Source organism: Prevotella melaninogenica (genome assembly GCF_018127925.1).
Classification (GTDB): Bacteria; Bacteroidota; Bacteroidia; order Bacteroidales; family Bacteroidaceae; genus Prevotella; species Prevotella melaninogenica_C.
The window spans coordinates 930,242-987,912 of the sequence record NZ_CP072348.1; the positions used below are offsets into that span (position 1 = coordinate 930,242).

The 57,671-nt window shown below is 41.7% G+C and carries 44 protein-coding genes (2 of these 44 running past the window's edge); 15 read left to right on the plus strand and 29 right to left on the minus strand.

Annotated features, from left to right (window positions below; translation table 11 throughout):
• Positions 1-405, minus strand: partial view of a phosphatidylserine decarboxylase family protein gene (locus tag J4861_RS09350; RefSeq protein ID WP_013264863.1) — the 5' portion only. Its footprint begins 300 nt before the window's first position; only the first 405 of its 705 coding nucleotides appear in the window; its start codon is at positions 403-405; its stop codon lies off the left edge, out of view.
• A 131-nt stretch (positions 406-536) separates the two neighbouring features.
• Between J4861_RS09350 and dnaE the strand changes: the two genes are divergently transcribed.
• From dnaE to J4861_RS09365, 3 genes are all read left to right on the plus strand, one after another.
• Positions 537-4,256 carry a DNA polymerase III subunit alpha gene (dnaE, locus tag J4861_RS09355; protein ID WP_211817738.1) on the plus strand — a complete coding sequence of 1,240 codons (3,720 nt, stop codon included), beginning with the start codon at positions 537-539 and terminating at the stop codon, positions 4,254-4,256.
• A 78-nt stretch (positions 4,257-4,334) separates the two neighbouring features.
• Positions 4,335-4,649, plus strand: a complete 315-nt coding sequence (trxA, locus tag J4861_RS09360; protein ID WP_004360465.1) for a thioredoxin — start codon at positions 4,335-4,337, stop codon at positions 4,647-4,649.
• Between the two features lie 242 nt (positions 4,650-4,891).
• Complete coding sequence (locus J4861_RS09365) at positions 4,892-7,201, plus strand: outer membrane beta-barrel family protein (protein WP_211817739.1); 2,310 nt, start codon at positions 4,892-4,894, stop codon at positions 7,199-7,201.
• A 273-nt stretch (positions 7,202-7,474) separates the two neighbouring features.
• On the opposite strand, the gene J4861_RS09370 is transcribed toward J4861_RS09365, so the two are convergent.
• From J4861_RS09370 to J4861_RS09430, 13 genes are all read right to left on the minus strand, one after another.
• Positions 7,475-9,994, minus strand: coding sequence for a zinc-dependent metalloprotease (locus tag J4861_RS09370; RefSeq protein WP_211817778.1), 2,520 nt, complete (start codon positions 9,992-9,994; stop codon positions 7,475-7,477).
• Positions 9,995-10,014: 20 nt separating this feature from the next.
• Positions 10,015-12,564, minus strand: a complete 2,550-nt coding sequence (locus J4861_RS09375) for a zinc-dependent metalloprotease (RefSeq protein ID WP_211817740.1) — start codon at positions 12,562-12,564, stop codon at positions 10,015-10,017.
• A gap of 7 nt (positions 12,565-12,571) precedes the next feature.
• Positions 12,572-13,999 (minus strand): PKD-like domain-containing protein, encoded by a 1,428-nt coding sequence (locus J4861_RS09380; RefSeq protein ID WP_211817741.1) that lies wholly within the window; start codon positions 13,997-13,999, stop codon positions 12,572-12,574.
• A gap of 40 nt (positions 14,000-14,039) precedes the next feature.
• On the minus strand, positions 14,040-14,747 hold the full coding sequence (locus tag J4861_RS09385) for a DUF4843 domain-containing protein (protein ID WP_211817742.1): 708 nt from the start codon (positions 14,745-14,747) through the stop codon (positions 14,040-14,042).
• Between the two features lie 368 nt (positions 14,748-15,115).
• Positions 15,116-16,573 carry a RagB/SusD family nutrient uptake outer membrane protein gene (locus J4861_RS09390; protein ID WP_211817743.1) on the minus strand — a complete coding sequence of 486 codons (1,458 nt, stop codon included), beginning with the start codon at positions 16,571-16,573 and terminating at the stop codon, positions 15,116-15,118.
• Between the two features lie 18 nt (positions 16,574-16,591).
• Positions 16,592-19,843, minus strand: a complete 3,252-nt coding sequence (locus J4861_RS09395; protein ID WP_211817744.1) for a SusC/RagA family TonB-linked outer membrane protein — start codon at positions 19,841-19,843, stop codon at positions 16,592-16,594.
• Positions 19,844-20,444: 601 nt separating this feature from the next.
• Positions 20,445-20,900 carry an HU family DNA-binding protein gene (locus J4861_RS09400; RefSeq protein ID WP_211817745.1) on the minus strand — a complete coding sequence of 152 codons (456 nt, stop codon included), beginning with the start codon at positions 20,898-20,900 and terminating at the stop codon, positions 20,445-20,447.
• A gap of 205 nt (positions 20,901-21,105) precedes the next feature.
• Positions 21,106-22,749, minus strand: coding sequence for a hypothetical protein (locus J4861_RS09405; RefSeq protein ID WP_211817746.1), 1,644 nt, complete (start codon positions 22,747-22,749; stop codon positions 21,106-21,108).
• A gap of 47 nt (positions 22,750-22,796) precedes the next feature.
• Positions 22,797-22,946 (minus strand): hypothetical protein, encoded by a 150-nt coding sequence (locus J4861_RS09410; protein WP_249110928.1) that lies wholly within the window; start codon positions 22,944-22,946, stop codon positions 22,797-22,799.
• An 860-nt stretch (positions 22,947-23,806) separates the two neighbouring features.
• Complete coding sequence (locus tag J4861_RS09415; protein WP_211817748.1) at positions 23,807-25,906, minus strand: protein-disulfide reductase DsbD family protein; 2,100 nt, start codon at positions 25,904-25,906, stop codon at positions 23,807-23,809.
• Between the two features lie 227 nt (positions 25,907-26,133).
• Positions 26,134-26,844 carry a UMP kinase gene (gene pyrH / locus J4861_RS09420; RefSeq protein WP_211817749.1) on the minus strand — a complete coding sequence of 237 codons (711 nt, stop codon included), beginning with the start codon at positions 26,842-26,844 and terminating at the stop codon, positions 26,134-26,136.
• 54 nt (positions 26,845-26,898) lie between these two features.
• Positions 26,899-27,690, minus strand: a complete 792-nt coding sequence (locus tag J4861_RS09425) for a biotin--[acetyl-CoA-carboxylase] ligase (RefSeq protein ID WP_211816661.1) — start codon at positions 27,688-27,690, stop codon at positions 26,899-26,901.
• A gap of 14 nt (positions 27,691-27,704) precedes the next feature.
• On the minus strand, positions 27,705-28,070 hold the full coding sequence (locus J4861_RS09430) for a YraN family protein (RefSeq protein WP_211816662.1): 366 nt from the start codon (positions 28,068-28,070) through the stop codon (positions 27,705-27,707).
• Between the two features lie 232 nt (positions 28,071-28,302).
• Here J4861_RS09430 and J4861_RS09435 point away from each other — a divergent pair, with 232 nt between their 5' ends.
• From J4861_RS09435 to J4861_RS09450, 4 genes are all read left to right on the plus strand, one after another.
• Positions 28,303-28,755, plus strand: a complete 453-nt coding sequence (locus J4861_RS09435; RefSeq protein WP_089365548.1) for a nucleoside deaminase — start codon at positions 28,303-28,305, stop codon at positions 28,753-28,755.
• 438 nt (positions 28,756-29,193) lie between these two features.
• Positions 29,194-29,649: a hypothetical protein gene (locus J4861_RS09440; protein ID WP_211816663.1), complete on the plus strand. Its 456-nt coding sequence runs from the start codon at positions 29,194-29,196 to the stop codon at positions 29,647-29,649.
• Positions 29,650-29,655: 6 nt separating this feature from the next.
• Complete coding sequence (locus tag J4861_RS09445; RefSeq protein ID WP_204867753.1) at positions 29,656-30,138, plus strand: RNA polymerase sigma factor; 483 nt, start codon at positions 29,656-29,658, stop codon at positions 30,136-30,138.
• Positions 30,135-30,524: a PTS cellobiose transporter subunit IIC gene (locus J4861_RS09450; RefSeq protein ID WP_211816664.1), complete on the plus strand. Its 390-nt coding sequence runs from the start codon at positions 30,135-30,137 to the stop codon at positions 30,522-30,524. Before J4861_RS09445 ends, J4861_RS09450 begins: the two co-directional genes overlap by 4 nt.
• 145 nt (positions 30,525-30,669) lie before the next feature.
• On the opposite strand, the gene J4861_RS09455 is transcribed toward J4861_RS09450, so the two are convergent.
• Both J4861_RS09455 and rsmI read right to left on the minus strand, forming a co-directional pair.
• Positions 30,670-31,584 (minus strand): Cbp1 family collagen-binding glycoprotein adhesin, encoded by a 915-nt coding sequence (locus tag J4861_RS09455; protein ID WP_211816665.1) that lies wholly within the window; start codon positions 31,582-31,584, stop codon positions 30,670-30,672.
• A 3-nt stretch (positions 31,585-31,587) separates the two neighbouring features.
• Entirely contained in the window at positions 31,588-32,304 is a 717-nt protein-coding gene (gene rsmI, locus J4861_RS09460; RefSeq protein WP_211816666.1) for a 16S rRNA (cytidine(1402)-2'-O)-methyltransferase, read from the minus strand.
• 282 nt (positions 32,305-32,586) lie between these two features.
• Here rsmI and J4861_RS09465 point away from each other — a divergent pair, with 282 nt between their 5' ends.
• Complete coding sequence (locus J4861_RS09465) at positions 32,587-33,186, plus strand: thymidine kinase (protein WP_211816667.1); 600 nt, start codon at positions 32,587-32,589, stop codon at positions 33,184-33,186.
• An 8-nt stretch (positions 33,187-33,194) separates the two neighbouring features.
• On the plus strand, positions 33,195-34,319 hold the full coding sequence (locus J4861_RS09470; RefSeq protein ID WP_211816668.1) for an AI-2E family transporter: 1,125 nt from the start codon (positions 33,195-33,197) through the stop codon (positions 34,317-34,319).
• Positions 34,320-34,677: 358 nt separating this feature from the next.
• Here the strand turns inward: J4861_RS09470 and J4861_RS09475 are convergent, their stop codons facing one another.
• On the minus strand, positions 34,678-35,640 hold the full coding sequence (locus J4861_RS09475) for a type I phosphomannose isomerase catalytic subunit (RefSeq protein WP_211816669.1): 963 nt from the start codon (positions 35,638-35,640) through the stop codon (positions 34,678-34,680).
• A 356-nt stretch (positions 35,641-35,996) separates the two neighbouring features.
• Positions 35,997-37,259 (minus strand): glycoside hydrolase 5 family protein, encoded by a 1,263-nt coding sequence (locus J4861_RS09480; RefSeq protein WP_249110821.1) that lies wholly within the window; start codon positions 37,257-37,259, stop codon positions 35,997-35,999.
• 1,048 nt (positions 37,260-38,307) lie between these two features.
• Here J4861_RS09480 and J4861_RS09485 point away from each other — a divergent pair.
• The 5 genes from J4861_RS09485 to J4861_RS09505 all read left to right on the plus strand — a co-directional run bounded on the left by J4861_RS09485 (position 38,308) and on the right by J4861_RS09505 (position 42,806).
• The gene (locus J4861_RS09485; RefSeq protein ID WP_211816671.1) at positions 38,308-39,309 is read left to right on the plus strand and encodes a methylenetetrahydrofolate reductase; all 1,002 of its coding nucleotides are present in this window, start codon (positions 38,308-38,310) and stop codon (positions 39,307-39,309) included.
• A gap of 18 nt (positions 39,310-39,327) precedes the next feature.
• The gene (locus tag J4861_RS09490; RefSeq protein WP_211816672.1) at positions 39,328-40,467 is read left to right on the plus strand and encodes a DNA polymerase III subunit; all 1,140 of its coding nucleotides are present in this window, start codon (positions 39,328-39,330) and stop codon (positions 40,465-40,467) included.
• A gap of 164 nt (positions 40,468-40,631) precedes the next feature.
• Complete coding sequence (locus J4861_RS09495; RefSeq protein ID WP_211816673.1) at positions 40,632-41,984, plus strand: PSP1 domain-containing protein; 1,353 nt, start codon at positions 40,632-40,634, stop codon at positions 41,982-41,984.
• Positions 41,981-42,475 carry a gliding motility lipoprotein GldH gene (locus J4861_RS09500; protein WP_211816674.1) on the plus strand — a complete coding sequence of 165 codons (495 nt, stop codon included), beginning with the start codon at positions 41,981-41,983 and terminating at the stop codon, positions 42,473-42,475. The genes J4861_RS09495 and J4861_RS09500 overlap by 4 nt, the downstream gene beginning before the upstream one ends.
• 73 nt (positions 42,476-42,548) lie before the next feature.
• Complete coding sequence (locus tag J4861_RS09505) at positions 42,549-42,806, plus strand: DUF5053 domain-containing protein (RefSeq protein ID WP_211816675.1); 258 nt, start codon at positions 42,549-42,551, stop codon at positions 42,804-42,806.
• Between the two features lie 360 nt (positions 42,807-43,166).
• Here the strand turns inward: J4861_RS09505 and rodA are convergent, their stop codons facing one another.
• The 7 genes from rodA to J4861_RS09540 all read right to left on the minus strand — a co-directional run bounded on the left by rodA (position 43,167) and on the right by J4861_RS09540 (position 50,759).
• The gene (rodA, locus tag J4861_RS09510) at positions 43,167-44,642 is read right to left on the minus strand and encodes a rod shape-determining protein RodA (RefSeq protein ID WP_204867784.1); all 1,476 of its coding nucleotides are present in this window, start codon (positions 44,640-44,642) and stop codon (positions 43,167-43,169) included.
• Positions 44,632-46,998 (minus strand): penicillin-binding protein 2, encoded by a 2,367-nt coding sequence (gene mrdA / locus J4861_RS09515; protein ID WP_211816676.1) that lies wholly within the window; start codon positions 46,996-46,998, stop codon positions 44,632-44,634. Before mrdA ends, rodA begins: the two co-directional genes overlap by 11 nt.
• Positions 46,999-47,001: 3 nt before the next feature.
• On the minus strand, positions 47,002-47,502 hold the full coding sequence (mreD, locus tag J4861_RS09520; RefSeq protein ID WP_204867788.1) for a rod shape-determining protein MreD: 501 nt from the start codon (positions 47,500-47,502) through the stop codon (positions 47,002-47,004).
• A 115-nt stretch (positions 47,503-47,617) separates the two neighbouring features.
• Entirely contained in the window at positions 47,618-48,502 is an 885-nt protein-coding gene (gene mreC, locus J4861_RS09525) for a rod shape-determining protein MreC (protein WP_004360436.1), read from the minus strand.
• A 12-nt stretch (positions 48,503-48,514) separates the two neighbouring features.
• Positions 48,515-49,537 carry a rod shape-determining protein gene (locus tag J4861_RS09530; protein WP_004360435.1) on the minus strand — a complete coding sequence of 341 codons (1,023 nt, stop codon included), beginning with the start codon at positions 49,535-49,537 and terminating at the stop codon, positions 48,515-48,517.
• Between the two features lie 46 nt (positions 49,538-49,583).
• On the minus strand, positions 49,584-50,180 hold the full coding sequence (locus J4861_RS09535) for an IMP cyclohydrolase (RefSeq protein WP_036863649.1): 597 nt from the start codon (positions 50,178-50,180) through the stop codon (positions 49,584-49,586).
• A 207-nt stretch (positions 50,181-50,387) separates the two neighbouring features.
• On the minus strand, positions 50,388-50,759 hold the full coding sequence (locus tag J4861_RS09540; protein WP_211816677.1) for an outer membrane protein assembly factor BamD: 372 nt from the start codon (positions 50,757-50,759) through the stop codon (positions 50,388-50,390).
• Positions 50,760-50,957: 198 nt separating this feature from the next.
• On the opposite strand from J4861_RS09540, the gene mutY reads away from it, so the two are divergent.
• Entirely contained in the window at positions 50,958-51,962 is a 1,005-nt protein-coding gene (mutY, locus tag J4861_RS09545; protein WP_211816678.1) for an A/G-specific adenine glycosylase, read from the plus strand.
• Between the two features lie 109 nt (positions 51,963-52,071).
• Here the strand turns inward: mutY and J4861_RS09550 are convergent, their stop codons facing one another.
• The 4 genes from J4861_RS09550 to J4861_RS09565 all read right to left on the minus strand — a co-directional run.
• Positions 52,072-53,340 (minus strand): MFS transporter, encoded by a 1,269-nt coding sequence (locus J4861_RS09550; protein ID WP_211816679.1) that lies wholly within the window; start codon positions 53,338-53,340, stop codon positions 52,072-52,074.
• 1,461 nt (positions 53,341-54,801) lie between these two features.
• Positions 54,802-56,217 (minus strand): tetratricopeptide repeat protein, encoded by a 1,416-nt coding sequence (locus J4861_RS09555; RefSeq protein ID WP_211816680.1) that lies wholly within the window; start codon positions 56,215-56,217, stop codon positions 54,802-54,804.
• 196 nt (positions 56,218-56,413) lie between these two features.
• Complete coding sequence (locus J4861_RS09560; RefSeq protein WP_211793381.1) at positions 56,414-57,379, minus strand: PstS family phosphate ABC transporter substrate-binding protein; 966 nt, start codon at positions 57,377-57,379, stop codon at positions 56,414-56,416.
• A 13-nt stretch (positions 57,380-57,392) separates the two neighbouring features.
• Positions 57,393-57,671, minus strand: partial view of an energy transducer TonB gene (locus J4861_RS09565; protein WP_036886364.1) — the end only. It continues 603 nt past the right edge of the window; the window shows 279 of its 882 coding nt (coding positions 604-882); its start codon lies beyond the right edge, outside the window — the gene reads right to left on this strand; its stop codon occupies positions 57,393-57,395.

Sequence of the window (57,671 nt, forward strand, 5' to 3'; positions counted from 1 at the left end):
GTTACCATCAAAATGCTGTACAGACTTTACTACTCCATCTACAGGGAACCAATTGGCATGAACGTTCCATAGACTCATAAAGATTGAAATCATCAATCGGCGCTCATGAAAATATTCGTTTTCGTCTACCTCTTCTATAACAACGATATGGCCGTCGGCTGGAGCTACGACAATACCCTCCGTATCCTCACTACCAAAATAGCGGATAGGACACTGATAGAAATTAAGTACTATACCATAGACAGTACCGAACACGACTGTAAAAATCCAAAATGGTATCTTCGTTGGAACTGCAAACCAGAGAACCAAAGCTATAAGGACAAGACCTATACCTCCGTAGAGCAGTGTATTTGTCCCTTCGTGATGGATTCTAATCTTTTTGAGTTTCTTTTTTATTTTTCCCATGGTCGATAAACGACGTATTTGTTTTGTTGCAAAGGTACTTCTTTTTTGTCATTTCCACAAATTTTCACTCTCAATCTTTTGTTATGTCGGCTTTTCATAGTAACTTTACAGCTCAAAAACGCATAAGTTCAATGGAAGATTACGTACATTTACACGTCCACACCAATTATTCTATTCTTGATGGTCAGTCTAAGGTTACACGCCTTGTTGATAAGGCTATTGCAGACGGAATGAAGGGTATGGCGATTACTGATCATGGTGTAATGTTCGGCATAAAAGAGTTTGCTGACTATTGTGCTAAGGTCAATAAAGGTAGGAAAGAGAAGGGTGAAGAGCCTTTCAAGCCTATCTTCGGATGTGAGATGTATGTAGCACGTCGCACAATGCATGATAAGGATAAGAGTATGCATGATAATTCAGGCTACCACCTTATCGTATTGGCAAAGAACTATACAGGATACAAGAACCTTATTAAACTTGTATCTAATGCGTGGGTAGATGGTTATTACTATCGTCCCCGAACGGACCGTGAGCAGCTTGAGAAGTATCATGAGGGACTGATTGTGTGTACAGCTTGTATTGCAGGTGAAGTCCCTAACAAGATTATACATGATGACATCGAGGGGGCAAGAGAAGCTTGCGAATGGTATCACCGTGTCTTTGGAGATGATTTCTACCTTGAGTTGCAACGACATGAAGTAAAAGACCCAAGTTTAGTGGCAAACCGTGAGGCTTATCCTTTACAGCAGAAAGCTAATAAAGTTCTCATGAAGTTTGCACAAGAATATGGTATAAAGATAGTATGTACCAATGACTGTCACTTCGAAGACAAGGAGACCGCCGAGGCACATGACCACTTACTATGTCTTTCAACAAATGAAGATTTAGATGATCCAAAGCGTATGCGCTACTCTAAACAAGAGTGGTTTAAAACGCGTGCAGAGATGAATGAGATATTCTCAGACATCCCAGAAGCTATGACGAATACGCTGGAAATCCTTAATAAGGTAGAGACTTATGATATTAATCATAGTCCTATCATGCCTTTCTTCCCCATCCCAGAAGACTTCGGAACGGAAGAAGAATGGAAAAAGAAGTTCACTGAGGAAGACTTATACAAGGAGTTTACCACCGATGAGAATGGCGAGAACCCTCTTCCCCCTGAAGAAGGACAGAAGGTTATCGACCGTTTAGGAGGCTATGAGAAGATGTATCGCATTAAGTTTGAAGCCGATTATCTTGCGAAGTTAGCCTACGATGGTGCCAAAAAACTATATGGCGACCCTCTTTCTGACGAGGTTAAGAATCATATTCGCTTTGAGTTACACGTCATGAAGACGATGGGTTTCCCTGGTTACTTCCTCATAGTACAAGACTTTATCAATGCTGCACGACAGGACTTGGACGTAATGGTAGGTCCGGGACGTGGTTCTGCCGCAGGTTCGGTAGTGGCTTATTGCTTAGGAATTACGCAGATTGATCCATTGAAGTATGACCTACTTTTTGAGCGATTCCTCAACCCTGACCGTGTCAACCTCCCTGATATTGATACCGACTTTGATGATGACGGCCGCGGACGTGTGCTGCAGTGGGTAATGGATAAGTACGGACACGAGAACTGTGCACATATTATTACCTACTCTACAATGGCAACAAAGAACTCTATCAAGGATGTTGCTCGTGTAGAGAAACTACCAGTAGATGTCTCTAATGCCCTTTGTAAGGCGATTCCAGAACGCTTACCTAATGGCATGAAGATGAACTTAACGAATGCTATCAAGTGTACTCCAGAGTTGCAGAATGCAGAGGTTAGTGAAGACATAAGGGAGCGTAATACGATTAAATACGCCAAGATGTTGGAGGGAACAGTGCGCGGAACGGGTATCCATGCCTGTGGATTCATTATCTGTCGTAACCCTATTGATGAATGGGTACCTATCTCTACGGCAACAGACCCAGACTTCCCAGAGAAGAAAGTACCAGTAACCCAGTATGATGGTCACGTAATTGAGTCTACAGGTCTTATCAAAATGGACTTCCTCGGACTGAAGACGCTATCCGAGTTAAAGGAGGCTTGCAAGGTTGTTAAGCAGACAACTGGCAACGTGATTGACCTTGAGAAGATTCCTATTGATGACGAACTGACCTACCAACTCTATCAACGTGGACAGACCGTTGGTACATTCCAGTTTGAGTCGGCAGGTATGCAGAAGTATCTTCGTGAGCTTCATCCAACCGTGTTTGAAGACCTCATCGCCATGAATGCGCTCTATCGTCCGGGTCCAATGGATTATATCCCAGACTTTATCAGGCGTAAACATGACCCTTCTTTGGTGAAGTACGACATCCCATGTATGGAGAAGTACCTCAAAGACACATACGGTATCACGGTTTATCAGGAGCAAGTTATGCTCTTGAGTCGCCAGTTAGCCAACTTTACACGTGGTGAGAGTGATGCTCTTCGTAAGGCAATGGGTAAGAAGATGAAGCCTATCGTCGACAAGATGAAGCCTAAATTCATCAAGCAAGGACAGGAGAACGGACACGACCCACAGATACTTGAGAAGATATGGAGCGACTGGGAGAAGTTTGCCAGCTACGCTTTCAACAAGTCACATGCCACTTGCTACTCATGGGTAGCTTACCAGACGGCTTACATGAAGGCGCATTATCCAGCCGAATATATGGCTGCGTTGATGACACGTCGCTTCAGTCAGATTACCGAAATCACAAAGTTGATGGAGGAATGTAAAGCATTGAAGATTGCAACCCTTGGTCCTGATGTCAACGAGAGTCAGATTGGCTTTGGTGTGAACAAGCATGGTGAGATTCGCTTCGGACTATCTGCTATCAAGGGAATGGGTGCAAGTGCGGCTGAAAGCATTGTACGCGAACGTGAGAAGAATGGTCCTTATAAAGATATATACGACTTTGCAGAGCGTGTCGACCTCAGTAATGTAAACCGCAAAGCGTTTGAAAGTTTGGCTTATAGTGGCGGCTTCGACAGCTTCGGTTTACAGCGAGAACAATACTTTGCAGTCACTGGAAAGGGTGATTTATTTTTAGATACCATCGTCCGTTATGGGCAGCTTTTCCAAGCAGAAAAGGCACAACAACAGAACTCACTCTTCGGAGGTATGGATGCCGTTGATGTAGTACATCCTATTGCACCAAAGGCAGAGAAGTGGCCTGCCATTGAGAAATTAAATAAGGAGCGTGAGCTGGTAGGTATCTATCTGTCTGCTCACCCACTCGATGAATATAGTGTTGTACTGAACAATATGTGTAACACTCATTGCTCTAAGATTGGTCGCAATGCTGACATGACAGAATTGGCAAAGGCAGACGAAGTGACATTTGGCGGTATTGTCACATCCGTAAACGAACGTTTCTCACAAAAGACAGGAAAGCCTTTTGGCTTTGTCACGATAGAAGACTTTGAAGGAACAGGCGAATTAGCTCTGTTTGGTGACGACTGGGCACGGTGGAACAACCTCCTGAAGATGAACTACACCGTCTATATAACAGCTAAGTGTCAGCCTCGTTATCGCAATAATCCTGACATGTTAGAGCTAAAAGTGCAAAAGATTGAGCAACTCTATGACGTGAAAGAAAATCGTTTGGAACGCTTTACCATCTCTATGGATGCAACAGCATTAGACGATGCCTTCGTTTCGGAATTAGCAACAGTCATCGAGGAACATATCGGTAACACACAACTTTACATACAGTTGCGAACGCCTGACAATACTGTACTTATGCTAAGGAGTAAGAATGGTGGCGTTAACGTCGACCGTACGCTAATAGACTTTATCTCATCGAATGAGAAGATGGAGTTCCATATAAACTAAGTCGAAAGTGGCACAATCTTTGATGATGAGTAAATAGATTGAAAAGACAATATTAATAAACTTATAAACAGAATAAAAATGGAAGTAGTAATTACTAACGAGAATTTAGAGACTTACAAGAATGGTGAGTTACCATTGGTAGTTGATTTATGGGCAACATGGTGTGGACCTTGTAAGATGATTGGTCCTATCATCTCAGAACTTGCTGAAGAGTACGATGGTAAGATTGTTGTAGGCAAGTGTGATGTTGAGGAGAATGATGACGTAGCTATCGACTTCGGTGTACGTAACATCCCAACCATCCTCTTCTTTAAGGGTGGTCAGTTGGTAGACAAGTTTGTTGGTGCAGCTTCAAAGGACGTTCTCAAAGAGAAGTTCGACGCTCTGCTCTAAGCTAAACACTTATAAATATAAAGCCATATCAGTAATCCTTTGATAGGATTCTGGTATGGCTTTTTTATACATAAACTCTCACATCTAAACCACGTCACAACTAAAAAAGACACATTAAACTGAAAGTTTTTCCTTTTTTTTTATTAGTAATCATATAATTTTATATCTTTGCGATAGAAACCTATCGCTTTTTAAAAGCGCAACTGAGTTTGAACCTTTCAATTCACTTAACTTCATTAGTTATGGAAAAACTATTGCTTATCCTCCTTCTGTTCTGCACCGGATTTCGAGCCAGCGCACAGTCCGTATCTGGAAAGGTGCTTGATGAAAACAAGAAGCCTATCCCCTACGCAAATGTCATTATCCTTTCAGCCAAGGATTCTACCTTCATTGTTGGTACAACAACCGCTGATGATGGTAGTTTCAACTTCAAGGAGGTTACAGTAGGTAATATCCTTAAAGCCTCCTTCGTAGGTTATGAGCCCTTCACTACGGTTCTTTCCAACCAAGACAACCTGACTATCGTTCTGAAAGAAGATGCAAAAATGATGAAAGAGGTAGTTGTCAAAGGCAGTGCTCCCTTGCATAAGATGACAACAGAGGGCATACAAACGAACATAGAAAACACCATACTGAGCAAGCTCGGCACTTGTGAGGATGTTCTTGCACATGTCCCGGGACTGACAAAGAAGAAAGATGGCTATGAAGTCTTTGGTAAAGGGACTCCAATCATCTATATCAACGGTCGCCAGATGCGTGATATAACAGAGCTTGAACGCCTGAAATCAAACGATATCAAAAGCGTTGAGGTAATAACCAACCCCGGGAGTAAATATAATGCAGCCGTAAGAGCAGTCGTAAAGATACGCACGAAGAAGGCAATAGGCGACGGCTTTGGCTTCGATGTACGCTCCGCCTACTACCAGTCGGAAAATGTAGACCTCTCAGAACAGCTGAACTGGAAATATCGCCATAAGCGTCTGGAACTCTTTGGTACGCATGGCTATTCACTTGACAACAACCTCGAACACAGCAAAACAACCACAATTGTTCACGTTGACACCCTCTGGCAGCAGGATTTCACGCAAAAAGTCCCCGATAAGAATTCTATTTTCAAGAATATTATAGGAGCAGACTATCAGCTGAATGACAGCAATTCTGTCGGTATCAAATACATGATTAACTTCCCTCATGACTTCCCCCTATCTGTTTTTATTAGTAGTGATGTAACGGCAAACGGGACTTTCTACGACCATATTAACACCTTTGCAACATGCAAGCAGTCCCATCGTCCTTCCCAATTCATTAATCTCTACTATGTTGGAAAGATAGGAAAGATGGACATAGACTTCAATGCTGATTATCTTTATAACAAGCAAAATAACCATACTACCTCTCGAGAAGAAAGTCGCAACAAGACCAGTCGCACCGTGACTTCCGACAATCAAGAGCGCAACAGGCTCTTTGCTTCTAAGCTAACCTTGGGCTATCCTGTTTTAGGAGGTAATCTGTCAGTGGGTGCAGAATATACCTATACAAACCGCAATGATGCATATAGCAATCCTGAAAACTATGTCCCAAGCTCATCCGCACAGCTAAAAGAGTCGAATATCGCTCCTTTTATGGAATACAAACACCAGCTATCAATCTGCCAGTTGACAGCTGGTTTACGCTGGGAGGCGGTACACTTCAACTATTATGAGAACGGACAGCACATTGCTAATCAGAGTCGTTCGTTCAGCAACTTATTCCCAAGCATCTCTGCAGCTACTCAAATAGGAGACCTACAGATGCAATTAAGCTATGCAGCGAGGACATGTCGTCCTTCTTACCGTCAGTTAAGCAATAACGTTACATACGGCAATCGTTTCTTGATGCAGTCGGGTAACCCACTGCTTCAGCACGAATATATCCACGACATAAGCTTAGGAGCTATGTGGAAGTTCATCCAGTTTGGCATCTCATACAATGACCGTCGTCACGCCATTGTCTTCTGGAGCGAACAAGACAGTCATAACTCAGCTATCTCACGTCTTACCTACACGAATCTTCCAAGCATCAAGACAATATCTACTCAGTTAGCTTTTTCGCCAACAATCGGTATCTGGACACCTGAGTTCACGGCATTAATGAAGAAGCAATGGCTCACATTACATACAAGTACAAAGACTTATAAGCTGAACAAACCAATCTGGCAATTCAGCTTTAACAACACCTTTGACTTTGGAAAAGGTTGGTTGCTATCAATGGAGTCCTACCTCGTTACAAAAGGCGATGGCGAAATTGCCTCATTAGCAAGCAATAGAGGTTCGCTTGACATCAACCTTACCAAGTCTTTCCTAAAAGACAGACTCGCACTTCGTATTGGTGGAACAGACTTGTTCCATACCCAAAAAGAAGGAGGAATTAGCTACACAGAGTCTATGGAGACTCAATATATTGGTACATACGACAGCCGTCAGTTTGTTCTAACTGTTACCTATAAGTTCAACACTTCACGAAGCAAATACAAGGGTACAGGTGCCGGTCAGGCTGAAAAGAACAGATTATAGACGGCAAAAAAGCACAAGTAAACTTAGCCTCTGACCCAATAGGCTTAGTTGACTTGTGCCTGAATAACTCCCTACTTACCCCGAATTGCCTCTGCTTTGGCAGTATATCATAAGTTGTTTAGTACTCCGCACCATTGGTGCGAAGCACAAGCACGATATGTGCGAAGCCTTAGCACAACATGTGCGCAGCAATATTACGTACAAAGAAAGAGGGTATATCCAAGACACTAACGTCTAAGATATACCCTCTAAAATATATGTTAACACGGAAGATTAATCATTCATATAACGCTGAACACGCGCATACATCAACTCATACTGAGATTTGATAGTTGTATCCTTCGTTGTCTTAATGCGCTCCTCAAGTAGTTTCTGCAGTTTCTGTGCATAGTGGAATACATATTCAGCTGTGCGGTCGATGGTCTCTGTCCACATCGTCTCTGGTTCACCATAACCAACACCAAAACCAAGGAAAGCCACATCCTGCTTATCATCACGCAAGCTGCGCACCTTACCAACCTGTCTTACCTCAACAATGTTAGCCTTCAGACGTTCAACATAGAGTTGCTGCATGGCGATATCATCATCGTCAAGATTCTCATCACCAGCGATTGTCTTAGCCCAAACATTATTATACGTATCTTCGCAATATTCCAATGGAGAATAAGAAGTAGAGTCAGCATAATAGCTCAATGCTAAACGTGCGGTTGCAGAAAGAGCCATTTCCTGAATGCCACCTGCCAATGTCTTGTAAGGATGAGAGTTAATCTGAGGTAAACGGTTCTCGATACTCTCAACACCACGCTTACCAAACTTGTGTGCTTCTTGCAACAACCACATTGCAGCAGCACGTTGTTTCTCCTTAGGCATCACCTCATAACGAGGAATACCAGAAGACTCTGTGGTCTGATTCAGCTTGATACCACCAATGACAGCATAGACATTACGAGCATAACCGTAAGCCTGAGAAACCATTTGACGATAGAGCTTAGCCTTACGAGTACCATCAGTACCGTCTGGAATCCACTCATCAAAATGACTGAGGATATACTCAAGGTTCTTAAGACCATATGTACTTGACTTCACAGCATCGTCACCGAGATCCTCCTCAATGGCGGTTGGGTCATAACGATAACGTGACTGCTGAAGTACGTAACGATACATTGGGTCGTTAGCATGAGACTCAACAAGTGCCATCAATGGCTTTACGTCATCTCTGAAACTCTTTGAGTTAGGGAAAACACGGTAGCCCCACTCTATTGCATAGTTGTCATACACACCGAGGTAAGGAGGAGTCAGTGACACACCCTTATCTGTTGGCTGTGCAACATAATTGAAACGAGCATAGTCCATGATAGATGCTGTCGTACCATACTTCTGTGTGAAGCTTGCAGAACGTAGCGAATCAGTTGGGATTGCAGCCGATGAAGCCATGTTGTGCATCAGTCCGAGTGTATGTCCTACCTCGTGAGTTACAATATACTCCAATGTTGGCAACAAAATGCTATCAGGCATATCCAATGTTCGTGCAGCAGGATCAATCTGTGATGTCTGAATAAATCGCCAACTATTGATGACATTCACAACATCATTATACACCAATACGGTCGCTGTGATAATCTCACCTGTACGTGGATCAACCCATGATGGACCCATTGCATTCTCTGTAGCAGTAGGCAGATAACGAATGCAAGAATACTGGAAGTTATCAGGATCGAAGTTTGGATCATTAGTTGGGAAGTCCACTGCCTGCATCACATTCTTAAAACCGATACGCTCGAAAGCCTTATTCCATCTTAGAACAGCTTGTCTTATCGCAGGCTTCCATTTTTCAGGGAACGCATTATCGATATAGAACACAATAGGTTTTACAGGCTCGCTAAGCTGACCAGCAAAGTAAGCTGCAGGATCTTTTGGCTCTAAACGCCAACGATTGATAAAGCTTGCATGGTCGATAAGACTGTCATTGACGATAGACTTCGGTGTAAGGAAGTAGCCAAGACGAGTATCACTTAGACGAGGAGTCATCTTATCCTCTGGCAAGAGAGCCAAAGTAAACTGTACACCGATAGAAACTGGATGATTACTAATAGCAACATTACCACTGTTACCAGTCATGTTGGTAACATAGTTGCGCTCCATCGAGATACAAGCATTGTTTGCAAACGACTTCAAAGAAGTTACTTTAATCCACTCTGGCTTTAAGTCAGCATCCACACGATATGGACCAGCTATCTTTGCGATAACAGGGAAGTACTTGCTCTCTCTCAAGAAGAAAGAAGAAACATCAAAAAGAATACCACCAGTCTTCTTGTTTCTTGCCTTGATTGGGAAGCTATAGAAGTCAAGGTTACGATAGTTCGTAGCCTGTGCCTGCTTCGCATTACCTACTGGTAGGGCATCAAGTAATTCAGAGTTGATAGCCTGCATTACGATAGAGCTATCCTTCTCAACAAAGCGTACGTGTGAAACTGAACCAGCACGAGTACCAACCTCAGCAAACTGTGGGCTTGATACAGATGAAATTGTAGCACCAATCAGCATGTCACGACCGATAGAAGAAGGTGGCAACTCCATAAGGAGTTTCTCACCTGTTCTATAAAACGAAACGAATGGTCCCTTTGCTGAGTCTGTCTTCTCTTCGGTTAGAATACGCTCATAGGCATCTTTCTTAACCACAGAAGTAGTGGTTGTAGCCTTCTTTTTCTTCTTTTTAAAGAAAGGGAAAGCTTGTGCTGACAGTGAAAGGCTCAAGAATCCCACTGCTAATAGGGTTGCATGAACCGATTTCATTGATAAAAATGAAGTCTTTCTCATTTCTTCACCTCCAGTGTCTTATTGATTTTGAAGAGCATCATCTCATAGTGTGTACACGCTTCAAGTGGTAAATTTGCCTTCAAACATTTCTCCAAAGCTGTTCTCAACTTCAAAAGACAGTTGTAGAAGTAAAGCTCTGAGTTGTCTGCGAGTGTGATATCAACTGTTGGAGCAAGATTCTGAGATGGGTCACCAAAGCCTGGAGTTGCACCGAGATCATCACCCTTCAAAGCCATACTTGAACCAGAGCCACCGCCTGAACCACCGTTACCAGTAGCCTTAGAAACAACACTCTGTGCCTGACTCATAAATGCACGCTGCAAAACACGCTCGCCCTGAGAAGGTGCGCGCATCTCAGCAACACTCTTGAAGAGGGTGTTATAGATATCATCGAAGTACTCTTTTTGTGTGTAACTGTTTGGATTCAAGTAAGAAGTGATAGCTACACGCATACGTGCTGCCATCAAATCGTAACCCATAAACTCCAAACTCTGGTCATAATAGCTTACTGACAAGTAGCCCTTACGCTCGAAATCACGGTTAGCATACTTCTTGAAGCTCATCGCCTCCTGCAAACACCACAAGAGTGAACGACGCTGAAGATCCTTAGAAACAACCTGATACTGTGGTACTCCTGCTGAAATCTTCATATTGTTGAGATACATACCACCAACATTACTCAACACCTGCTTGAACAAAGCGTAACGATTCTGTGATATCTGCAGGTATAACTGATCTTTGATACGAGTATCCTCATCGTTCTTAATCCACTTAGAGAGGTTGTTTTCAACGATTGTATAGTTCTTATTTGCAAGGTTTGCACTTGCAATCATATCGTTACCAAGGGCTCCTGCAGCAAGACGTGGGTCCCATTTAGCATTGCGCTCAGCATAATAACGAAGACGTGGGTTTGTCACCTTCTTGTCAACAAACGCCTCAAGTGTATTCTTCTCATCATTGATAGAAACATTATCGGTATCAAAGTAACGATAGTTCCAATCAATTGTAAAGTAGTCGTACATACCGAGTCCTGTTGGAGTAAGGCGTACTCCGTTATCTGTTGGCTGTGCAACATAATTGTAATGAACGTCATCCATAACAGAAGGAGCAAGTCCCATGGTAGTCGTGAAACGTGCATTACGCAATGAATCTGTAGGATAAGTAGCTGAAGCACCAAGGTTATCCAAGAGTCCTAACATACTACCCGTTTCCTTTGTTACCAACATCTTCAAGCCTTCTGCAAACTTAGCAGCAGACAAACGGTTGCTGCGTACTGATGGGTCAACGGCACCTGTTTCAATCAAACGCCACTTATGTAACAACTTCTCGACATCAGAATAGATGAACATAGAGGCTGCCACAATCTCACCTGTATTAGGATTGACATAGATATCACTCTTTGGAGCAGATGAAGAACCACTTGGTATGTAGCGAATACAAGAATACTGAATGTTATCTGGGTCGAAATCTCCTTGCTTCTGAGGGAAGTCAACAACCTCAATAGCATTCTTAAAGCCTATCTTTTCAAAAGCTTTATTCCACTCAAGAACACCCTCACGAATTGGCTGTTTCCATGCCTCTGGGAAGGTATTATCCAAATAGAAACGGATTGGATTAACAGGCTGACTCAGCTTACCCTTTGCATAAGCCTTCTTATCCTTTGGTACAAGATTCCAACGATGAGAGTAGAAGATACGCTTTGTACCTTCACCTTCCTTTGGAATTCCCAAACGAACTGAGTAGTTAACACCGATACGTGAGTCCATAATACGTGGACGCATTGCAGACTCTGGCACAAGTGCTACGCTATAACTAACACCAACAGTTGTAGGACGTTCACCTCCGATAGGCATAGACATCAGAGAAGTAGACACACCATAAGTGAAGTCATTATTAACGATGACGTTTGTATCAAAACTCTTTATACCACGAATGAACGAGAGTTCAGGCCTAGGAGTAGCCTTGATACTATAGTTACCATTCTTTGTTGGCATAACCGATATGAGGTTAGTTGGTTTACCTAACAAAGAAGTTACGTCAAAGACAACTGCAGAGCTGTCGTTGTTATAAGCCATAATGTTAAAGCCCTGCCAAATACCATCACGATAATTCAGCGACAATGCATTATCAAGATCTGCTGAGTTAGCATTCTCCTTGAAAAGAACATTGTTAGGAGTCTTCATCACTACAGAGCTATCCTGTATGTCAAAATAGAACAAAACAGGATTAGAACTTGTTGAACCAACAGTAACTGTAGATGCATCAGTTGTTGAGTTTACTACTCCACCAAGCATCATCTGCTTCTTCAACAAAGTACGTGGCAACTCAAAGTAAATCTTGTTATCAAGCTTATGAACAGTAATAAACTTACTACGTGCCGTCTCAGTCTTTTTATCTTTGAAGAGACGGTCATACTTTGTCTCCTTCTTTGGTTTAGACTTAGACTTGTCATCATCAGCTTTTGCAACAGTACTTTGCAATACAAGGAGGAACAATAATGCCCCTCCAAGTAAAGAGTTCTTAAATGAGAAATTCATTCTTATCATTTGTATGTTATTTATTTCTGAATAATGCCTTCACAATACGTCCCGTAATGTGCTGCTTTGACCAACGTAGAGTATTTGTCTGCGTGTCATAACAGTATAGACTACCTGGCATAGATGCCGATGTATCATTGGTTGCAACATAGATGAGATTATCATCATCTGAGAACACCATGTCTACAATCTTCTCAGAACTACTACCTACAGTGAACAGTGCAGCAGTTGGGAAGTTGCTATTAGCAAGTACGTTATGTGCATAGACAGCATTGCCATTAGTGTAATAAACAATGTTCTTGCTACGAGCAGAGCGTACTACAGAGCCATTAGCGATACCAGAAGTAGAAGGCATTGCAACACGGTAAAGCACGTTAGCTGCAATTCTCTTATCTGCAGAAGAAGAGTAGTAGCCTGGGAAGATGTATGTAAAGTAGAATGTTCCCGTACTTGTCTGATTGGTTATCAGTGCAAGGTTACGCTGCTTGTTAACACTACCCATACCTACCAACGTATCACCAGTGAAGGTTCCCTTCAAGATTTCAGCAGGAACAGATGTATTCTCAATAGCCATTGCCAGCAGAGAGCCGTGTGCATTGTCAAAGTAAGCATCACCATGTGCATAGAAGAGGTCATCTCTCCACCATGGAGTCATGCGGTTTGCGAATGAAACAGAACCACCGACAGCACTTGTGAAACGTGAAGTCTGTGAAATCAAGTTGGTTGTGTTCAGACCCAATGAATACAAGTTATTCTTAGTAACAGCCATTACCTTTGGCGCACCTGGGTCAGAGTTAGCCTCTACCTGTATCACCTTCTCGCCAACAGGAGTCTGGAAAAGTGACAACATTTCATAACCATCAAGCTGATAAAGTGTTGATGGATTACCTGCTGCAATAATCAGAACATTGTTTGCCTGACCACCGATGGTCTTGTTCCATGCCATTGAGCAAGGTGTACCAAAGTTGATGTTAGGGTTGTTAGGAGCCAACACATCAAGGTGGAAACTCTTGTTTACATCCTCTGTAGGTACATATGAAAGGATTGACTTACTATTGTTTTCTGCCAAGAGATAAACACCCTTTGTATAAGCATACTCAACGTTCACATTGAACTCATAAATCTGAATATTCTGACCGTTACTCAAACGAAGACGTCCAGTATAACTTCCTGAATTCTGAATAGGATAAACAAGTGCAGAATCACTTGAGACCAACTTATGATTAATCTCCCATTCGTAGGTGAATTTCTGCTTTCCATTGCTTTGCAACACCGCTGGGTTGATTTTCAAAGTATCACCCTGATTAAGTGTATAACTGCTATTCAGAGGTGTCTGCAGACTGATTACAGACACACCATCACCTCCTTCTGTTGAATCATCCTTGATACAAGAAGTGAAGGTAAGGGCTGTTGCAGCTAAAATAAATAAATATTTCTTTACCATAATTCGTCAATTATTTTAATCGTTATATCAATGAACGTACTTATTCAGGATTGGCTGCAAAGTAAGCCTTCAACTTCTGAATATTTCTATAAAGCTGTGTCCAACTTCTTGTATAACGTATTGCCTTCTCAATCTCACTTGAATCTGAGTTATACAAAGACAGGAGATAACGATACTTAGCTGGTGTATAAGCAGGAAGACCCATTGCTTGCAGTGTAGGATTGTCCCACCAGTATGGCTTTTCAAGCACATTATCAAAAGTAATCGTTCTCTTTAGTGCATTAGGGAAACGGACACCAAGGTCGTCAGATGCTTCCAAACGCAGAACAAGACGAATATTTTCGTTCTTAGTATCACTAAGATTCTGACGCAAAAGAACTACACGAAAACTTGATGCAAGACTATCGGCTGGAATTACTTGATCACTATTGATTGCCTCAAAGTGTACTCCTGCTTTGGCAGAACTACTTGGGTCAACAACTACCTTATAATGTTGTGCCTGTGACTTTCTCACTCCTGCAAGCTTAACTTTTACAGTAACCGTGTCTGTTGTCACACTCGTAGGCTGTGTTCCGAACGAATAGTTATATAATGTGTCAGAAGCATTATTGAGGTCGAAATAAACCTGGTTTGCTCCTTCGAAAGTACCATCTTTTGAGTATTCACCTTTGTACTCATCGTTTGAACACGCTGCCAACGACAATGCGATGACACCGATAGCGAAGAAGTTTGTGATTGATTTATACATAATCATTTGTTTTTTAGTGTTGTCCGATAAGCAATTTCCATGTAGCTTAGCCTTTTTCTCCCTTGTTATATAGGACTGTGACGACTTCGCTTTCCCATGTTTTGCCGATATGTTAAGTTTCCGCACATGTGGTGCGAAGGGTCAGCACGCATGGTGCGGAGGGCTAACACCAATGGTGCTGCATATTAGTTAGCTCATCAAAGAGCTTATACTACTTAAGTATTATCGGATTACAATATTTGTTTTTATGTTTATATCTCTTCTTTTATACACTCAAGTCAGTGATTTAGCGATGCTAAACGGTTTTTACAAGTTGCCTTGCTCATATCGTTTAGCAGTGCTAAACCATGCTAACTCTTTAATATGTACTATTCGTTGTGTACAGCCTGATCACCGTACTCATTCTCTCTATCTGGCCATGGGAGATTGAAGATGGCATCTGAAGGCTGATACGTGTCGATATTTCTGAAGTCAGTGAAACTACGGTTATAGTGCTTCAACGCATAGAAAGTCTGTCCCATACCTGGGAACTCACGCATACGCTCACGCATCATCTCCTGCTCGAAGAGTGTACGCGTAGCTACCTTAGCCGCATCTACATCACCCAGTCCCCTACTCTTTCTTACCTGATTGAGCAGACTGATTGCCTCTGTCTTATTTGTATCATAAAGACTTTCACTCAAAATATAATACATCTCTGGCAGACTAATTAACACAAAGCCTTTCAACACGCCTCTTGTAGCCTCGGCATCATTCTGGATTAGACGGATAAAGCTGAAAGAGGATGCTGAACCTGACGTATTCTCTCTAAAGAAAGAGGTGAAACGGAGGTCAGAGCTAAGCGCTGTAAAGAGGTCGGTCTCATAGAGACTACGTGTATCACGACGACCCTCAACGAAAGAGCCGTAACCTGTAGAGCGCAGGAATGCTGTACGAATGGCTGTTGAACGATCGGCTGCATAAACACCGAAAATCATCTCCTTACTTGCTGGGAAACGCATCACAGAGTCAAGTGAAGTACTTGTATTCAGCTTAAAGTTCTGTGTAGCGTTGATGACTTCACGAGCATACTTTGCAGCTTCTGTGTACTTACCCATAGCGTAGTATACACGAGCTTTAGTAGCCTTTACTGCATACTTATTGAAAAGAATCACACGTCCCTTGCTATAATCACGTACGAAAGTATTATCGTATGTAACATCATTGTCGTCTGTCAACAATGAGTCAGCCTGATTCAAGTCCTTAAGAATAAGGTTGAACGTTGCCTGCAAGGTATAACGTGTGCGGTTCTTCAAATTGAACTCTGTTGCATAAGGCAGACCAAGCGTGTTTGCATCACTGCGCGTATAGTCTGTACAGTAGAGGCGAGCGAGGTCGAAGTGCATAAAGCCACGCAGACCCAACGCCTCACCATGAATCATCTTGCGCTCTTGTGCACCTGCACTAATATCATTAATGTGCCTCAACACATTGTTGACATTAGAGATATTGTTATACATATTGCTCCAAACAGCATCCACTACGTTGCGTGCTTGCTGGTTAGTATATTGGTAGCGATTCAGATAATAACTAACATCTTGTGTGTTGTCATAACCGAACTGTTGACCTAACTCATCCACCATACCCCATGAAAGGTTACTACCATAGAGGTTGGATGAAGCTAACTTACCGTAGATACCAAACATAGCATCCTCATAACCAGTAAGGTCAGTAAACATCTCGTCATCTGTAAGCTGTCCTTTTGACTGCACATCCAAGAAGTCGCTACATGATGTAAGCAAAGCAAACACCATGGATAGTCCTATATATTTCGTTATCTTCTTCATTGTTATCCTAATTTAGTTTTAGAGTGAGAATCGTAATGAGAATTCAAAGCTTCTGTCATATGGATAGTTCAAACCACGCTCTCTCTTCGCTGTTGACAGGTAGAAGAGGTCGTTAGTAAGAAGTTCCAAGAACATACGCTTCAATCCATACTTCTGAATAAAGTTTGTTGGTACCTCATAAGAGAGTGACAAACTGCTCATACGCAAGAAGTTGTTCTTCTCTACGAAGCGTGATGTCTGATATGGAGTAGTTGTATCGTCGATACGCTTATACTTCGCTACAGTTCCAGGAGTCTTCCATCTGTCATTCAATACACGCTCATCAGCATTGTACTTAGGGTTGGCTCCCTCTACCTTTGTTGCCAAAGTCTCATTATAGACAGAACCTCCGAAAGAGTACAAGAACGAACAACTCAATGCAAATCGCTTATAAGTAAGGTATGAAGTGATAGAACCCGTACCTAAAGGATTCGTATCTCCGAAGATTACCTTATCATTTGAGTCATAAACGAAAGTATATGCACCATCACGCTTAATAAAGATTTCCTGACCTGTTACTGGGTCGATACCTGCAGAAGGAACAACTTTCAAGGCTGTCAAAGACTGACCTTCTTCATAGATAGGAAGTGGTACAACACCATTATCAGACTTGTTCTTCTCATTCTGTTCACGCAGAGAATTACTGATCTTCTTAATCTTATTCTTGTTATAAGCATATGTAAGACCGAGTGACCACTGCCAATCTTTATTCTGAATTGGGAAGGTACGCAGACGAAGTTCAAAACCTGAGTTCTGTACCTCACCAATGTTTTCACGCGAAGTTATCACACCTACTGATGGAGCCTTAGTAATATCCAAGAGCAGGTTATCAGTATTCTTGATATAATAATCAGCTGAAAGGTCGACACGACCACGGAAAGCAGTGAAGTCAACACCGATGTTGGTGCTCAACGTACGCTCCCACTTCAAGTCTGGATTACCGATAGTAATTGGCGTAGCACCAGTTCCCTTGCCATAGAAGTAAGAACTGTTATAGCTATAGGTAGTCAATGCCTGATATGGGTTAAAGTTGATATTACCCAAGTAACCAACACTGGCACGAAGCTTCAAGAGCGAAACTGGTGAGCCCTTCATAAACTTCTCGTTATGAATATTCCATCCACCACCGACACTCCAGAATGGAGCAAAGCGCTGATTCTTACCGAAACGAGATGAACCCTCATAACGATAGATAAGGTCAAGGAAGTACTTGTTATCCCAAATTGTATTGGCGTTAACGAAGAAACCTACACCTCTTGTCTGTGTATCAGAGCCACTTGGACGCGTTGCAGCGTATGCTGTAGCGAAAGATGGATGTCCGAGCTTATCTGAATAGAATCCTATTGAAGTATAAGTAGCGGCATCTGATGACGTAGACTCAATACTTCCACCTCCCATTGCAGTAAGGAAGAGCTTCTTAAAGAAGTAGTTATTATATGATAACATTGCTTTTCCTTGCAATGTCGTGGTATTTACCCAGTTATCAGACAATGAACCACGCTGATCAGCAGACTTATTACGAATCTCGCTATAGGCAAAAGGAGATGTGAAAGTGCGTCTATCCTGCTTGCTACGGTCGACTGTAAAGTCTCCATCCAAACGTATCTTCTCACCGAACCACAACTGAATACTGGTCGTATTGAGGAAGTCAAAGTTATTTGTCTTACTATAACTACCCAACGAAGCATCATACAATGGGTTTGCCAAGTCATGATAGAGTGAAGAGCGCAACTGTCCATCAGAGTTATATGGATTCTCATAAGGATTCATCTTAACCCAGTCTGAGAAATCACCATAAGGTGACACGTTACTTGTCACAGATGAAAGTATCGAACTGTTTGATACAAAGAACTTACCTGCAATATTGTAAGAGAGACGGAAGTTAGTTGAAAGACGAGTACGATCAGAACCCTTCATAACACCAGCATCATTACCATAACGAATACCGAGATTATACTTTGCACGGTCATCACCACCATCTACACTCAAACTGTGTGACTGTGAGATAGCATTACGCAGTGGCTTAGACAGCCAGTCAGTCTCAACACCTCTCTGAATATCATTATAGATACGTGCATAATCCTTGTCGAGCTTATATTGAGTTGAAGGACTTGTATCTGTAAACAAACCTGCAAGACGCTCATACTCCAACTTCTGACGTGCATTCAACAAATTATAGTCGGACAAATCAGGTGTTGACAAACGTACTGTTCCACTATAGTTCAATTTCAACTTACCACCCTTCAAGGTCTTTGTTGTAATAACAATAACACCTGCAGAAGCTTTCGCACCATAAAGAGCAGACGCTGAAGCATCCTTCAATACGGTAACTGTCTCGATATCATTCATATCCATATCGGCAACATACTCAGCAGAAACCTGCGCACCATCTACCACATAGACTGGTGTATTGGCTTGTCCTTCGAAGGTTGCACGACCACGGATATTGAGTTCTGCCACCTTATTAGGGTCAGAACCTTTGAGATTATCATCTGCGATGACCATACCAGGAACGAAACTTGCAATACTCTGCAATACATTCTTCGTACCCACATTCATCAACTGGTCACGACTTACAGCCACCTGAGAACCCGTAAACGAATTCTTATTCTTAGTCTGATAACCCGTTACAACCACTTCCTGCATCTCTTTTGAATCTTCATGCAGCGTGATATTAGCAGTTGCACCATTCTTTACAGTCTTTGTAACTGTCTTATATCCAATATATGACACATTCATGTGCACCTCCTTGAGGTCTGTCACAATCTCGTATTCTCCATTGATATCGGTAACATAACCACCATTCACGCCATCCACACGGATGACAGCACCGATGATAGGATCACCGTTATTATCAGTAACCTGACCACGAACGCCACCCTTGCGCTGTGCTATTTCTTTCTTTGCAAGCGTCAAGGTATTGCCATCAACGGTATAAGAGAGTGGGAACTGGTTTGCCAAGTTCACTAACAAACTTGATACTGACTGATCACGCACGTCAAGAGTAACACCCTTGAGTGCCTTCACACCTTCATCCGCAAACTTTACATTTAATCCAGTCTGCTTTGCGACCTCATTGGCGAAATCCTCTACCGTTGCATCATGCATGGAAAGAGTTACTTTTGTGCCATTCAGGTCCTGTGCTGACATGGGGAGACTTAATGGTCCAATGCATAAAAGGTTCAAAAGAAGAACACATATTATGCGTTGGAGGAATTTAATCTTCTGCATCGTTCTCTAAAATTATGAATTTTGTTACTTGAAAATACAATCCTTTTTAAACTCAAAAACTCTTACGTTGATAATTGTTCAGAGAAGAAAGACTTCTTTATAACTATTAATACTATTGAGATAGTTACCTTCACAGGTAAACAACACTTATTAAATACTCGCTGCAAAAGTACGAAAAAAAATAAAACAACCAAGCGATTTTATTATTAAAAATAAAGAATTCCTTTCATTATTATTAATTTTTGATAGCCAAACACACGTTTTAGTAGCATTTTATTGACTAAAATATAGTTATCCCAACGTTATGTTCTCATATTCCTCTGTCATCTTTACCAGCATAAAGACAGAATAACATAATTATCAAAAGCATAAGATAAAAGAAACAGAATAACCAATAACATATTCCTCTAAGAACAACCAATAAAAAGTAGGAACAGACTCTCTCGTCCATCCCTACTCGTCTGTCCCTACTTGCATATATTCCTTTACCAGCTCCCCTCTCTTTCATCGCCAACTAACACCATCTAGTTTCCCTCCTCCTCTAGCAAACTGCGCATTTCACTCCCCTCTCCTCTTGGAGAGGGGCTGGGGGTGAGGCCTTTTATCCCACCTCTGGTCCTCCACCCTCTTTCTTTTTCTTTTCTTCCTTTCCATCTTTAGTCTTCCTCCTCGCAGGATTATCCACATCCACCTCAATCTTTTTCAACGCTTCTGTGACGGCAGACTTCCAGCGAACAAGGACACGAGGACGTTTCAAGGATTCGGCGGTGACATCTTTCTCGTTGTCGACCATCTTTGACGGTATTGTGGTGCGGAACGAAAAGAGGTCGCCAAGGTCTAGCGAACCACCAAGGCTAATCACCTCAATAGCAATGTTACGCAGGGTGATGATCACGTTTCTTACGTCTCCCTCACTCAACGAGGTTTCGCGAACAATGCGGTTAACAAGCCAATCTGCTGAAAACTTCATCGGGGCTTTTGGTACGGCATTAAAGGCTTTCTGACCTTTCTTTGGACCAATCCTGTGGACGGTCTCAACTACTTTAAATGAAATCATAAAATAATAAATTTAAGTTTTAAAGAATATGGAGCCTCGCCTTTCAGCAAGACTCCGTTAGTTATATTTTGCTTCGTTTTCTATTCCTTATATCAAGGCTGCTGTATTCATTATATGAAGACTGTTGCCTTGATATAATGAAGACAAGCATCTTGATATAAGGAAGGCAACTGCCTTTATATAATGAATACAAATATCATCTAACTTAGAATGGACGGTATTCATCTTCGTTGGAAGAACTGAATAAATGAGAACCATAATATGAGCTAATCCATCTTACTGCGTAATTACTTTTATTTATACTCATACCGTATGCAGAATCAGTCAAAGAACCAGGCAAAGGTGTAGAACTCCAGTAATGACATGTAGAATTATCTCCTATGCTTAAGCGTCCTTCTGCATAGTTTCCAAAGTTAGGAAGAAAAAAATAATCATTAATATTAGAAGGTTTTCCCTTAGGAGGATTTGTAAACATCTCACTAAAATATGTATTAGTACGAGTATAATCAATCCCATTAGGGGATGCATCCTTCAGTTCCTGTTCAGACTTCCAATTTTCATCAGCTATTACATTCTTTCTCTTAATCCACATGCCACCAACATAAAGATGTCCCATTGTAGCCCAAAGAGTTTCATTATCCCAATGCATATCCCCTTTTTCCAAATACCATATCATCTCATTAATATTAGGAGCAGCTGCGGCAGAATGACTGGCCTGTATTGCTGGTGCAACACCTGTAGGATCCATATAACTTGGTATCTCATTGAAGTCACGTGGCGTATGAGCAGAACTGAAAGCTGTACTTTGTGGTGCGTCAGTCTTATTCTCCTGACTATTTATCGTTGGTTGAGTCCTCTTCGCAGGGTTTATATTATTCCACTCAAATCCTGCCCAATAATGCTGTTGTGCATCCCATTGATAATAACCATTGCCTGGATATTCCTTTACTTGTAAATTAGTTTTTACGGGAGTATTTTTACCTGCGTCAAAGGTTACAGAAGGATAGGTTTTCGTTATCACTCCTGTAACATTGCTTACAGCATCATGTAAAGTGTATTCTATTGTCAGATTACTATATGTACCAGGTTTAACAACCATTGTTGCAGCATTAGTTGCATAAGTAGAAACATTAGGAATAGAAAAGTTGTTTACATCCAGCTCTACACTGTTTGATGTGGTCGTGCCATTGCTTAGTGTTCCATTATCTGCTAGATCGAATGTGCCTGCAAGCTGGTCAGAGGTATTGTTTGTGTAGATACGTATCTTTTGTAGCTTTGCTCCTGCAATAACTCCTTGAGCTGTGTAAGGCATAAAGGTTACATACGCTGCCTTATGATTCAAGGTGAAGCTGTACTTCCCGCTACCTGTTGCATCAGCTACACCGAAGTCGCCATCGTCTGCAATGTGGGCAGCATCGTTAGGAGTGCTTTGTGTTTGCGAAGCCTTGATAATCACCTTGTCACTTGCTCCGCTATTACCTGTATAACGTACCTTGTGTGTAGAACCTGTATAGCTTCCATTTACCCAGAACTTTGCCTTGTCGGTAGTTGTGCTGCCTGGTACGGCTGCGATACGAGAAGCAATATCATCTTCTGAGCTTTGGTGATAAGTATTGTTGTCGTCTTTTACCCAAATCTTATCGCTTGCTGTCCAATAGAAATCGAGACCGCTGCCTGTGTAGGTGGCTGATGTGCGAGTTGAAGGCTCTGTTTCTGATGAGAATACAGTTCCTGTTTTAGGCGTATCTTTGCCTGCTGTTTTCTCTGTGGCTGTGTCATCGCTGGCGCAACTGCTTAGGGTAAGTGTCGCCAACATGAGTGTACCCAAATAAAAACTTTTCTTGTTCATTGTTTGTTCTTTTTTAATTTAGTTTGTTACTTGCGGAGTTGACCAGCTTACCACCAGTTAGATTCTCCACCTTGCTTCCCGTCTTCGAGGCTTTCCTCTTCAGTAAATGTACTTACTTTTGCGCTCAATCCTCCCGTGTCGCCAGCGTGAGCATGACCGCTACCGCTGCCTCCAGGGTTGTTGAACGAGGTTCGCATGAACCCTTCGTTTTCGACTTTCAACAAAGAGCACCAAGGTGCTTGATAGTCCTTTCTTTCTTTTGTTTTCATCATCTTTTTGATTTGATTAAAAATAGTTGTTATCTACTCTCTATGTGGCTTCTTTACGTCACCTTTTATATTATAAACATCCTGATAACCTTATCATCTATCTCTCTTAACCATCTACACGTTCCCTCTCTACAGGCAGACAGCACGTTACTACTGCCTGCCCGAGAAATCAACGAGAGAAAACAAACTATTATCAGAGAATTACAATTATCTTTTGTGATAAAATCAATGCTTAAAACATCCTTATTTTGCTTTTTAGATAGCTTGCAAACGGACACAAAAAAGCGAACAAAGGAAACTCTGTGAAGTCCTTTGTTTACAAGCGTTACAACACGCTTCGCGCGCGCGTAGGATGGAAGAAAAAAAGTATGATTAAACGCTAGGTGCGCCTGTGTGTGTGTGTTAGCAAAATATCTGAGACTACCAAATATAAAGCACTAAAAAAGGCAAAGAAATCAAAGTTTCTTTGCTGTGCTGAATCGGTCTGATATGTCATTGCTAATTGTTTCACGGCTGCAAAGATAAGACTTCTTTTTAGAATTGGCAAGGAAATCTAAAAGAAATGTATAAATTAAACAGAATGACATAAATACATATTCTTCAATGACATATCTTAAGACACAGAAAGCAAAGAAATAGACGTGTCTTCAAAAGGCTATTAATAAAAGGGATTGTATCAATCTAAAACCACTAACAGTTTCTTTGATACAACCCCTTTTTGAAGTTATAACTGTCGTCTTTCTACAATCTATATAGATAGCAAAAAGCCTTGTTATCACGTAAAAATCTTACTGCTGCTGTGCATAATAATTCTCCAATCCCTTGTCAAGGAACTCAAGATAAGCAGGTACATCCTCCTTAAAGCTAAAGCTACCATTCAATGGTTTACCCGCATTGTCCAATGGTACATAGAATGGCTGAGCAAGATAACCGAACTTAGTCTGCTCCAAATAGCTCCACTTATCACCGATAGTACGCAGTGTACGTGAAGTTCCGTCTGGGAGTTTCACCTCAACAGGCTGCTTCAATGGAGTCTTATCGTCTACATAAAGTGAGATGAGAACATAGTCCTTATTCAATTTATCTGCCACACGTGAGTCAGTCCATACAGATGCCTCCATCTTACGACAGTTCACACATCCGAAGCCTGTGAAGTCAACCAAGACTGGCTTACCTGCTGCGGCAGCTGCACGCATACCCTCATCATAATCTGTATAAGCAGCATGTACCGTTTGTGGAGCAAGGTTGAAATCCTGTGTGTTAATAGGTGGTGCGAACGCACTAACAGCCTTACAAGGAGCACCCCAGAGTCCTGGAAGCATATAAACAGAGAATGCCAATGAACAAAGGCCGAGCATAATAGCTGGTACAGGCATCGCCTTCTGCTCTGGATCATCATGTGGGAACTTGAGTTTACCAATAAGGTAAAGACCCAAAAGACCGAAGAGAACGATCCAAATAGAAAGGAATGTCTCACGATCAAGAATATGCCAGCCGTATGCAAGGTCGGCAACTGACAAGAACTTCAGTGAGAATGCCAACTCGATGAAACCCAACACAACCTTAATCATGTTCATCCATGAACCAGACTTTGGTGCTTTCTTAAGCAAAGTTGGGAAGAGAGCAAAGAAGGTAAATGGTAAGGCAAGAGCCAAAGCAAAACCAAACATACCCACTGCTGGGGCTACCCAGTCACCACTTGTTGCTGCCTGAACAAGGAGAAGACCTACGACAGGAGCAGTACATGAGAAACTTACCAATGACAAGGTGAATGCCATAAGGAAGATAGAAAGCAAACCTGTTGTCGCAGAAGCCTTATTGTCAACCGCATTACCCCATGAAGAAGGTAATCGAAGTTCAAACCAACCGAAGAAACTGAAAGCAAAAACTACTAACAAAAGAAAGAAGAACACATTGAACGGTGCATTCGTTGCCAACTCATTCAACTTCTGTGGACCAAATGCCCAAGTAACAAGCGTTGCCAAAGCCATATAAATGACGATGATTGACAAGCCGTAGGTCACTGCATCACGAATTCCCTTCTTACGGTCGTCCTTTGCCCTTTTGAGGAAGAAGCTAACCGTCATTGGAATAATAGGCCATACACAAGGGGTAAGTAAAGCGATGAAACCACCAAGAATACCCATAAAGAAAATAGCCCAAAGAGAACTGTTTGTACTATCTTTAGTGCTATTAAAAGCCGACAACTCCTTGATAACGGGCTGCCAAAGGTTTACATCTGAATTTATTTGAGCATTAGACTGCTGCGTTGTTTCAGCTGAGTCAACTGGCAACACATCAGCCTTCTTAGTTGTATCTGCCGTCATTGTGGTAAGCGCAGATAAACCATCAGCTGCTACATCAGTAGCAGCTGTCGGTGTTTTTTCAGTTTCTGCGTTTGCCGGTGCTGGTGTTGCTGCTGGTGCGGAAGCAGGTCCATTACCTTTGAAATTAAATTCAACCTGTGTTGGTGGCAAACACATCTCATCGTTACAAGCACCATATTCCAAGTAACCTTTTATACTATAGGTCTTAGCTGTTATCTTGTAACGCTGAACGAAACCAACGCTATTCTCGAAATAACGTAGTTTCATCTCGAAAGTCTTATCATAGACATTCAACTCTTTACCACGTGTTGTGAGCTTACCTACTGGTGTTACGCCCTCTGCTTTGTCTACATGTAAAGATGCAGATGTAGGACCATCAGCTGGAAGATTGGTTGAATATACATGCCATCCCTGGTCGATCTTCGCTGTGAAGATAACCTCTAACTCTGTTGGTGAAACCTGCTTCTGTTGTACAGAAAAATGAACAGGGTTCTGCTGTGCCATCGCTGTGAGGCTAAACAACAGCGTAAAGAGGATAAATAGTGTATTTTTTCTTTTCATCGTTTTATACTATTAGAATTTGAACTGCAAAGATAAGAAAATTATTTTTATAACATTACATAATGTATATATTTAATATTTATATTCAATAACTTTTTATCAATCTATGTTCAAAAGGTTTTCAGGATTAAGATGAGTTCTCTCGTCGATTTTTATTTTACGTATATTGTTGCAGACAGGTAGTCACCTACCTGCTGCAACAGCTATTCATTTAAGAATAATCAGCATTAATTATGCACCAACGTACCTATATCTTCACCGTCCATAACCTTCTTCAGATTACCGACAACGTCCATATTGAAGACATAAATAGGTAAGTCGTTTTCTTTACACATGGTCGTTGCCGTGAGGTCCATTACCTTAAGACCCTTTGTGTAAATCTCATCATATGTGATTTCAGAGAACTTTGTTGCCGTTGGGTCTTTCTCTGGATCGGCAGTATAGATGCCATCTACACGTGTACCTTTAAGCATCACATCTGCCTCAATCTCAATACCACGTAGGCTTGAACCAGTGTCTGTTGTAAAGTAAGGACAACCAGTACCAGCTGAGAAGATACAAACATAACCTGCCTCCATAGCCTCGATAGCCTTCCACTTGCTATAGAACTCGCCGATTGGTTCCATACGGATAGCGGTCAAGACCTTAGCTTTCACGCCATTTGCCTCAAGTGCTGAGCTGAGTGCAAGAGAGTTGATAACAGTAGCACACATACCCATCTGGTCGCCTTTCACACGGTCGAAGCCTTTCTGGCTACCGCTTAAACCACGGAAGATGTTGCCACCACCGATTACGATACCAATCTGTACACCCATTTCATGTACTTCCTTAATCTGCTTAGCATAATCGCTAAGACGCTCAGGGTCGATACCGAAGCCCTGTTTTCCCATCAAACTCTCACCCGAAAGTTTCAAGAGAATTCTTTTAAATCTTGCCATTATTTTTGGAGTTGAAGGAGTTGAAGGAACTTCTTTACTTTCCCAAACACCTTATTATATAATAAATTCTACTTCTTTAAATTGATATTCACGTATCATACCCTTGCTGTCACGGAGGATGAGATGCCCATCGTCTTCTACTTCAACTATAGCACCTTCAAACTCACCATCAGCATCACGGAACTTATGAAAGCCTCCACGTCGATACAAGGCTTCATGATACATTGCACTGATATCATTATATCCGCCCATCTCTAACAGCTGATAGAGTTCTGAGAACTTCTTGATAATCTTTTTCAGCAGTTCTTCTTTATCAACTTCATGCCCTAAAATTTGACAGAGAGAAACGGGATTAGGAGCATCACTCTGGAACGTTTCCTGATTTACATTCAGTCCTACGCCAAAAACGCAATCCTTTATACGCCCCGCAGCAAGTTTTGTTTCAATCAGTGTTCCGCTCAGTTTCTTATCTTTCCAATAGATGTCATTTGGCCATTTCAGACTGATATCATCTTTCACATAGTCTGCTAAAGCTTCTTTCAGAGCCAAGGCACCAGCTTCCGAGAGTAGGAACTGACTACGAACAGGCAGCATCGTCGGGTGAACAAGTACCGAGAACAACAGGTTCTTACCAGCTTCACTCTCCCAAGTGTTCGTCCCCTGCCCCTTTCCTGCTGTCTGATAATCAGCAACAACGACTGTCATTGGCTCATCTTCAGCAGGTGTGTAAGTGCGCAGATAGACGTTTGTACTATCGACAGAATCCAGCCTTACGACCTTTACCTCTCTTTCTTTCTCTACTACTGTTGGCTTAAAAAAGCCTAATACGGCATCTATTATCTTCATTTACAATCTATTCTTTATATGAATGGAAGAAAAGCATCCTTCACATGGCGCACTTCATTGGTTCCTGTTGGCTGCCCTACAACAGTGATTATATCAAAGCGGATATCCAAATTGATGTTATATCGCTTGACATATGCATTGGCAGCTATCGAGAGCGAACGCACTTTCTGTACGGTGACAGCCTCATCGGCATCAGCAAACTGCTCATTCTTTCGTGTCTTTACCTCAACAATAACCAACTCTCCGTTGTCTATTGCGACAATATCTAAGTCTCGATGGTGATAATTCCAATCACGATGAAGAATGACATAACCCAACTGTTGGAGATAGCTTACCGCCACATCCTCTCCCCATTTACCTAATTCGTTATGGTATGCCATGCGTCTTTCTTTCCTCTACTTGCAGAAGTTTTAGAAGTTTAGACTATTAGAAGGAGATAAGATAATTCTTTATACGTATCAAATCGATTTACGGATGAAACAAAGGTATAGCCTACTTCTTCTAAAATCCTTAAACTTTATCACTCCCATCAAGCATTGTGTACATTAATATTCACGCACAAAGTTAGAATAATCTTTCGTAAAATCAAAATAAAACCCGTATTTTTGCAGTATGAGTACAGAAGAACAAAGCAAGAAAGACCTATACTATATGCAGCGTGCATTGGCTGAAGCCGAAGCTGCTTATAAAGAAGGTGAAATCCCTATTGGTGCTGTTGTGGTATGCCGTGACCGTATCATCGCTCGTGCCCATAACCTGACAGAGACGCTCAATGACGTTACTGCACATGCTGAGATGCAGGCAATAACCATGGCTGCCAATGAGTTGGGAGGAAAATATCTGCAGGATTGCACGTTATATGTAACTGTAGAACCTTGCATCATGTGTGCTGGTGCCATCGGTTGGGCGCAACTCCGACGCATCGTCTATGGTTGTCCCGATGAAAAACGAGGCTATCATGAATATGCGCCCAAGGCTTTCCACCCTAAAGCTAACGTTACATACGGTGTTATGGAAGAAGAATGTCGTGCCTTGATGCAGCGATTCTTCCAAGAGAGAAGATAGGGATTGAGGAGTTAAAGAGTGCGAAGGTAGTAAAAGGAGTTAAGACATTACCTCCGTTCCTGATACTAATAAAGAGAGAGAAAGAAAGGAGGACGGATTTTATCCATGCTCTCTACGGATATTAGAGGTAAGAGATAAACTGCTGATAAATACCCTTTTAACCTCTTATAGCTACATTCCAACGAATTATTTTCATGAAAAGAAATATTTACTTTCATGAAGAAAAATAATTATTTACACGACAATAAATATTTATTTTCATGAAAATAATTCGCTCAAAGGCTATTGTAAGCATAAAAAAGAACCATTATCAAGAATACAATTAATACCATAAAACAAATAAATTTATGCCTTTGATGTCACCTTTTACAAATCAACAACGTTATACAAGTGAATCGGTTCAGAAAGAAAACCAAATGTATAACATATTAAAAACAAATGATTATGAATTATGTAATATTAGAATCAATCATTAAAAGTCTCGTTCCAATAGCAATTGTAGTAGTTCTTCCTATCATAATGGCTTGGCTCTCTTACCGTAACAAACAACACGAAACAGACAAAAGAAGCGAGATTGTTACGGCTATTATTGAAAAGAATCCTGACATTGACGTGCAGGAGTTTCTCGACAAGCTGAACCCTTCAAAGAAATCATACAAAGAGCAACTGATGACAAAAATGCACCAGGAACTACTTTGGGGGACAATCTGTCTTATCGGAGGGGCGGCAACCATATTGGTTATTATAGTTTTGAGCATTTTGCAAAGTTTTGACAAAGGATATATCCCTATAGGCGCCGTATTTGGTGTTGTCCCATTGGCAGTAGGATGCGGGTTGTTAATCGCCTACAACAATGCCAAAAAGACTTTGAATAATTTGAAAGACAACGATTAGGTTATTATGACAAGAGAACAATTCGTCGAACAGGTCGGTCGGGAACAGGCAACATTACGCCGGTTCCTGACGGCTCTATGCTGCGGCAATAGTGCTGAAGCTGACGATATTGCTCAAGAGGCGCTCATCAAAGCCTACCTTCGCAGTAGTCAATATGACGAACGTGGACAGTTCTCGGCTTGGCTAATGAAAATAGCTTATCGTGTCTTCATCGACTCACGTCGCAAACAGAAACACCAACAGGAACTACCCCTTGAGAAGGCTATCACGCTCCAAGGAAACAGTAAGAGTGATGAAGCCTTCCGCTATCAGGAACTACACACTGCGTTGGCAACGCTCTCAGAGACAATGCGTACAAGTATTTTGCTCTATTATATGCAGGGCTATCAAATAAAAGAGATTGCAGAGATAACCGAAAACAGTGAGGATGCGATTAAGAAACAACTCTCACGTGGACGGCAAGAACTTAAACATATTTTGGAAAGATGAACGAAGATAAATTCTTAAAAGACTTGCTCTCGGACTATCATCCGCAACTGTCGGATGACAATGCCTTCATGCAAAGACTGCAACGACAGATGGAACTTATCGAAGAAGTCAAGGCATATCAACGTGCAGAAAGCCGAAAAAACAAACTGATGTCGCTTAAACTGCTTGTTGTCGGGGTTGTTTTGGGCTGTATAATGACGCTTGCAAGCTTCACGCTACCTACTATCTTTGATAGATATATCAATGGAACTGAATCGGAATTCATCCTTACCTTGCTTCACAACGTTCAGTATATTGGACTGGCAATAGGTGCAGCCTTCGTCACACTCAGCCTATTGTTTACCACGAAATTAGTAAATCTAAAAGACGAAGCAACGCTTCAATAGCGATTTTTGGGACTTTGTTGAAGTAGAAGAAAGGGCGAATGTGTTTACAACAGATAGCTGTCACCGCTCTCTGTGAGTAGAAAGAAATAAGAAAAGAGGCATCCTCACGATGAGAATGCCTCTTTTCTTGTTTTATCTTTTGTGATTATCTAACCTGGATAACCAAATATTTGCTTGTGCTCCAGAAGGTCTGTGGATCAGTAATACGGAGTACATACTGTCCGTTTGTATCAGTTGTCAGGGTGTAGCTGCTGCTTGGATGAGCAGTCAACAGATGAGCACTCTTGCTGTAAAGCTTGATTTCCTTGTTAACACGGATATCAATCTTTGTGAAGTAACCCTTGTTGAAAGAACCCTGAAGAACCTTACCACCATCGAGGATACGCTGTGCCTTCAACTCGCTCTTAGTACCAAATACATACCAACCAGTGTTCAACTGCTTGTCCTGTGTATTGATAGTCTCAGTCTTCTGGTTGCTCTCTGTCTGGAGATTCTCTTTCTCCTTGGTGAGGTTTTCTTTCTCTGCTGTAAGGTTCTCCTTATCAGTCTTGAGATTTGTAACATCTGTATTCAAACCTGTGATAGTCTCATCAAGTTCCTTGATATGGATATTCTTTGACTCCAACTCAGCACGCAACTGCTTCAACTCAGTCTCCTTTGCGCTCAATTGACTTGTCAGACGACTAAGAGTTTCCTTCATTGCATCACCCTTAAAGCCTGTTTCACGCAGCTGTTGCTGTAACTTCTTGATGAGTTCACGGTTTTCCTGCATACGCTGAGCGATAAACTGGATATTCTCCTTCATCTGTTCTGTCTTGTTAGCAGCCTCACCATTCTTAGCGATAGTAACACGATTCTCTGCCTCGTTGATAGCAGCAAAACCCTGCTGGATATCATTCAACGTTCCCATCATGTCATTAATTTCGTGATCACGTGCATCAATAACACTACGCAAAGAATCACTCTGTATTTCGGATGGGTTCAAAGCCGACTTCTTGTCTTGGTTGCAGGATGCCAGTGCAAGTACTCCACATACTGCGAAAACTAATAGTTTATTCATACATTATACTTTTTTATCCGTTTGTTTCTTCCTATCAGAAGATTTTACTTTTTCTTTTCCTGCCACTACAATGACGAACTCACCACGTGGTTCTGTCTCTTTGAAGTGGGCTATTACTTCATCCAATGTACCTCGAACGCTCTCTTCATGCAGTTTTGAAATCTCACGACAACAACTTACTTGTCGCTCGGCTCCAAACACCTCAGCAAACTGTTCTAAGGTTTTCACAACTCTATAAGGAGACTCATAGAATATCATTGTACGCGCTTCTTCGGCTAAACTCTCTAAATGAGTCTTACGTCCCTTCTTCTGAGGGAGGAATCCTTCAAAGCAAAAGCGGTCACAAGGCAAGCCACTTGACACCAAAGCAGGTACGAAAGCGGTAGATCCCGGAAGCGTCTGAACAGTTATTCCATTGGCTGCAGCCTCACGAGCGAGGAAGAATCCTGGGTCACTAATGCCTGGAGTTCCCGCATCTGAGATCAGTGCAACCGTCTCACCAGCTTTTAATCTATTGACTATACCAGCAGAACTTGCATGTTCATTGAATTTATGATGAGACATAAGTCGATTCTTAATCTCAAAATGTTTCAACAAGATACCCGATGTACGAGTATCCTCACACAAAACTAAATCAGCCTCCTTTAGGATTCTGATAGCACGGAGTGTCATATCCTCCATGTTTCCAACCGGTGTCGGTACGAGATATAATGTTCCCATTGTTGGTTGCAAATGTAAAGTAAATGAACAGAAGGACAAAATAAATTAGCTTTTTTTACATAACAATCATGTCCGTTTGCAAGGAAAAAGACAAAGTAACAATGATGTTATAATTTTAAAGAATAAATACTACTATCTACGAAAAAATACAACTTCATTCTACAAATTAACTTTCAGTTCTCTTTTATTTTCCGCTAAGAAGACAAAGAACACACTTCCTCAATAACTTTTAACGCTTAACGTTTATCTATTCTTTTTAAATTATATATCTTTGCAATGATTATGACAAAGATAGACAACCATAACGGTGAAAGACGTCGTCAAGGACGCATTGAAGTGATTTGTGGAAGTATGTTCTCTGGTAAAACCGAAGAACTCATCCGTCGTATGAAACGTGCAAAGTTTGCAAAGCAGAAGGTTGAGATTTTCAAACCTTCTATTGACACACGCTATTCAGACGAGGATGTAGTCAGTCATGACCAGAACAGCATCCATTCTACACCTATCGACTCATCTGGCAACATTCTTCTTCTTGCCTCAGACATTGATGTCGTGGGCATTGACGAGGCACAATTCTTAGACGAGGGACTCACTGATATCTGCAATAAGTTGGCAAACAACGGTGTACGTGTCATCGTTGCGGGCCTCGACATGGACTTCAAAGGCGTACCTTTCGGGCCTATTCCAGCTCTTTGTGCCATTGCAGACGAGGTAACAAAGGTACACGCAATCTGTGTGAAGTGTGGCGCGTTGGCATACGTTAGCCACCGTCTCATTGCTGACGACCGTCGTGTCATGCTCGGAGAGCAGCAGGAATATGAGCCTCTATGCCGTGAGTGCTACAAGAAGGCAACACAGGAAGAAGCAAACAAAAACGTTTAAAATGACTTATGAGACAAACAATTACTTTTGATAAGTTCATACGTTGGGCATTGATAGCACTTGCCGTTTTAGCAGTAGGATTTATTATCAATGCTCTTTCCGAGGTTCTTTTACCATTCTTTATAGCATGGCTAATAGCCTACCTCCTCTATCCTATCGTGAAGTTTGTACAGTATAAACTCCACGTACCAGGTAGAGCTTTGAGCATAATCATCACCTTTATATTGGTTGCAGCACTCTTTACTGCCATCTTCATGTTCATTGTTCCACCAATGATCAATCAGGTTGATAAGTTTATGACGATTGTCAATCGCTATCTACATGAGACGACACATACCAATGACATAGCGACAATAATACAGAAATGGATTAGGGAGAATCAGACTGAAATTGAAAGATTCTTAAAGAGTCCTGACTTCACAAACACGATTAAGACCGCTATGCCGAAGTTATTCTCTGTAATAGGTCAGACGGCAAGTATCGTGATTTCTATCATTGCATCATGTATCACCCTACTCTATACCTTCTTTATCCTACTTGATTACGAGGTATTGACAAACAATTGGATTAGGATATTCCCAAAGAACGTACGTCCTTTCTGGGCAGGATTGGCACAGGATGCTGAGCGAGAATTGAATAATTACATACGTGGACAGGGACTGGTTTCACTCTGTATGGGTATACTCTTCTGCATTGGCTTTACCATTATTGATTTCCCAATGGCTATCGGTATGGGAATCCTTATTGGTATTCTTAACCTCGTTCCTTATCTCCACACCTTTGCACTTATCCCAACAGCTTTCCTTGCATTGCTCAAAGCTGCTGATACAGGACAGAATTTCTGGATTATCTTTGCCTCTGCACTAATTGTCTTTGCGGTTGTACAGTTGCTTTCGGATATGGTGATAACACCAAAGATTATGGGTAAAGCTATGGGGCTCAACCCTGCTATTCTACTCCTTTCTCTCTCTGTTTGGGGTGCACTCTTGGGCTTTATCGGACTTATCATAGCCTTACCACTCACAACCCTTATCATTGCTTACTGGCAAAGATATGTCACCAAAGAGGGTGATGGAGTTCAGGTAGAAAACATACCGGCTATTGCTGAGGAAAAGAAAGAAGATAAAGAATAAAGAAAGATAGTATCTATAGAACTATAACGAGCCTCCTTTTCACATGGAAAGGGGGCTTCTTTTTAATGCTATCTACCACCCGCACCAATGGTGCTTACCATGAACACCATATGTGTTAAGCCTTAGCACCATATGTGCGCCACCTTAAAACATCAACTGAAGATAGGAAAAGAGGGACATTAAGGTCACTATCATAAAGATAGGAAGACGTTAATGCAAAACAAGAAACACGTTTATAAAATAAAAATAGCTCTCCTCTTCACACGAAAAGGAGAGCTATTTTTATACAATCTACACCACTATTAGCAGTTTATCAACACCATGAAAACTCAGCTAAAGTGGCGTTTAATGTACTTATTTATACGTAAGACTCTAAGAACTTAACTGTTCCGGAAACCTTAACTGTTGTTGCTGTAGCTGGAAGGAGTACACTCTCACCTGCACGGAATGAGATAGTATTGCCCTCAGCATCAGTAATCTCACCCTCACCCTTAAGTCCAACGAAGATAACAAAAGAATCCAAATCACTATAGTCAAGCGTCATGGGTTCTGTAAGATCATAAACAGAAGTGGTGAAGTAAGGACAGCTAACGAGTTCTATAGGCTCATTCTGACGTGCCTCATACTGTGTGCGATAGTCTGGATAGACAGTATAATCAATGCACTCAGCAGCTTCCTTGGTATGCAACTGACGATAATTGCCCGCTGCATCCTGACGCTTGAAGTCATAGATACGGTAGGTTACATCGCTTGTCTCCTGTATCTCTGCCAAGAAACAGCCTGCACCGATAGAGTGAATACGACCTGCTGGCAAGAAGAATACGTCGCCTTCCTTCACAGGATATTCTGACAAAGCCTCAGTAATGGTGTCATTTTCAACCATTTCCTTGTATTGTTCTGGTGTAATCTGCTGCTTCAAACCACTGCGAAGAGAGGCATCAGCATCACTTTCCATCACATACCACATCTCAGTCTTACCACGACCTAAACCCTGTGCTTGTGCCTGCTCGTCCGTTGGATGAACCTGAATAGAAAGCTGCTCGCGTGCATCAATGAACTTAACAAGCAGAGGGAACTCATTGCCAAAGCGCTCATAGTTCTCCTTACCCACCAGTTTATCCTTCAATGTGTCAACCAGTTTGTTCAGTGTCCAGCCTTTATATTTGCCATTAGAGACAACACTCTCGTTGTCCTTAACACCTGAAATTTCCCAGCTTTCGCCCACCTGCTTCTGATCAGAAGTCAAATGCTTGAAAGGTACTATCTTTTCTCCACCCCAAAGGATAGACTTCAAAAGGGGATTAAACTTAAACATTTCCATTTTTTATTGCTATTTTGATGTATCAAACTTTATAATAACGAAACCAATCTATGGTCTCATTTGTACTGCAAAGTTACACTTTAATCAGTAGATTACCAAGAAAACTGATAGAAAGGCGTTGTTTCATTCTCCTCTAAAAGACAGAGAGAAGATTGTCATATCGGATGATTACACAACTGACTTTCACCTTTACTCCTATTCTATTCCTACTAATAGATAACAAGAAATTATCCATCAGTTTCTGCATCGCGGTTTATATCAACAATAAAGCTGTTGTTTGGCTTATGTAGAAAATAGGTTTAGACTTATAAAACCTATACTTTACAAAGCTCAAACAACAGCTTTAGCCTATCATTTTACTTAATTTCAGACATTCGCTTTGTCTGTTTCTGAATTATCTTTTGTGTTGATTTGTCTGATGCAAACACACTGTAGAATCCTTGTGGTTCGTGTGCAGGGTCGCAAGTAAAGTCATCTCCTGCCTGCCAACGCTCATGACGAGGTTTTCCATAACCACCCCAACCCCAGAAGTTACAACCAACAAGAAGTCCGCCGTTCATTGCATTCTGTGCAACAGCATCCATGACATACTTATAATAAGCATCACGTGCCTTTGTTGTACTCTTCAATGAGAACGAGAAACCATCACGAGGATAACCGAACTCCTCAAGTACAAGCGGCTTATTAATACGCTTACAGATTTCAAGATGACTATCAATATAATCCCGAGTATGCTTAAAACTTGCCTTAAGGTCCTCTTTTAGATGTGTCTTTCTTGCCCATTGCCAGTTGTATGGCCAAATGTGAATATTGCAATAGTCCACATTCTTATCTGCACAGATACGCTCAAAGCAGCCATAATCACGCTCACAACCAAAAGCACCTTCACTTCCAAGGCTTATCAGATGGTTCTGATCAAGGCTACGAACGAGTGCTGTAGCCTCTGAAAGCCACTTCTCAAACTCTGGTAAAGCTTCCTTGGAGAAGGCACGAGGCTCGTTACAAATCTGCCAAGACATGATTGTAGGGTCATCAACATACTTGATACCAGAGTATCGGTTGGTACGACTAAGGATGAAGCGAATATGCTCATAGAACATTAAATGTGCCTTCTGATTAGCCGCAAACTTGCTGGCAAACTTTGTATAAGCGCCATAGCCGTCTCTACGTGGTATCAAAGCAGGTCCCTCATCAGCCCACTCCAAATAAGCACCATAGCCCCCACTCCATTCCCAAGAGTTGGTAAGATAAAGTACAGCAACCATCTTTCGCTTGCTCATCTCAGTTAAAAGATAGTCTAATCCTGCAAGAATAGAATCGTTATATACACCCGGACGAGACTGTAAGACAGGCTCTATCTTATCCTCAACACCGGGCAAACCATCTGCACCAACCAAAATACGGAGGTTATCAATACCCAAACGCTGCATCTCATCGAGTTCGCGACGAAGACGCACACGGTCTCCTCCTAACCCTTCAGAGCCAAGAATGGGTCCATACCAGAAGTTTGCTCCCACGTAATAGTAGGGTTTTCCACCACGAACAAAACGTCCGTTCTTTACTTTCACAAAGTCACCGGCCATCATATTCACAGCCATTGCCAAGGCAATAATTGCCATAAAAACTCTTTTCATATATTAGTAGTAAGTCGAAAAATTACCAACTTTACGAGCAATGTTTCCCTTTTAGGGAAGATGCATCTACTTATTAATACACCTAAGGCAAGTTTTTCCCTTACCCACATTGCTATTTTTAGAAGAATAAATCGTTCTTCCATCCAAACGTTTGGACGCTTTTCGTATTGCTTTAACAAAAGAACAGAAGTTACTCATTAAGCAAAAACATGGCAAAGACAGTCAACTATCTACCCTATTATCATCTCCTTTTATTAAAAACCTTTTCATTTTAAGACTTCGAAAAACCGCAGGCAAGGATTTGAAAAATCATTACATAATTTCAAGAAAAACATCTATAAATAACGACAAAAGCACATACAAAAAGCATATCTGCAACTAACAGCAAATCAATTAGTTATAAAGTAGTAAAGCAAAAGGTGCTTAACTGGACTTCAAAAGGGCGTTAGTAAGGTGCTTAAAGGGCGTCTTTTGCAAGCTAAAAGGGCGTCTTTTAGAAGCCAAAAAAGCATGTATTGATTTTGAAGAGTATGAAAATAGTTTACAAACTTCAACTAATAAGAGAATACGTTGTTTGTAGAAGACAGATAGATATATGGGTCTTCAGGATTTTGGAGTGATAAGTTTTGCCATTTAAGGTTAGGTTTCTGACGATATGTCACACGGAGAAAAGGAGAGGACGGAGGATTATAAGGAAAAGCAATGGAAGTCACGGAGGCACCGTCGGTGCGTAGAGCGACGGAGCTTGTTTGGCAATTCTATTAGTAATTTATATACAAAACGTTTATTCCAAAATATTTATCAAGAATCTGTAGGCTACATCTCCGTCGCTCTTTGTGCCGTCGGCACCTCCGTAATATTGCGTTTACCTCCGTCCCCTCCGTGACTCCGTGTGCCTATTATATAAGACTTTTAGTTTATCACTCCATATTTCGGAAGAACCATAAATACGCTTTTACTTTTTACTCTTTAACCGTTTTACTTATCCAAACCTATCCTTTTTCTCACATTTATTTACTAACTTTGTAGCCAAATGAGCAACAACATAACAGATATAAAGCAATTACTGAATGATGAGACCGACGAGAAACATTTCTCGTTTGAGGTTCTTCCCCCTTTGAAGGGTAACGGAACAGCGTCTCTTTTCCGCAATATTGATCAGCTCAAGGAGTTTAATCCGAGCTTCATAAACATAACCACTCACCATAGTGAGTTCGTATATCACGAGCGCGAAGACGGACTATTGGAACGTCAAAGTATACGTCGTCGACCTGGAACGGTAGCCATTGCAGCTGCTATCCAGCAAAGGTATGGCATTCCTGTCATCCCTCATGTGATATGCTCGGGTGCAACGAAAGAAGATATTGAGTACGAATTGCTCGATTTACAGTTTCTTGGTATAGAAAACTTGATGCTTCTGCGTGGCGATAAAGCGCGTGAAGACCGATTCTTTACACCGACAGAAGGCGGTCATAGTCATACGACAGAACTGATTGAACAAGTGAATAGTTTCAACGAAGGTATATTCATTGATGGTTCTACCATGAAGCATCCAGGTAGGCGTTTCGCGTATGGTGTGGCATGTTATCCAGAGAAACATGAGGAAGCACCTAACCTTGAACAGGACCTACGTTACCTCAAGATGAAGCAGGATCTTGGTGCAACATTTGCCGTTACACAGCTTTTCTACGACAATGAGAAGTTCTATAACTTCGTTGATCAGGCTCGTAAGATGGGCGTTACCATTCCTATCATACCAGGAATTAAGCCTTTTGCAAAGCTATCCCAGCTGAATGTCGTTCCAAAGACATTCCATTGTGATATCCCAGAAGAGCTTGCTGGATTAGCTTTACTGTGTAAGTCGGACGAGGAGGCACGCCTGTTAGGTATTGAGTGGGCTGTTAGACAGGTGAAAGACCTTTATGCACATGGTTTCAACAACGTACATTTCTATACCGTTTCGGCAGTGAGCAGTGTGCACGAGGTAATGAAACGGTTGGTAGAAACGGGTCTTCTACAACAGAACAGCAAATAAAAAAGAATACAAGAGAAGATGAACTTTTCAGAAGTTATAGGACAAGAAGCAGTGAAGGAACGGCTTATTCAGATGGTTAAAGAAGACCGTCTGCCCCATGCCTTGCTTTTCTGCGGACCACAAGGAGCAGGTAAGATGGCACTTGCAATGGCTTTTGCCAGCTATTTGCTTGCTGGTGACGAGGCCGAGGAAGCTACGTCATCAACCGTATCAAATGCTCGTGCCATGCTTCGAAACTGGGAACATCCTGACCTCCACTTCTCTTATCCTACCATCAAACTACCGAGCATGAGTGGTGAACACCAACCTGTAAGTGCAGACTTTGCGAAGGAATGGCACGGACTCATCATGCAAGGGACTTACTTCACCATGAATCAATGGATGAATCAGATGGGGGCTACCACGCAGCAGGCTATCATCACGGGTGCTGAGAGCGACGAACTGTCACGCGTTTTGGCGTTGAAATCAAGTCAGGGGGGCTATAAGGTGTCTATCATCTGGCTGCCAGAACGAATGAATCTCACCTCAGCCAATAAGCTATTGAAGCTATTAGAGGAGCCACCACAGGGCACTATCTTCCTCATGGTATGCGAAGAACCAGAGAAACTTCTCGAAACTATCATCAGCCGTACACAGCGTATTGATGTGAAACGCATCAACGATGAGGCGGTTGAACAAGCACTCATCAACAAAAGGGGGATTGATACTGATGCGGCACACCGCATTGCTCGTATCGCAAATGGTAGTTGGCTGAAAGCATTGGAAGCAATGGATACGGGTAATGAAAACCGTGAATTCCACAACATGTTCCAAATGCTTATGCGCCTATGTTACCTCCGTAACGTCAAAGACCTCAAACGTTGGAGCGAGGTTGTAGCAGGATATGGACGTGAGAAAGAGCGTCGTATGCTTACTTACTTCCAACAGCAAGTGCGCGAGAACTTCATGTTTAACTTCCAAAAACCCGAACTCAACTACATGACTTTGGAGGAAGAGAACTTCGCTAAGAACTTTGCACGATTCATCAACGAGGCAAACGTCATTGAAATCAACGAACTCTTCCAGCGTGCTAATCGTGATATCGGACAGAATGCAAACGCTAAGATTGTCTTCTATGACATGGCATTGAAACTCATTGTGCTGTTGTTGAAGAAGTAGACGAGTGGACAGGTGAACAAGTAGACGAGTTAACAAGTTGACAAGTTATATGCTTGAAACCTGTACAATATAATTAATCATTGCTTATCACAGCCTACCAAACTCTACAAGCAAAGAGGTACTTGGAGGCTTCCAACATATATATAAACAAAAAGAAACAATCAATGGATTACAAAGATATGAAATTCAAGGTCTGGCATGGTTGCGACCGAGGCTTATGCCACAAAGGTTGTGGCAGACAAAACCACCAGTTGAACACATTCGACTGGCTGGCTGACGTGCCTGGAAACAACCAGACAACTGACCTTGTTGAGGTTCAATTCAAGAATACTCGTAAGGGTTACTATCACAATGTCAATGACCTTGACTTGAAGAAAGGTGACATCGTGGCAGTTGAAGCTAACCCTGGACACGATATCGGAGTCGTTACACTGACAGGACGACTCGTTAAACTGCAGATTAAGAAGTCGTCAAGTGTGAAGTCACCAGACGACATCAAGCGTGTCTATCGACTTGCAAAAGAAGTCGATATGCAAAAGTATCACGAGGCAAAAGCACGTGAACACGCTACAATGATTGAGAGCCGACAGATTGCGAAGGGCTTAGGACTGAAGATGAAGATTGGCGACGTAGAGTATCAGGGCGATGGAAACAAAGCTATCTTCTACTACATTGCCGACGAACGTGTCGACTTCCGTCAGCTTATCAAGGACCTTGCTGCTGCCTTCCACGTACGAATCGAAATGAAACAGATTGGTGCGCGCCAGGAAGCAGGACGCATTGGCGGTACAGGACCATGTGGTCGTGAGCTTTGCTGTGCTACTTGGATGAAGAATTTCTCCAGTGTTTCGACCACAGCTGCCCGCATTCAGGACATCTCACTCAACCCAACCAAACTGGCGGGTATGTGTGCTAAGCTAAAATGTTGTCTGAACTATGAGGTTGACGACTATATGGAGGCGGGTAGAAAACTGCCAAGCAAGGAGGTTATCTTGGAGACTATGGATGGCGAATACTATCTCTTCAAGACGGATATCCTCAATGGTCAATGCACCTACTCTACCGATAAGAACCTTGCAGCCAATCTCGAGACAATCAGTGCAGAGCGCGCAAAGGAGATTATCGAACTCAACCGACGTGGTGAGAAGCCTCTTTCGCTCCTTGAAGATGGTAAGGCAAAACCAGCTAAGAAGCCTGTTGACCTCCTCGCTGGTGCTGACCTCAGTCGATTTGATAAGGCAAAGAAACGCAAAAAGAACAACCAACCACGCAACAACAACGGTCAGCAAGGTGGTAGACCACAACGCGACAACCGTCGTAATCAGCGTGATGGACAGGACAACTACCGTCAGCCAAATGACAACAGACGTCCACAGAACGATAACCGTCGCCCTCAGAATGGTAATCGTCGTCCTTGTAACGGTCCTCGTCCTGCACAACAACAGAGCGAAGCTACTCCACAGAACAATAGAAATGAAGGCAGACAGCCTCAGCAAACAGAAAGAAAACAAGAATGAGACATAAGGTTTCCACCTTATTATATATCATAGCACTCATGGTAATTACCATGGGTGCTGCTTCATGCAGTGACCCACGCACCTATAATCAATATAGAAGTGTGTCACTACAGGGCTGGTCACGCAATGATACACTTTCTTTTGATATTCCTCGTCAATGGGAGGGTCACTATCAATTAGACCTCTGCCTACGTGCTGCACAGACTTATCCTTACCGCAACATAAGTATGATTATTGAACGAAAGATAATCTACTACAGACAACGAAAGAAGCGAGAAAAGACATATAATGATACTATTAATTGTGAGATTATCAATGATAAGGGAATATTGGTAGGACAGAAAGGTATCTCAAATACAGAAATACGTCAGGCGATTACCGCATTCCGTCTCAACCGCAATGACTCAATGCACGTCACGATACATCATATCATGAGCCGTGAGTTACTTCCTGGTATCAGCGATGTGGGTATCAGGCTCCTCAAGAAGTGAGACTTCTCAGTCCATAATATCTGAAGATTAGTACACGACAACATTCATAAGGATAAAATTTAATTATGAAATTATGGCAACAATGACATTACCAAAAGAAAAAACGAGTACAATGAAAGTACAGTTGAAAGATATATTATTGGCTATCTCATGGGCTGATCTCTCAAGAACTTACTTTCAAAAACCGAACTCATGGCTATATCATAAGCTGGATGGAATAGATGATAATAAGGTGCCAACAGAGTTTAATGAAGAAGAGAAACTACAACTAAAGGGGGCACTGAGCGACCTTGCTGACAGAATCCGTCGTGCAGCAGATAACATTCAATAAGCTGAAAATCTATTGTATAGCAGAATAAAAAGATAAAAAAAGGACTTTCATTATACAAAATAAAGGCTGCTTCATCCTCCACACACTGGAGTCATGAAGCAGCCTTTACCTATGTTGGAGTAAGCATAATAGTACCAATCCAAGCTATAAATATCATGTTTGGCGAGTATTAGTGTCATACTCTCTTTCATTTCATGATAATTACTTCCCCTACAAGCCATATACTAAAATAGTGATAAAGCCTAACACAAATGGTGTTGATGCTTAGCACATGTGGTGCGGAGGCTTAACACCGATGGTGCGAAGCACAAAACACCTGGCAAATACTATGCAATCAATATCCAAGCGTAATGCTATCGCCTACTGACGGATAAGATTACGTCCTGCATCTATGCGGAGGAAAATAAATAGGAGCAACGTAAAGCCCCAAAGAGAAGAACCTCCGTAACTGAAGAAAGGTAACGGAATACCAATAACTGGCGTCAAACCTAATACCATTCCTACGTTAATAAAAAGATGGAATAGGAATATTCCTGCAACACAATAGCCATAGACTCGCCCAAACTTAAAGGGTTGTCGATCGGCAAGGTACATTAATCGGAGTATTAGGAAAAGGAATAGCACAAGAACAGAGGCTGAACCGAGGAAACCCTCCTCCTCACCTACTGTACAGAAGATAAAGTCTGTATCCTGCTCTGGTACAAACTTCAACTTAGTTTGCGTACCATTCAAGAAACCTTTACCCTGTAAGCCACCAGAGCCAATAGCTATCTCACTCTGATGTACATTATATCCTGCTCCTGCGAGGTCCTCATCTAAGCCTAAAAGTACGTTGATACGCACACGCTGGTGTGGCTGCATGACATCGTTCAACACATAGTCTGCTGAATAGAAAAAAGCTATTGACCCTAAAGCAAACAATGCAATATAGAAATAGTTAGCAAAGCGAGTGTTCATTGCATTATAAACTAAATAGCCAATAACACATGCCGATAAAATCAACTGAACCCAAACAACATCAAACGGAATAACAAACTCTGAGAAGAGCAAGGCAAGTCCTGTGACACCAAAGACATAAGTTAGCAATAGGCGCGTACGTCCTTTGTCGCCCACATAGACCCACACCATGACCGAAGAGAATATCTGAACAAGTAGGAGTACAACAAACTTTCCTAAGGACGTTGGTGTATCCCATAACAAGATTTCCTCATACTTGATTCCGACAACAAAGTAAATGACCATTGCCAGACCAGTGAATAGGAACGCACCAGACATTCCTTCACGATAAAGCATGAGGAAGAAAGAGAAATAAACCAAGGCAGAACCTGTCTCACGCTGTCCGACAATACACAGCATTGGTAGGAAAATGATTCCGCACGCACCAGCAAAATGCTTCCAATTCTTGATAGTAAAGCCATAAGCCGACATAAACTTGGCTATTGCTAATGCCGTTGCAAATTTCGCAAACTCGGCAGGCTGCAATCGGAGTGGACCCATAACGAGCCACGAGCGAGAACCCTTAATACTATGAGGATTAAAGATTGTGGCAAAGAGAAGGAGTACTAACAAACCATAGATGACATAAGCAAAGGTGTCATAGAAACGGTCGTCCATCATTAGAAGCACAAAGCCTAAACAGATGGAAGTACCAATCCACACAATCTGCATACCCGAGCGGGTTGAAAGTGAGAAAATCTCTGTATCGCCATAAGTATAACTCGCACCGCAGACACTCACCCATCCAAAGGTGAGCAACGCAATATAGATACCTATCGTCCACCAATCTAATGAACGAAGTACACCTGGTTGTCTGTCTGCTGTATAATTACTTGGCACGATTTACGTTCTCCTTGCTTTTTTGTTTATCTTTGGATTGAACCTTTGATTTCTCTTTTGGTTGTTCCTTTGGTTTATCTTTTACTTGCTCCTTCGGTTTAGCCTTAGGTTGTTCCTTAGGCTTTTCTTTCGCCTGTTCCTTAGACTTCACCTTGGGTTGTTCCTTTGCTTTGTCTTTGGATTGCTCCTTAGGCTTTTCCTTCACCTTAGACTTTTCCCCATTATCCTTTCGATTATCTTTATTCTTTTCTTTTTCTTTTTCCTTCTTATCGCCTTCCTTATCTTTCTCTTTCTTCTCAGTCTTAACCGTTGTTTCAGGCTCTACACGGATAGCAGGTTCGTTCTGTGGTTGCTTCTTCTTCTCCTTTTCCTCAGCTTCTTTCCTTGCCTTTGCTTCCTTCAGCTTTTCTGCATCAGCTAAATCCTGCTTCTCTTTCACCTTCTTCAGCGAGTCTCTAATAGTATTTACACGCTTGATAGAGTCGAGACGAAGAGAGTCTGCACGTGACAAAGGACGCTTGAAAGAGTAAGCGATATGGCGTTTCTGAACCGCTGCAGCACGAGCTTCATCACCAGGGGTAAGCTTTCCATTAATATACTGCTCTATCATTAGCGAACCAATTGGCACACCGTAGTCTGCACCAAATCCACCATTCTCAACATAAACAGCAATAGCTATCTTTGGAGTATCAACAGGTGCAAAGCCCATAAACACAGAGTGGTCCTTACCACGGTTCTGAGCTGTACCCGTCTTACCTGCCAATGAGTAACCAGGATGAACCGCATGCGCACAAGTTCCACCACGCACTGATGACACCATACCCGCAATTACTTCTTGGTAAGCTCTTAGACTTCCCTTTGTATGGTGCTTCTCCACATACTTCTTATCGAGTTTTTTCCCTTGAATACTACGTACAACATGTGGCGCAATGTAATAACCACGATTCGCAATCGTAGCACCGAGGTTCGCAATCTGCAGCGGAGTAAGGTTGACCTCACCCTGTCCGATAGAAATAGAGATAACCGAAAGCGGGTTCCATTTCTTAAAAGCATTATCATAGAACTTCGCATTTGGAATCATACCGCGCTTCTCACCAGGAAGATCGATACCTAATTTATAACCGAAACCCATTGACACCATGTAGTCGCGCCACACGTTCATAGCATCCTCCAATGTCTTATATTTCCTACGATTGGAGAGCATATGATAGAGTCCCCAACAGTAATAACTATTACAAGAGGTGCTGATTGAAGGTACTAATGAAATAGGAGATGCATGTGCGTGACAACCGACATGAAGTCCTTTAAAGTTGAATCCATGATGACAAGGATAACGAGTTGAGTCTGTCACAATCCCTTCTGTGAAATACGTAACAGCCTGTCCTGTCTTAAACGTTGAACCTGGAGGATATTGACCCATTATAGCACGATTAAGTAGGGGCTTGGCTGGGTCGAGCGTCATATCTCGCTGGTACTTACCACGCAGTTTACCTATCATCGAACGAGGGTCGAAAGTAGGTGCAGAAACCATTGCTAAGATTTGTCCAGTCTTTGGTTCGATTGCCACAACAGCACCTAATTTACCTTCCATTAGGCGTTCACCAAGTGCCTGAAGTTCTGCATCAAGACCAAGTTGGATATCACGTCCAGGATGTGGACGCTGGTCATACTTACCATTCTGATAGCGACCTTGTATCTGTCCGTGGGCATCGCGCAGAAGTATCTGTACTCCCTTTACTCCACGTAAGTCTTTCTCATACTCACGCTCGACACCCATCTTACCGATATAATCTCCTGGCTGATAGTACTCATCTTCCTCAATATCACCCTGACTCACCTCTGCTACATCTCCAAGGACATGTGCAGCAATAGCTCGTTGATACTGACGAACACTACGTTTCTGAATATAAAAGCCTGGAAAACGATAAAGTTTCTCTTGGAAGACACTAAAGTCTTTATCACTCAATTGGCTCAAGAATAGTTGTTGCGTAAAGCGAGAGTAACCCGGATTCTTACTTCTATCCTTGATGTTAGCCATTCGGTTGATAAAATCAGCCTTTGTTATGTTTAGTGCCTTACAAAACTCCAATGTATCAAGATGACCTTTCATCTCATTGGTTACCACCATAATGTCATAAGCTGGCTGATTAAAAACCAGCAGCTTCCCATTCCTATCAGTGATAGAACCACGTGAAGGGAACTCAATCTTCTTTAAGAAAGCATTAGAGTCGGCACTCTTCCGATAGTCGTCACTGGCTATCTGAAGAGCAAAAAGACGTATAATGTATATCACCACGATACCTATTGCAACAGCACTAAGCACGAGGCGACGTTTCTCTAAATCATAATTCTTCATTTCTTATCGCCTCCTAACGTTCTCAACAACAAGAATAAGAATAAGCGTGAGCAGTGAACTGCCGCCAATACAAAGTAACCATTCTAACACATTAAAGAAACTAAACATCTCTAATGAGAAGAAAACGACGCTGTATATCAAGGTTAGAATAGCTACATACCACGTATATTGCGGTATACTAAGCGTGTCCATACCTGCTTGGAAGTTGTCACTACTGTCACGAGGTATGAATAGCTGTAGTACATAAGGCTGTAAAGCAGCTATTAAAGTCAATGAAGCAGAAGCTACACCAGGCGTATTTGAGAAAGTGTCAATGGTAAGACCCATTAGAAACGCCCATATCAACATAGCCCACTGAGGATAATTACGAGGGAACAAAAGGATAAAATAGATATAAAGCAATGGTGTGGCAACAGCAAACAGATGAATGTGATTGAGTACAAACACCTGTGCCACTGTCAAAACAGCAAACCAAAGCAAACGTTTTAGGAAATCTATATTCATTCTTTTTATTCGTAATTCAAAGGGGGAAAGTGGCTCACACCAATGTTAGAATGACTCTACAAAGTGTGGTTATCCTACCTCCCATCAATCTAAATAATATCTGCAAGCAGTCTACTTACTGTACACTATTGTCCATCTGACTCTCAATAGGCTTGATAGAGTCTTGTGCTGCCTTTATAACTTGGCGTTGATCTCTTATAGAAGCATCGTCAATCACACAGACATCACGAAGGTTTCCGAAGTCTGTTGATAGCTGGATTTGTAGTCGATAAGAGAGTCCATCTTCTGAATTATAGACATGTTTTATCTTACCAACCAACACACCAGCTGGGAAAACAGAAGAATATCCACTCGTTACAACACGGTCACCTAACTTAAACTTAGCATGACGAGGGACATCATCTAAATAAGCAACATCGGATGCGCCTCCATTCCAATGGAGATAACCGAAGTAGTCACGTCCTTGAATAGAACAACTGATGTTTGACTTTGAGTTCAGCACAGGGATTACAACGGCATAATGAATACCTGCCATATAGACAATACCCACAACACCATTACCACAGGCAACACCCATATCCTTATGTACACCATCCCATGTTCCTTTGTTGATGGTGATAAAGTTATTAGGTTTATCCAGTGAATTGGCTACAACCTTTGCCTGTATCAATCGGAACTTTGAAAGGAAACGATACTGACCTTTATGAAGGAAGGTAGAATCCTTTGTCTTATCATAAAGTTGAGCAGATAACTCCTTCACTTGACGTTCCAGTTCAAGGTTACGTTTGGTTAAAGCCTCATTCACCTCACCCATTGTTAGATAAGATGTAACCTTTGAACTTCCCTCATAAGCCAAACCAGCCACATAGTTTGCTGAGGTGAACCACACACTGCCCTGATAGTCATTGAATCGGAACAGAAGAACCATACTCAAGACTTCCAGGGCAACGAACAAGAACCAATGCTTGTACTTAGCAAGGAACTCAGTCAGATTGTGCATGAACGTTAGTTGTTATCTCATCAAGAACGAGAAACGATCTACGTTCTTCAATGCAATACCTGCACCCTTAGCCACACTGTGCAATGGGTCTTCGGCAATATGGAATGGAATATTAATCTTATCAGTCAGACGCTTGTCGATACCACGAAGCAAAGCACCACCACCACTGAGATAGATACCATTCTTTACGATATCAGCATAAAGCTCAGGTGGAGTGTTCTCCAATGCTGAAAGAACAGCATTCTCAATCTTTGCAACGGTCTTATCAAGACAATGAGCAATCTCCTGATAACATACAGGAACCTCCATAGGAAGAGCTGTGATACGGTTAGGACCATGTACAATGTAATCCTCAGGAGCTTCATCACCAAGGTCTGTCAGTGCTGAACCTACATGGAGCTTAATACGCTCTGCCATACGCTCACTGACCTTCACATTGTGCTGACGACTCATATATTCCTGAATATCCGCAGTGAGGTCATCACCAGCTACACGGATAGAGTTATTACATACGATACCACCCAAAGAGATTACAGCAATCTCAGTGCTACCACCACCGATATCAACAATCATGTTACCCTCAGGAGCCTCTACATCAAGACCCATACCAAGAGCTGCAGCCATTGGCTCGAAGATAAGATATACATCACGTCCATCAGCATGTTCAGCTGAGTCACGAACGGCACGAAGCTCCACTTCAGTAGAACCTGATGGAACACCGATTACCATACGTAATGAAGGTGAGAAGAAACGATTACCACTGTGAACCATCTTAATAAGTCCACGCATCATCTGCTCACAAGCTGTAAAGTCAGCGATAACTCCGTCGCGCAAAGGGCGGATTGTACGAATATTGGGATGTTCCTTCTCGTACATCATCTTTGCATCACCACCCACAGCAATCATCTTATCTGTGCGACGGTCCAGTGCTACTACTGACGGCTCATCAACTACAATCTTATCATCACTGATAATAATCGTGTTTGCCGTTCCCAGGTCCATAGCAATTTCCTGGATAAATGAAAATAATCCCATTAATATATCTGTATTTTATAATTGTATATTCTTTTCTATTCTGTGCTTATTCTGTTGCAAACCAGCTATGGATAGCCTTATCATAGTGGCTGCTAACACCAAAAGCACGCTCTGCAAACATCTTTCGGTCTTCGATATCTGTCTGCGCACCATTTGTATTGAGAATCTGGAGCAACACTGGATATTCTGCCTTACTTGGCACGATAACAACATCCTTGAAGTTCTTTGCTCCTGCACGTATCAGTGAAATACCACCAATATCAATCTTCTCAATGATGTCTTCTGCGCTGGCACCACTGGCAACCGTCTGCTCAAATGGATAAAGATCTACAATGACAAGATCAATGAAAGGTATTTCATATTTCTGCATCTGTGCCTGATCACCTTCATTATCACGGCGAGAAAGGATTCCTCCAAAAACCTTTGGATGAAGGGTCTTCACGCGACCTCCAAGGATAGAAGGATAAGATGTTACGTCTTCTACCTTCTGACATGGGTATCCTAATGATTCGATGAACTCTTGTGTACCACCTGTACTTAAGAATTTCACACCTTCCGCATCTAACTTCTTGAGCAAATCCTCAAGTCCATCTTTATGAAAAACCGAAATAAGAGCAGTCTTAATTTGTTTTTTACCAGCCATTGTAAAACATTTTATGGATTTGATTTGCAAAGTTACTAATTATAGGTGACTAAACAATATTTTAAATCAAAAAAAAACAAAAGGTTGCCAACTATTTGCTTAAAGTCTAATAAGCTGCCACCTTTTGTTTTATTCTGCCTGCTTCAAGTTCTGCTTTTTGAGAACTGAAGTTCAATTTCTTTATGCCTACCAAAGACCTTATCAAGTCTATTCTTTACCTTTGATACCGATAGCATCTAAGATACCTTGTATCTCACTGCCAAGACCAAAGACACTATTCATCACACCATCCTTGGCACCGCGCACCATATAACGGGCACAATCACCTTCGAGCTTACCGATACGCTGGCGTTCTGCAACGGTATAATCATGGCGTGAGATCTCTCGACGAATACGACCAAACTTGTCAACAGCTTTACGCCACTTCTTTGCTGTGTAGTATTGGCTATTATCACGTAATTCATAGGAAAAGTTCTCTAAGTCGTTAATAGCTGACTCACGTGTAGCACATGAGCTTACCAATAGCATTGCCACAATGAGGGCAAGGCCCATAAGCGTTTTCTTTACCTTGTTTCTCATCTTTTATAACTTCTAATTTTATAATAATCCTCCCTATATCTGGCTTACGTTTATAATATCTTTCTATATTGAAAGTAACATCAAATTCAGCCTTTTAAGGGTAATAGTCGTGGCAAAAATAGGAAATAATAATGATTTTACCAACAAAACATCACATTACTTTTCATTCTTTTTCTACTTTTTAACTACCTTTGTTCCATGAATTTTGCAGTAACACTTCTTCAATGGTTCAAAAATAACGGACGTTCTCTACCTTGGCGAGAGACGAATGACGCATACGCTATTTGGCTGAGTGAGGTTATTTTACAGCAAACTCGTATCGTGCAGGGTATGAGTTATTGGGAACGTTTCATGGCACAATGGCCTACGGTTAACGACCTCGCTGCTGCCACGGAGGACGAAGTGCTAAAGGCTTGGCAGGGCTTGGGCTATTATTCTCGTGCAAGAAACCTCCATACGGCAGCACAACAGGTGATGGAATTAGGTGGATTCCCACAGACTTTCAAAGAATTAAAGACTCTGAAAGGTGTAGGCGATTATACTGCTGCTGCCATTGCTTCTATTGCTTTTGGCGAACCAGTTGCTGTGGTAGACGGCAACGTTTATCGTGTGCTTTCTCGCTATTATGGCATCGAGACACCTATTGATAGTACCGAAGGGAAGAAGGAGTTTCAAGCGCTCGCTCAATCTCTTTTACCTATAAATGAACCTGCTGACTACAACGAAGCGATAATGGACTTTGGTGCGACTCAGTGTACACCAAATTCTCCTCATTGCAGTGCTTGTCCACTCTGCGAAACATGCGTTGCTTTTCGCGAACAACGCATTAATGAACTACCAGTAAAAAGCAAAAAAGTGAAACAACGGGAACGTCATTTCACCTATCTTTGTATTGAATATGAAGGAAAGATAGCCATCCACCAACGTGGTGCGGGTGACATTTGGCAAGGACTATGGGAGTTTCCACAGGAAGAACACCTTACATCATCTGAAGACTCTGCGTGGAAAACTGAAGCACAGCTACTACAAAAGGGGGTAAAGCATATTCTTACCCATCAGATTCTTCTTGCAGACATTTACCTTTGGCAGCCTAAGCACCGCCCACAACTACCCTCAGATTTCATCTGGATAGAAAGGCAAGACCTTGAAAATTATGCTTTACCACGGCTAATTGAGATTCTGCTAAAGGCAGTTCCTGCCTAAAATCCCACCTCCCTTCATCCGTCTATCCCACGGTCCGCTTCTACGAGGCACTGCCTCGTAGCCTTCTCTCCCCTTCTCCTTTCTCCTTCCTTCAAAGCGCCTCTATCGGCTACTTCTTCCCAAAATCCTCATCAATACGTAGCTGATGAGCTACCAAGAAAGGGAAGATGCAGACAATCATTACGATAACAAAGAACCAACGATAACCCACTGCCTGTGCCAGCGCACCCGCAAACAAACCTGGAATCATCATTGACAACGCCATAAAGCCCGTACAAAGCGCATAATGACTGGTCTTATGTTCGCCCCGACTGAAATAAATCATAAAGAGCATATAGGCACTGAAACCAAAACCATAACCGAAATTCTCGATAAATACGGCTATGCTAATAGCTATCACGTTATCGGGAAGCATATAGGCTAAATAGACATAAGCTAAGTTAGGCAACGTGATAGCTGCCGTCATCGGCCATATCCAGCGTTTTAAACCATCACGACTAATCATCATTCCTCCAATGACACCGCCTATCAGGAGACCTGCCACGCCCACAACGCCATTCACTGTACCATACTCTATCTCAGAAAGTGCCAATCCTCCTTTAGTCTTCGATGCTTGCAGAAAGAGTTGAGAAATAGGGATTATCAAAGCTTCTGGCAAGCGAAAGAGAAGTAGGAAACAGATTGTTGTCAAAGCCTGCTCCTTTTTAAAGAAGGAAAGAAAAGTCTCTCCAAAACTGCGAAGTAAATGACTGGCAGACACCTGTGCCCTCTCTAAGTCCTCAGACGGACGTGGAAGAATAAAGCGATGATAGAGGGCAAGTCCCATAAAAAGAGCCATCAGACCGTAGAAGACAAGCGACCATGTCCATTGTATATCAAACTTCTTATGTAAAAAACCAGCAAGCGCAATCAGACCGCCCTTACCGACAACCATTGAAATACGATAAAAAGTAGAACGAATACCCACGAAAAATGCCTGATCATGCTGGTTAAGTCCCATCATATAAAAACCATCAGCAACTACATCATGTGTCGCACTACTAAATGCCAGCAGCCAAAAGAAACAGATTGTCCCCTGAAGCCATAACGAAGTATTGACCGTAAAGGCAACACCTGCAAAGGCTGCACCAACAAGCATTTGCATAACGATAATCCACCAACGCTTTGTCTTAATCAAATCAAGAAATGGACTCCACAGAGGTTTGATAACCCAAGGGAGGTAAAGCCATGAAGTATAAAAGGTCACCTCAGCATCTGACAAGCCCATCTGCATATAGACCTGCAGGGACAGTACTGTTACTGCAATATAAGGTAATCCCTCAGCAAAATAAAGTGAGGGTATCCATGCCCATGGGCTTATCTGTCTTTCTGTTTTCAATGCTTGTTACGCTTTTGAGTTCTGTTATTATCATCATTGTATGCAAAGTGTCCTTTTTCCACAGCCTACTATCAACAAAACCAATGAGAGATGCATCAATCATGTAACCAAAAAAGATAAATAGGTTCAAGCAGACTATTCGAACACCACTGCAAACTTAGTATTGTGTCTTTTCAAACGATGACAAAGATACATAAAATTAACGAGAAAAAGGAGGGATAGCGCTCACGAATAAGAATTAAAAGATAATTTATATATTAAAGACTAATGATTTTCGCTTTTCTTGAAAGCATGATTGAAATTTTTAGCTTATCTTTGTGAACAGGGATTATGATTTATTACACTAACATTTACTCCATTTTACATACTGAGTAGTTTGACATAAATCATAAACACGGAATGACTCTAATACACTCTACCCTCTCTATTGGATATGGAGAATCATAGAGTAACACGATAAGGAAGCATGACACTGTCGAAGGTCTACCTACAACTCAAAGTGATATGCTTCCTCTTTTCTATAAATTCATAGTTACAAGCCCTCTAAGAGTTGGAACATCCACAAGAAAATAAATTGAAACTTCAGCTATCTAAGTAGTATATCGTTCCATCTTATACAAACAGCTTATTCTTATAAAAGTCAACTTTTGTAAACTATTTTCACACAACCCTAAATCTATATATGCCCTTTTGGCTTCTTAAAGACGCTTAATTAGCTCGCAAAAGGTGCCCTTTAAGACCCTTACTAACACCCTTTTGAAGTCCTATTAAGCACCTATTCGTAAACGATTTTGTAACCAACTGATTCACTGTTTGTTGCAGACTTGCTTTTTGTACGTATCTCTACCTCGATTTATAGATATTTTATCCGAATTATTGTCATTATTTTTCAAACCATTATTAGCGGAACTCACTAAGTATAAATATGAAAGGGAATTCTATGTCGAAGAATAAAATTGGTAGCTGATAGTCCTGTTATTTTTTTTGAAACACTAAGGTTCTTACGTTAAAATTTGGTTCTTCCGAAATATGGAGTGATAAACTAAAAGTCTTATATAATAGGCACACGGAGTCACGGAGGGGACGGAGGTAACGCTATGTCACGGAGGTGCCGACGGCACAAAGAGCGATAGAGATATAGCGTACAGATGCTTGATAACTCTTTTGGGATAAACTCTTTGTGTATAAATTGTTAATAGAATTAGCAAACAAGCTCCGTAGCTCTATGCACCGACGGTGCCTCCGTGACTTCCATTGCTTTGTTTTAATAATCCTCCGTCCTCTCCGTGTCTCCGTGTGACATTGCTTCCAACTATAAACACAAGCGGAAAACTTATCGCTCTAAAATCCTGAAGACCCAAAACTATAAGGTAAGTATCCAAACATTTAATAAAGGAATCAAAAGAAAGGGCGATGATCATTACGACCATCGCCCTTATATCTAATGATTGTTTCAAATAATTACATACCTAAAGCCTTCTTAGCACCGTCATTGTTAGGATTAATCTTCAGCACCTTATTGAAGTACTCGTCTGCAAGTGGCTTGTTACCCTTCTTTGAGTAATAGTAACCGAGACCATAGTAAACATTCTCCAAGTAGCTCTTGCTATCCTCATCGAGCGTTGGCTTAGCCTCTTCGTAAGCAGCCACCTTCTGATAGATTTCAGCTACCTTATCAGGATCGTTCATCAACTGAGCTACGTTAGCTTGGTTCAACCATACCCAATCAGAGATTGTTGGGAACTTAGAAACCATCTGCTCATAAACATCAAATGCCTTTGCAAGAACAGCGTTCTTAGCAGCACGGTCTGTCAAGCCCTCTGCCTTTGTAACATATGTGTTAGCAAGTGTTGCCCAGTCATTGTTAGTAGCCTTCTTACTCTTAGAAAGATACTCCTGCTGAACCTCAAGTGCCTTGTCATCATTACCCTGTGCAGCATAGATAGCAGCCAAAGTCTTCAAAGGCTCAACATTGTTCTTATCAGCCTCAAGTGCCTTGTTAACAGTGCTGATTGCTTCGTCATACTGCTGAGCACCACAAAGTGCCTTTGCATATACATCGTAGTCGTTAGCAACCTTCTTACCAGAACCAGCAAACACTACCTTACCATAGTTGATAGCAGAAGCATAATCCTTCAACTCAACTGATGCCATCATAGCAATACGGCTCAAATACTCACTGTTAGGGAACTTCTGCAAGCCCTGCTTTACAACATCCAAAGCTCTCTGATAGTCTTTTGTGATGTAAGCAGCAAAACCGTAGTTATAGAAGTTGTCCTCTGACATATTAGCTGGATTAGCCTTAGCATACCACTCTAATGCCTCCTTGTACTTACCATCGCCAAGCATGATTTCAGCTGCAGTTGCCTCTACTGGATAGTCTGGCTTAACCTTACGAAGTTCTTCAAGTTTCTGAACAGCAACCTTTGAGTTTACATGACGGAAAACCTTAGCATAACGTTCGTAAGCTGTTACGTTCTGTGGGTCTACAGTAATCGCATTCTGATACTGTGTTGCAGCTGCACCAGCATTACCGATAGAATCCTTAAGAGCCGCAATGTCACCCAAAAGAACATAGGCTAAACTTCCCTTGTATTTCTTATTATTGATAACATTGTTTGCAATCTCTGTTGCTGCATCATAATTACGCTGCAAGAGATATACATTTCCCAAGGCAACAATAGCCTCTTCACTCTTCTTAAAGTTCTTCTGATACTCCTTAATAAGATCCTTTGCTGCCTTTGGATCATTTGGCGCAGCTTCAATAGCGGCAACAATAGGCTTAAGAGCTACTGCGTAATCAACATCCTGTGCCATTGCTGGAGTTGACATTGCCAACATCAAGGCTCCAGCTATTAAATATTTCTTTGTCTTCATAATTCTTTCTCTTTAAATTTTAATTCAAGTGAACTTTATTCATTAAGACGCCTATCACGCCATTTAGTTTAATTCTGTGAGAGTAGTAACTAATGTTGATAAGCTAAATAAATCTTCTTTAATGTTATAACGACCACATTTAATTAATCATAACTGATTATCGTTTGCCAATAAATAACACTCTATGCTTTACTGGCTACTGGGTCTTAACTTCAACTTCACGAATGTTGATTTCACCACGATAAGGCAAGAGACCAGCCTTAAAAATGATCTTCTGACCAATTGGATTGGTTACGAAGTTTGCAAATGCCCAAGGCAATGCTTTATGAGGGTCAGCCACAACAGCGTAGATAGTTCTTACGAAAGGATATCTGCCATCCAACAGATAAGCCTGGTAAGGTTGCCAACTATTCTCTGGCTGTGCAACGGTAGTCTTTGAAAGACCAACCACTCTAATATCTTTCTTAAATGTGGTGTTTGTTGAGTCACGATGGTCATTCAACCAATTTGACCCGATAACACCTATAGCATTCGGAGTTTTATGAACATAGTCAATAACTGACTTACTGTTACTTGCTGCAACAATGTTCGCACTCTTAATGTTCTTTCCACCTAAAATGGAGTCGACCACATAATGTAACGTAGCTGAAGCTTTGTTGTCAAAGACAACTTCAATATTACCCTTATCATTCTTAGGGTTCAGCTGGTTCCATTTTGCAATCTGACCGCTGAGAATCTTCTTAACATCGGTAACCGTAATACATGAATCTGCATTCGTATTGTTCACGATGAAAGCAATTCCATCATATCCTATCGGGAATACCGCTGGGATAGGACCTTTCCCTCGTAACATAGCATCTTCTCCCTTCGTCAATGCATGAGAAGTAAAGAAAAGATTAACTTTCTGGTCGAGGAGCAGTTGCATACCTTTGTTGTCATCTGTATAGATTGGCAACAAGTGAGTTTCTGGATAGCGGAACTGATAATTCTGTAACAGTTCCTCTATAATAGGACTAAAACTTTCGTCAGAGGCGAACTTAATCGTCCCTGACGTCGGTGTATCTGTTCTGCCGTCCTTAGCTTTCTTCTGTCCGCAAGCAGACAGAAGAAAGCCGAGGGATAGCATCAATCCTACTGTTATGTAGAATCTGGTTCTTTTCATATAATATTTGCTTTTACTGCAGTTTGAAGGTAATAGGGAGAGTAAACCAAACGTTTGCTGGCTGACCATTGTTCATACCTGGAGACCACTTCGGCATGCTATTAACAACACGAAGTGCCTCACGGTCGAGTGCCTGATCAACACCACGAACGATTTGTGCCTGACTAACGCTACCGTCACGTCCTACAACGAACTTAACAATAACGCGTCCCTGCACACCATTCTCTGCTGCAACTGCTGGATATTGGATATGAGAAGCCAACCAAGCATTTACGTTAGGGAATGAAGGCAT

What these genes read in the sequence shown, in the direction of transcription:
- dnaE (WP_211817738.1), top strand. Translation starts at nt 537, where the DNA reads ATGGAAGATTACGTACATTTACACGTCCACACCAATTATTCTATTCTT.
- trxA (WP_004360465.1), top strand. Translation starts at nt 4,335, where the DNA reads ATGGAAGTAGTAATTACTAACGAGAATTTAGAGACTTACAAGAATGGT.
- J4861_RS09365 (WP_211817739.1), top strand. Translation starts at nt 4,892, where the DNA reads ATGGAAAAACTATTGCTTATCCTCCTTCTGTTCTGCACCGGATTTCGA.
- J4861_RS09370 (WP_211817778.1), bottom strand. Translation starts at nt 9,994, where the DNA reads ATGAAATCGGTTCATGCAACCCTATTAGCAGTGGGATTCTTGAGCCTT.
- J4861_RS09375 (WP_211817740.1), bottom strand. Translation starts at nt 12,564, where the DNA reads ATGATAAGAATGAATTTCTCATTTAAGAACTCTTTACTTGGAGGGGCA.
- J4861_RS09380 (WP_211817741.1), bottom strand. Translation starts at nt 13,999, where the DNA reads ATGGTAAAGAAATATTTATTTATTTTAGCTGCAACAGCCCTTACCTTC.
- J4861_RS09385 (WP_211817742.1), bottom strand. Translation starts at nt 14,747, where the DNA reads ATGTATAAATCAATCACAAACTTCTTCGCTATCGGTGTCATCGCATTG.
- J4861_RS09390 (WP_211817743.1), bottom strand. Translation starts at nt 16,573, where the DNA reads ATGAAGAAGATAACGAAATATATAGGACTATCCATGGTGTTTGCTTTG.
- J4861_RS09395 (WP_211817744.1), bottom strand. Translation starts at nt 19,843, where the DNA reads ATGCAGAAGATTAAATTCCTCCAACGCATAATATGTGTTCTTCTTTTG.
- J4861_RS09400 (WP_211817745.1), bottom strand. Translation starts at nt 20,900, where the DNA reads ATGATTTCATTTAAAGTAGTTGAGACCGTCCACAGGATTGGTCCAAAG.
- J4861_RS09405 (WP_211817746.1), bottom strand. Translation starts at nt 22,749, where the DNA reads ATGAACAAGAAAAGTTTTTATTTGGGTACACTCATGTTGGCGACACTT.
- J4861_RS09410 (WP_249110928.1), bottom strand. Translation starts at nt 22,946, where the DNA reads ATGCGAACCTCGTTCAACAACCCTGGAGGCAGCGGTAGCGGTCATGCT.
- J4861_RS09415 (WP_211817748.1), bottom strand. Translation starts at nt 25,906, where the DNA reads ATGAAAAGAAAAAATACACTATTTATCCTCTTTACGCTGTTGTTTAGC.
- pyrH (WP_211817749.1), bottom strand. Translation starts at nt 26,844, where the DNA reads ATGGCAAGATTTAAAAGAATTCTCTTGAAACTTTCGGGTGAGAGTTTG.
- J4861_RS09425 (WP_211816661.1), bottom strand. Translation starts at nt 27,690, where the DNA reads ATGAAGATAATAGATGCCGTATTAGGCTTTTTTAAGCCAACAGTAGTA.
- J4861_RS09430 (WP_211816662.1), bottom strand. Translation starts at nt 28,070, where the DNA reads ATGGCATACCATAACGAATTAGGTAAATGGGGAGAGGATGTGGCGGTA.
- J4861_RS09435 (WP_089365548.1), top strand. Translation starts at nt 28,303, where the DNA reads ATGAGTACAGAAGAACAAAGCAAGAAAGACCTATACTATATGCAGCGT.
- J4861_RS09440 (WP_211816663.1), top strand. Translation starts at nt 29,194, where the DNA reads ATGATTATGAATTATGTAATATTAGAATCAATCATTAAAAGTCTCGTT.
- J4861_RS09445 (WP_204867753.1), top strand. Translation starts at nt 29,656, where the DNA reads ATGACAAGAGAACAATTCGTCGAACAGGTCGGTCGGGAACAGGCAACA.
- J4861_RS09450 (WP_211816664.1), top strand. Translation starts at nt 30,135, where the DNA reads ATGAACGAAGATAAATTCTTAAAAGACTTGCTCTCGGACTATCATCCG.
- J4861_RS09455 (WP_211816665.1), bottom strand. Translation starts at nt 31,584, where the DNA reads ATGAATAAACTATTAGTTTTCGCAGTATGTGGAGTACTTGCACTGGCA.
- rsmI (WP_211816666.1), bottom strand. Translation starts at nt 32,304, where the DNA reads ATGGGAACATTATATCTCGTACCGACACCGGTTGGAAACATGGAGGAT.
- J4861_RS09465 (WP_211816667.1), top strand. Translation starts at nt 32,587, where the DNA reads ATGACAAAGATAGACAACCATAACGGTGAAAGACGTCGTCAAGGACGC.
- J4861_RS09470 (WP_211816668.1), top strand. Translation starts at nt 33,195, where the DNA reads ATGAGACAAACAATTACTTTTGATAAGTTCATACGTTGGGCATTGATA.
- J4861_RS09475 (WP_211816669.1), bottom strand. Translation starts at nt 35,640, where the DNA reads ATGGAAATGTTTAAGTTTAATCCCCTTTTGAAGTCTATCCTTTGGGGT.
- J4861_RS09480 (WP_249110821.1), bottom strand. Translation starts at nt 37,259, where the DNA reads ATGGCAATTATTGCCTTGGCAATGGCTGTGAATATGATGGCCGGTGAC.
- J4861_RS09485 (WP_211816671.1), top strand. Translation starts at nt 38,308, where the DNA reads ATGAGCAACAACATAACAGATATAAAGCAATTACTGAATGATGAGACC.
- J4861_RS09490 (WP_211816672.1), top strand. Translation starts at nt 39,328, where the DNA reads ATGAACTTTTCAGAAGTTATAGGACAAGAAGCAGTGAAGGAACGGCTT.
- J4861_RS09495 (WP_211816673.1), top strand. Translation starts at nt 40,632, where the DNA reads ATGGATTACAAAGATATGAAATTCAAGGTCTGGCATGGTTGCGACCGA.
- J4861_RS09500 (WP_211816674.1), top strand. Translation starts at nt 41,981, where the DNA reads ATGAGACATAAGGTTTCCACCTTATTATATATCATAGCACTCATGGTA.
- J4861_RS09505 (WP_211816675.1), top strand. Translation starts at nt 42,549, where the DNA reads ATGGCAACAATGACATTACCAAAAGAAAAAACGAGTACAATGAAAGTA.
- mrdA (WP_211816676.1), bottom strand. Translation starts at nt 46,998, where the DNA reads ATGAAGAATTATGATTTAGAGAAACGTCGCCTCGTGCTTAGTGCTGTT.
- mreD (WP_204867788.1), bottom strand. Translation starts at nt 47,502, where the DNA reads ATGAATATAGATTTCCTAAAACGTTTGCTTTGGTTTGCTGTTTTGACA.
- mreC (WP_004360436.1), bottom strand. Translation starts at nt 48,502, where the DNA reads ATGCACAATCTGACTGAGTTCCTTGCTAAGTACAAGCATTGGTTCTTG.
- J4861_RS09530 (WP_004360435.1), bottom strand. Translation starts at nt 49,537, where the DNA reads ATGGGATTATTTTCATTTATCCAGGAAATTGCTATGGACCTGGGAACG.
- J4861_RS09535 (WP_036863649.1), bottom strand. Translation starts at nt 50,180, where the DNA reads ATGGCTGGTAAAAAACAAATTAAGACTGCTCTTATTTCGGTTTTTCAT.
- J4861_RS09540 (WP_211816677.1), bottom strand. Translation starts at nt 50,759, where the DNA reads ATGAGAAACAAGGTAAAGAAAACGCTTATGGGCCTTGCCCTCATTGTG.
- mutY (WP_211816678.1), top strand. Translation starts at nt 50,958, where the DNA reads ATGAATTTTGCAGTAACACTTCTTCAATGGTTCAAAAATAACGGACGT.
- J4861_RS09555 (WP_211816680.1), bottom strand. Translation starts at nt 56,217, where the DNA reads ATGAAGACAAAGAAATATTTAATAGCTGGAGCCTTGATGTTGGCAATG.
- J4861_RS09560 (WP_211793381.1), bottom strand. Translation starts at nt 57,379, where the DNA reads ATGAAAAGAACCAGATTCTACATAACAGTAGGATTGATGCTATCCCTC.